This window comes from Microbacterium aurantiacum (assembly GCF_002872075.1).
GTDB lineage: Bacteria > Actinomycetota > Actinomycetes > Actinomycetales > Microbacteriaceae > Microbacterium > Microbacterium aurantiacum_A.
In genome coordinates this window covers 193009-248492 of the sequence record NZ_PGGU01000016.1, presented here as the reverse complement: position 1 = coordinate 248492, position 55484 = coordinate 193009, and the positions used below count along the sequence as shown (strand labels likewise).

The 55484-nt window shown below is 69.0% G+C and carries 60 protein-coding genes (1 of these 60 running past the window's edge); 38 read left to right on the top strand and 22 right to left on the bottom strand.

The genetic code is table 11. The features are described from left to right. The 9 genes from CUR96_RS11965 to pucL all read left to right on the top strand — a co-directional run. A protein-coding gene (locus CUR96_RS11965; protein WP_102193538.1) for a bifunctional allantoicase/(S)-ureidoglycine aminohydrolase crosses the window boundary here: on the top strand, positions 1 to 661 show its 3' portion. Its footprint begins 167 nt before the window's first position; 661 of the gene's 828 nt are visible here — the last part of the coding sequence; the start codon falls outside the window, past its left edge; its stop codon occupies positions 659 to 661. 188 nt (positions 662 to 849) lie between these two features. Then, positions 850 to 1653, top strand: coding sequence for a hydroxypyruvate isomerase family protein (locus CUR96_RS11960; RefSeq protein WP_102193537.1), 804 nt, complete (start codon positions 850 to 852; stop codon positions 1651 to 1653). A 62-nt stretch (positions 1654 to 1715) separates the two neighbouring features. Then, positions 1716 to 2594: a 2-hydroxy-3-oxopropionate reductase gene (locus CUR96_RS11955; protein WP_102193536.1), complete on the top strand. Its 879-nt coding sequence runs from the start codon at positions 1716 to 1718 to the stop codon at positions 2592 to 2594. A 23-nt stretch (positions 2595 to 2617) separates the two neighbouring features. Beyond that, a complete protein-coding gene (gene gcl, locus CUR96_RS11950) occupies positions 2618 to 4414 on the top strand; it encodes a glyoxylate carboligase (RefSeq protein ID WP_102193535.1) in 1797 nt (598 codons plus the stop codon). After that, a complete protein-coding gene (allB, locus tag CUR96_RS18850) occupies positions 4377 to 6896 on the top strand; it encodes an allantoinase AllB (protein WP_348639579.1) in 2520 nt (839 codons plus the stop codon). Before gcl ends, allB begins: the two co-directional genes overlap by 38 nt. Beyond that, positions 6893 to 7381 carry a thioredoxin-dependent thiol peroxidase gene (gene bcp / locus CUR96_RS11940; protein WP_102193533.1) on the top strand — a complete coding sequence of 163 codons (489 nt, stop codon included), beginning with the start codon at positions 6893 to 6895 and terminating at the stop codon, positions 7379 to 7381. The genes allB and bcp overlap by 4 nt, the downstream gene beginning before the upstream one ends. Before the next feature lie 3 nt (positions 7382 to 7384). Beyond that, positions 7385 to 7882: a 2-oxo-4-hydroxy-4-carboxy-5-ureidoimidazoline decarboxylase gene (uraD, locus tag CUR96_RS11935; protein ID WP_102193532.1), complete on the top strand. Its 498-nt coding sequence runs from the start codon at positions 7385 to 7387 to the stop codon at positions 7880 to 7882. Continuing rightward, a complete protein-coding gene (uraH, locus tag CUR96_RS11930; RefSeq protein ID WP_102193531.1) occupies positions 7879 to 8235 on the top strand; it encodes a hydroxyisourate hydrolase in 357 nt (118 codons plus the stop codon). The genes uraD and uraH overlap by 4 nt, the downstream gene beginning before the upstream one ends. A 6-nt stretch (positions 8236 to 8241) precedes the next feature. Continuing rightward, positions 8242 to 9195, top strand: coding sequence for a factor-independent urate hydroxylase (gene pucL, locus CUR96_RS11925; RefSeq protein ID WP_245861228.1), 954 nt, complete (start codon positions 8242 to 8244; stop codon positions 9193 to 9195). A gap of 42 nt (positions 9196 to 9237) precedes the next feature. Here the strand turns inward: pucL and CUR96_RS11920 are convergent, their stop codons facing one another. Together CUR96_RS11920 and CUR96_RS11915 are read right to left on the bottom strand one after the other, a co-directional pair. Continuing rightward, positions 9238 to 9699, bottom strand: coding sequence for a hypothetical protein (locus tag CUR96_RS11920; RefSeq protein WP_102193530.1), 462 nt, complete (start codon positions 9697 to 9699; stop codon positions 9238 to 9240). A 27-nt stretch (positions 9700 to 9726) separates the two neighbouring features. After that, complete coding sequence (locus tag CUR96_RS11915) at positions 9727 to 10644, bottom strand: DUF808 domain-containing protein (RefSeq protein WP_102193529.1); 918 nt, start codon at positions 10642 to 10644, stop codon at positions 9727 to 9729. A gap of 195 nt (positions 10645 to 10839) precedes the next feature. Between CUR96_RS11915 and msrA the strand changes: the two genes are divergently transcribed. Beyond that, on the top strand, positions 10840 to 11385 hold the full coding sequence (gene msrA, locus CUR96_RS11910) for a peptide-methionine (S)-S-oxide reductase MsrA (RefSeq protein WP_102193528.1): 546 nt from the start codon (positions 10840 to 10842) through the stop codon (positions 11383 to 11385). Positions 11386 to 11502: 117 nt separating this feature from the next. Here the strand turns inward: msrA and CUR96_RS11905 are convergent, their stop codons facing one another. The 4 genes from CUR96_RS11905 to CUR96_RS11890 are packed head-to-tail and all read right to left on the bottom strand — an operon-like array spanning position 11503 to position 15407. Further along, the gene (locus CUR96_RS11905; protein WP_102193979.1) at positions 11503 to 12312 is read right to left on the bottom strand and encodes an alpha/beta fold hydrolase; all 810 of its coding nucleotides are present in this window, start codon (positions 12310 to 12312) and stop codon (positions 11503 to 11505) included. Positions 12313 to 12351: 39 nt separating this feature from the next. After that, on the bottom strand, positions 12352 to 13401 hold the full coding sequence (gene gnd, locus CUR96_RS11900; protein ID WP_102193527.1) for a phosphogluconate dehydrogenase (NAD(+)-dependent, decarboxylating): 1050 nt from the start codon (positions 13399 to 13401) through the stop codon (positions 12352 to 12354). A gap of 15 nt (positions 13402 to 13416) precedes the next feature. Beyond that, positions 13417 to 14001 carry a gluconokinase gene (locus CUR96_RS11895; protein ID WP_102193526.1) on the bottom strand — a complete coding sequence of 195 codons (585 nt, stop codon included), beginning with the start codon at positions 13999 to 14001 and terminating at the stop codon, positions 13417 to 13419. Between the two features lie 2 nt (positions 14002 to 14003). Then, a complete protein-coding gene (locus tag CUR96_RS11890; RefSeq protein WP_432612425.1) occupies positions 14004 to 15407 on the bottom strand; it encodes a GntP family permease in 1404 nt (467 codons plus the stop codon). A gap of 168 nt (positions 15408 to 15575) precedes the next feature. Between CUR96_RS11890 and CUR96_RS11885 the strand changes: the two genes are divergently transcribed. After that, entirely contained in the window at positions 15576 to 16286 is a 711-nt protein-coding gene (locus tag CUR96_RS11885) for a FadR/GntR family transcriptional regulator (protein WP_102193524.1), read from the top strand. Between the two features lie 54 nt (positions 16287 to 16340). Here the strand turns inward: CUR96_RS11885 and CUR96_RS11880 are convergent, their stop codons facing one another. The 3 genes from CUR96_RS11880 to CUR96_RS11870 form a co-directional block, all read right to left on the bottom strand. Continuing rightward, on the bottom strand, positions 16341 to 17792 hold the full coding sequence (locus CUR96_RS11880) for a catalase (RefSeq protein WP_102193523.1): 1452 nt from the start codon (positions 17790 to 17792) through the stop codon (positions 16341 to 16343). 65 nt (positions 17793 to 17857) lie between these two features. Beyond that, on the bottom strand, positions 17858 to 18280 hold the full coding sequence (locus tag CUR96_RS11875; RefSeq protein WP_102193522.1) for a Fur family transcriptional regulator: 423 nt from the start codon (positions 18278 to 18280) through the stop codon (positions 17858 to 17860). A 63-nt stretch (positions 18281 to 18343) separates the two neighbouring features. Beyond that, on the bottom strand, positions 18344 to 19258 hold the full coding sequence (locus CUR96_RS11870) for a J domain-containing protein (protein WP_102193521.1): 915 nt from the start codon (positions 19256 to 19258) through the stop codon (positions 18344 to 18346). Between the two features lie 192 nt (positions 19259 to 19450). Between CUR96_RS11870 and CUR96_RS11865 the strand changes: the two genes are divergently transcribed. From CUR96_RS11865 to CUR96_RS11855, 3 genes are all read left to right on the top strand, one after another. After that, positions 19451 to 20923, top strand: coding sequence for an MATE family efflux transporter (locus tag CUR96_RS11865; protein WP_102193520.1), 1473 nt, complete (start codon positions 19451 to 19453; stop codon positions 20921 to 20923). 102 nt (positions 20924 to 21025) lie between these two features. Further along, the gene (locus tag CUR96_RS11860; RefSeq protein ID WP_102193519.1) at positions 21026 to 21466 is read left to right on the top strand and encodes a hypothetical protein; all 441 of its coding nucleotides are present in this window, start codon (positions 21026 to 21028) and stop codon (positions 21464 to 21466) included. A 183-nt stretch (positions 21467 to 21649) separates the two neighbouring features. After that, positions 21650 to 22072, top strand: coding sequence for a hypothetical protein (locus CUR96_RS11855; protein WP_146008157.1), 423 nt, complete (start codon positions 21650 to 21652; stop codon positions 22070 to 22072). A gap of 28 nt (positions 22073 to 22100) precedes the next feature. Here CUR96_RS11855 and CUR96_RS11850 read toward each other — a convergent pair whose 3' ends face one another. Next, on the bottom strand, positions 22101 to 22580 hold the full coding sequence (locus CUR96_RS11850; RefSeq protein WP_102193517.1) for an Lrp/AsnC family transcriptional regulator: 480 nt from the start codon (positions 22578 to 22580) through the stop codon (positions 22101 to 22103). Between the two features lie 115 nt (positions 22581 to 22695). Between CUR96_RS11850 and CUR96_RS11845 the strand changes: the two genes are divergently transcribed. Then, positions 22696 to 23925, top strand: a complete 1230-nt coding sequence (locus CUR96_RS11845) for a trans-sulfuration enzyme family protein (protein ID WP_102193516.1) — start codon at positions 22696 to 22698, stop codon at positions 23923 to 23925. A gap of 10 nt (positions 23926 to 23935) precedes the next feature. Here CUR96_RS11845 and CUR96_RS11840 read toward each other — a convergent pair whose 3' ends face one another. From CUR96_RS11840 to CUR96_RS11830, 3 genes are read right to left on the bottom strand one after another with little or no spacing between them, the layout of a single operon-like run. Then, positions 23936 to 24790, bottom strand: coding sequence for a metal ABC transporter permease (locus tag CUR96_RS11840; RefSeq protein ID WP_102193515.1), 855 nt, complete (start codon positions 24788 to 24790; stop codon positions 23936 to 23938). Further along, entirely contained in the window at positions 24787 to 25527 is a 741-nt protein-coding gene (locus CUR96_RS11835; protein ID WP_102193514.1) for a metal ABC transporter ATP-binding protein, read from the bottom strand. The genes CUR96_RS11840 and CUR96_RS11835 overlap by 4 nt, the downstream gene beginning before the upstream one ends. Next, the gene (locus tag CUR96_RS11830; RefSeq protein ID WP_245861305.1) at positions 25524 to 26402 is read right to left on the bottom strand and encodes a metal ABC transporter substrate-binding protein; all 879 of its coding nucleotides are present in this window, start codon (positions 26400 to 26402) and stop codon (positions 25524 to 25526) included. Before CUR96_RS11830 ends, CUR96_RS11835 begins: the two co-directional genes overlap by 4 nt. A gap of 152 nt (positions 26403 to 26554) precedes the next feature. Here CUR96_RS11830 and CUR96_RS11825 point away from each other — a divergent pair, with 152 nt between their 5' ends. Beyond that, complete coding sequence (locus CUR96_RS11825; RefSeq protein ID WP_102193512.1) at positions 26555 to 27199, top strand: ClpP family protease; 645 nt, start codon at positions 26555 to 26557, stop codon at positions 27197 to 27199. Then, the gene (locus tag CUR96_RS11820; RefSeq protein WP_102193511.1) at positions 27196 to 27792 is read left to right on the top strand and encodes a ClpP family protease; all 597 of its coding nucleotides are present in this window, start codon (positions 27196 to 27198) and stop codon (positions 27790 to 27792) included. The genes CUR96_RS11825 and CUR96_RS11820 overlap by 4 nt, the downstream gene beginning before the upstream one ends. Positions 27793 to 27907: 115 nt before the next feature. Here CUR96_RS11820 and CUR96_RS11815 read toward each other — a convergent pair whose 3' ends face one another. Beyond that, the gene (locus tag CUR96_RS11815) at positions 27908 to 28246 is read right to left on the bottom strand and encodes a helix-turn-helix domain-containing protein (protein ID WP_102193510.1); all 339 of its coding nucleotides are present in this window, start codon (positions 28244 to 28246) and stop codon (positions 27908 to 27910) included. A 114-nt stretch (positions 28247 to 28360) separates the two neighbouring features. Between CUR96_RS11815 and CUR96_RS11810 the strand changes: the two genes are divergently transcribed. Beyond that, positions 28361 to 29197, top strand: a complete 837-nt coding sequence (locus CUR96_RS11810; RefSeq protein ID WP_102193509.1) for a sulfurtransferase — start codon at positions 28361 to 28363, stop codon at positions 29195 to 29197. Between the two features lie 9 nt (positions 29198 to 29206). Here CUR96_RS11810 and CUR96_RS11805 read toward each other — a convergent pair whose 3' ends face one another. Further along, positions 29207 to 30118 (bottom strand): hypothetical protein, encoded by a 912-nt coding sequence (locus CUR96_RS11805; protein WP_102193508.1) that lies wholly within the window; start codon positions 30116 to 30118, stop codon positions 29207 to 29209. 333 nt (positions 30119 to 30451) lie between these two features. On the opposite strand from CUR96_RS11805, the gene CUR96_RS11800 reads away from it, so the two are divergent. Both CUR96_RS11800 and CUR96_RS11795 read left to right on the top strand, forming a co-directional pair. Then, complete coding sequence (locus CUR96_RS11800) at positions 30452 to 31114, top strand: acyl-CoA synthetase (protein ID WP_102193507.1); 663 nt, start codon at positions 30452 to 30454, stop codon at positions 31112 to 31114. Further along, on the top strand, positions 31111 to 31467 hold the full coding sequence (locus CUR96_RS11795; RefSeq protein ID WP_102193506.1) for a hypothetical protein: 357 nt from the start codon (positions 31111 to 31113) through the stop codon (positions 31465 to 31467). The genes CUR96_RS11800 and CUR96_RS11795 overlap by 4 nt, the downstream gene beginning before the upstream one ends. Positions 31468 to 31628: 161 nt before the next feature. Here the strand turns inward: CUR96_RS11795 and purB are convergent, their stop codons facing one another. Next, positions 31629 to 33011 (bottom strand): adenylosuccinate lyase, encoded by a 1383-nt coding sequence (gene purB, locus CUR96_RS11790; protein ID WP_102193505.1) that lies wholly within the window; start codon positions 33009 to 33011, stop codon positions 31629 to 31631. A gap of 23 nt (positions 33012 to 33034) precedes the next feature. Then, a complete protein-coding gene (locus CUR96_RS11785; protein ID WP_180969015.1) occupies positions 33035 to 33556 on the bottom strand; it encodes a low molecular weight protein-tyrosine-phosphatase in 522 nt (173 codons plus the stop codon). Positions 33557 to 33689: 133 nt separating this feature from the next. Here CUR96_RS11785 and CUR96_RS11780 point away from each other — a divergent pair, with 133 nt between their 5' ends. Together CUR96_RS11780 and CUR96_RS11775 are read left to right on the top strand one after the other, a co-directional pair. Then, positions 33690 to 33953, top strand: coding sequence for a hypothetical protein (locus CUR96_RS11780; protein ID WP_102193504.1), 264 nt, complete (start codon positions 33690 to 33692; stop codon positions 33951 to 33953). Continuing rightward, complete coding sequence (locus CUR96_RS11775; protein ID WP_102193503.1) at positions 33950 to 35239, top strand: hypothetical protein; 1290 nt, start codon at positions 33950 to 33952, stop codon at positions 35237 to 35239. The genes CUR96_RS11780 and CUR96_RS11775 overlap by 4 nt, the downstream gene beginning before the upstream one ends. A 30-nt stretch (positions 35240 to 35269) precedes the next feature. Here CUR96_RS11775 and CUR96_RS11770 read toward each other — a convergent pair whose 3' ends face one another. From CUR96_RS11770 to CUR96_RS11755, 4 genes are read right to left on the bottom strand one after another with little or no spacing between them, the layout of a single operon-like run. After that, positions 35270 to 35827, bottom strand: a complete 558-nt coding sequence (locus CUR96_RS11770) for a GNAT family N-acetyltransferase (RefSeq protein WP_102193502.1) — start codon at positions 35825 to 35827, stop codon at positions 35270 to 35272. A gap of 1 nt (position 35828) precedes the next feature. Next, the gene (locus tag CUR96_RS11765) at positions 35829 to 36233 is read right to left on the bottom strand and encodes a phage holin family protein (RefSeq protein WP_102193501.1); all 405 of its coding nucleotides are present in this window, start codon (positions 36231 to 36233) and stop codon (positions 35829 to 35831) included. A 42-nt stretch (positions 36234 to 36275) separates the two neighbouring features. Beyond that, positions 36276 to 36641, bottom strand: coding sequence for a type II toxin-antitoxin system death-on-curing family toxin (locus CUR96_RS11760; RefSeq protein ID WP_102193500.1), 366 nt, complete (start codon positions 36639 to 36641; stop codon positions 36276 to 36278). Between the two features lie 10 nt (positions 36642 to 36651). After that, a complete protein-coding gene (locus tag CUR96_RS11755) occupies positions 36652 to 36858 on the bottom strand; it encodes a ribbon-helix-helix protein, CopG family (RefSeq protein ID WP_102193499.1) in 207 nt (68 codons plus the stop codon). 66 nt (positions 36859 to 36924) lie between these two features. Here CUR96_RS11755 and CUR96_RS11750 point away from each other — a divergent pair, with 66 nt between their 5' ends. The 4 genes from CUR96_RS11750 (at position 36925) to CUR96_RS11735 (ending at position 41536) form a co-directional block, all read left to right on the top strand. After that, positions 36925 to 37992, top strand: a complete 1068-nt coding sequence (locus CUR96_RS11750; RefSeq protein ID WP_102193498.1) for a histidinol-phosphate transaminase — start codon at positions 36925 to 36927, stop codon at positions 37990 to 37992. A gap of 86 nt (positions 37993 to 38078) precedes the next feature. Then, positions 38079 to 39206: a thiamine pyrophosphate-dependent dehydrogenase E1 component subunit alpha gene (locus tag CUR96_RS11745; RefSeq protein ID WP_102193497.1), complete on the top strand. Its 1128-nt coding sequence runs from the start codon at positions 38079 to 38081 to the stop codon at positions 39204 to 39206. Continuing rightward, a complete protein-coding gene (locus tag CUR96_RS11740; protein ID WP_102193496.1) occupies positions 39203 to 40183 on the top strand; it encodes an alpha-ketoacid dehydrogenase subunit beta in 981 nt (326 codons plus the stop codon). Before CUR96_RS11745 ends, CUR96_RS11740 begins: the two co-directional genes overlap by 4 nt. Before the next feature lie 24 nt (positions 40184 to 40207). Further along, positions 40208 to 41536 (top strand): dihydrolipoamide acetyltransferase family protein, encoded by a 1329-nt coding sequence (locus CUR96_RS11735; protein ID WP_102193495.1) that lies wholly within the window; start codon positions 40208 to 40210, stop codon positions 41534 to 41536. Positions 41537 to 41647: 111 nt separating this feature from the next. On the opposite strand, the gene CUR96_RS11730 is transcribed toward CUR96_RS11735, so the two are convergent. Continuing rightward, complete coding sequence (locus CUR96_RS11730) at positions 41648 to 42868, bottom strand: ROK family protein (RefSeq protein WP_102193494.1); 1221 nt, start codon at positions 42866 to 42868, stop codon at positions 41648 to 41650. A gap of 98 nt (positions 42869 to 42966) precedes the next feature. Between CUR96_RS11730 and CUR96_RS11725 the strand changes: the two genes are divergently transcribed. The 12 genes from CUR96_RS11725 to CUR96_RS11670 all read left to right on the top strand — a co-directional run. After that, on the top strand, positions 42967 to 44271 hold the full coding sequence (locus tag CUR96_RS11725) for an ABC transporter substrate-binding protein (RefSeq protein WP_180969014.1): 1305 nt from the start codon (positions 42967 to 42969) through the stop codon (positions 44269 to 44271). Continuing rightward, entirely contained in the window at positions 44268 to 45179 is a 912-nt protein-coding gene (locus CUR96_RS11720) for a carbohydrate ABC transporter permease (RefSeq protein ID WP_102193493.1), read from the top strand. The genes CUR96_RS11725 and CUR96_RS11720 overlap by 4 nt, the downstream gene beginning before the upstream one ends. After that, a complete protein-coding gene (locus CUR96_RS11715; protein WP_102193492.1) occupies positions 45179 to 46063 on the top strand; it encodes a carbohydrate ABC transporter permease in 885 nt (294 codons plus the stop codon). Before CUR96_RS11720 ends, CUR96_RS11715 begins: the two co-directional genes overlap by 1 nt. A 56-nt stretch (positions 46064 to 46119) precedes the next feature. Beyond that, complete coding sequence (locus CUR96_RS11710; protein WP_102193491.1) at positions 46120 to 47802, top strand: glycoside hydrolase family 13 protein; 1683 nt, start codon at positions 46120 to 46122, stop codon at positions 47800 to 47802. 143 nt (positions 47803 to 47945) lie between these two features. Next, on the top strand, positions 47946 to 48950 hold the full coding sequence (locus CUR96_RS11705; protein WP_102193490.1) for a metal ABC transporter solute-binding protein, Zn/Mn family: 1005 nt from the start codon (positions 47946 to 47948) through the stop codon (positions 48948 to 48950). Beyond that, a complete protein-coding gene (locus CUR96_RS11700) occupies positions 48947 to 49783 on the top strand; it encodes a metal ABC transporter ATP-binding protein (protein WP_102193489.1) in 837 nt (278 codons plus the stop codon). Before CUR96_RS11705 ends, CUR96_RS11700 begins: the two co-directional genes overlap by 4 nt. Continuing rightward, positions 49780 to 50640 carry a metal ABC transporter permease gene (locus tag CUR96_RS11695; RefSeq protein WP_102193488.1) on the top strand — a complete coding sequence of 287 codons (861 nt, stop codon included), beginning with the start codon at positions 49780 to 49782 and terminating at the stop codon, positions 50638 to 50640. Before CUR96_RS11700 ends, CUR96_RS11695 begins: the two co-directional genes overlap by 4 nt. A 44-nt stretch (positions 50641 to 50684) precedes the next feature. After that, the gene (locus CUR96_RS11690; RefSeq protein ID WP_102193487.1) at positions 50685 to 51101 is read left to right on the top strand and encodes a Fur family transcriptional regulator; all 417 of its coding nucleotides are present in this window, start codon (positions 50685 to 50687) and stop codon (positions 51099 to 51101) included. A gap of 2 nt (positions 51102 to 51103) precedes the next feature. Next, positions 51104 to 52126, top strand: a complete 1023-nt coding sequence (locus CUR96_RS11685) for a permease (protein ID WP_432612429.1) — start codon at positions 51104 to 51106, stop codon at positions 52124 to 52126. Further along, positions 52119 to 52892: a TIGR03943 family putative permease subunit gene (locus CUR96_RS11680; RefSeq protein WP_102193486.1), complete on the top strand. Its 774-nt coding sequence runs from the start codon at positions 52119 to 52121 to the stop codon at positions 52890 to 52892. Before CUR96_RS11685 ends, CUR96_RS11680 begins: the two co-directional genes overlap by 8 nt. A gap of 148 nt (positions 52893 to 53040) precedes the next feature. Further along, positions 53041 to 54759, top strand: a complete 1719-nt coding sequence (locus CUR96_RS11675; protein ID WP_180969013.1) for an Ig-like domain-containing protein — start codon at positions 53041 to 53043, stop codon at positions 54757 to 54759. Between the two features lie 33 nt (positions 54760 to 54792). Next, positions 54793 to 55484, top strand: a 692-nt coding sequence (locus tag CUR96_RS11670) for a DNA-3-methyladenine glycosylase (protein WP_102193485.1), incomplete at its 3' end; no start/stop codon positions are given.

Below are 55484 nucleotides of genomic sequence, written 5' to 3'. Positions count from 1 at the left end.
CCCGATCGCGGGCTTCGCCACGACGTTCTCGCAACTGATCGTCGAGATCCAGCCGGGAGGGGGCGCGGCTCATCCGGAACCGGAGGCCGGGGTCGAAGGGGTGGTCTTCGTCACCACCGGCGAGCTGACGCTGACCATCGCGGGGGAGCAGCACGTGCTCGGCGAAGGGGGTTACGCGTACCTGGCGGCGGGCGAGAGCTGGTCGTTGTCGAACGACGGGTCCGCGCTGACCTCGTTCCACTGGGTGCGCAAGGCCTACGAGAAGGTGCACGGCATCGACGCACCGCCGTCGTTCGTCACCCGCGACCAGGACGTCGAACCGCGCGCGATGCCGGACACCGGCGGTGCCTGGGCGACGACGCGGTTCGTCGACCCGGATGATCTCGCGCACGACATGCACGTGAACATCGTCACATTCCAGCCCGGCGGCACGATCCCGTTCGCGGAGACGCACGTGATGGAGCACGGGCTCTTCGTGCTCGAGGGCAAGGCGGTGTACCGGCTCAACGACGACTGGGTCGAGGTCGAGGCGGGCGACTTCATGTGGCTCCGCGCGTTCTGCCCGCAGGCCTGCTACGCGGGCGGACCCGGCCCGTTCCGCTACCTGCTGTACAAGGACGTCAACCGCCAGGTCATGCTCACCACCCCCGGTGGGGCGTAGCCGCGCAGCATCCGCAGCACCCTCGAACGCCTCGCACTCCTCGGACTGCGGGGCGTTCGTGCGTCGGTCGACGGCGCTCGCGAAGGTCTCCGCGCACGGTTGACGCGACTCTTTCGGTCGCCTATAGTTTCATCTAGTAGAAACTGTCTTCCGTATTACGGAAATCACAAACGGGAAAGCGAGTGACGATGACGTACACGGTGAACTGCTCGATCCTCCTCACGGAGCTGCCCCTGCTCGAGCGCCCTGCCGCCGCGAAGGCGGCCGGCTTCGACGCCGTCGAGTTCTGGTGGCCCTTTTCGACGTCTGTGCCGCTCGACGCCGACGTCGACGCCTTCATCGCCGCCGTCCGCGACGCGGGGGTCCGCCTGAGCGGCCTGAACTTCAACGCCGGCGACATGCCGGGCGGCGACCGCGGCCTGCTGTCCTGGCCGGCGCGCGGCTCCGAGTTCCGCGACAACCTCGCAGTCGTCGCCGGCATCGGCGACATCCTCGGCACCAAGGGGTTCAACGCCCTCTACGGCAACCGCATCGTCGGGGTCGACCCGGCGGCGCAGGATGCGGTCGCGGTGGAGAACCTCGCCGCGGCGGCCGCCGCCGTAGCTCCCATCGGCGGCACCGTCCTGGTCGAGCCGGTCAGCGGCGCCGACCGGTACCCGCTGCGCACCGCGGCCCAGGCGCTCGATGTCATCGACCATGTGCGCACCGCGACCGGCGCGCGCAACCTCGCCCTCCTCGCCGACTTCTACCACCTCGCCGTCAACGGCGATGACGTGGCCGCGGTGATCGAGGAGCACGCCGCCTCGTTCGGCCACATCCAGATCGCGGACAACCCCGGCCGGGGCGCTCCCGGCACCGGAACGCTTCCGATCGACGCCTGGATCGCCCGCAGCCACGAGCTCGGATACGACGGCTACATCGGTCTCGAGTACAAGGCGCCCATCGAGACCGCCTTCACCTGGGCGACCGAGAGCGTCAGCGGAACCCGCTGACCATCCACCCCCATCGACTCGGCGGCAGCAACCGCCTCCCCACTCCGTACAGAAGGAACATCATGAGCAGCATCGCAGTCATCGGCCTCGGAATCATGGGCCTGCCCATGGCCAGGAACCTCCTCACCGCCGGCCACTCCGTCACCGGATACAACCTCACCCAGGACCGCATCGACGCGCTCGTCGCCGCGGGCGGGCGGGGAGCCGCCAGCATCGCGGATGCCGTGGCCGACGCCGACATCATCATCACGATGGTCCCGGACTCGCCGGATGTCGCGGCCGCCGTCCGCGGCGAGGACGGCGTCTTCGCGAACGCCCGCCGGGGCGCGCTGTGGATCGACGCCTCCAGCATCCGCCCCGATGTCGCCAAGGAACTCACCGAAGAGGCGATCGCCGGCGGCCTGCACGCCGTCGACGCGCCGGTCTCCGGCGGAGAGCAGGGCGCGATCGACGCCGCACTGTCGATCATGGTCGGCGGCAGCGACGCCGACTTCGCCGCGGCACTCCCCATCCTCGAGGCCGTCGGCAAGACCGTCGTCCATGTCGGCCCGGCCGGCGCCGGACAGACCGTCAAGGCCGCGAACCAGCTCATCGTCGCGGTGAACATCCAGGCGCTCGCCGAGGCGATCATCTTCCTCGAGGCGTACGGCGTCGACACCGATGCCGCGCTCAAGGTGCTCGGCGGCGGCCTCGCCGGCTCCAAGGTCCTCGACCAGAAGGGGCAGAAGATGCTCGACCGTGACTTCGCCCCCGGTTTCCGCCTCGCCCTGCACAACAAGGACATGGGCATCATCACCGCCGCCGCACGACAGGCCGGCATCACCATCCCGCTCGGAGCCCACGTGGCCCAGCTCGTCGGCTCGACCGTGCAGCAGGGCGACGGCGGCCTCGATCACTCCGGGCTCTTCAAGCTGACCGCCGCTTTCGCCGGCCGCAGCTGACCCTCAGACGACAGGAGACTCTCATGACTCGCATGCGTGCGGTGGATGCCGCCGTGGCCATCCTGGTGAAGGAGGGCGCCACCGAGGCGTTCGGCCTTCCCGGGGCGGCGATCAACCCGTTCTACTCCGCGATGCGCGCCAACGGCGGCATCCGGCACACTCTCGCCCGTCACGTCGAGGGCGCCGCCCACATGGCGGACGGCTACACCCGTTCCGCCGACGGCAACATCGGCCTGTGCATCGGAACGTCCGGCCCCGCCGGCACCGACATGATCACCGGGCTGTACGCCGCCTGGGCGGATTCGCTGCCGATCCTCTGTATCACCGGCCAGGCGCCGGTGGCGAAGCTGCACAAGGAGGACTTCCAGGCGGTCGACATCGAGACCATCGCGAAGCCGCTCACCAAGATGGCGATGACCGTCCTCGAGGCCGCTCAGGTTCCCGGCGCCTTCCAGAAGGCGTTCCAGCTGATGCGCGAGGGTCGGCCGGGGCCGGTGCTCATCGACCTGCCGATCGACGTGCAGCAGACCGAGATCGAGTTCGACATCGACACCTACGAGCCGCTCCCGGTGGCCAGGCCCGCTGCATCCCGCCGTCAGGCCGAGAAGGCGATCGACATGCTCACCGCGAGCGCACGCCCGCTGATCGTCGCCGGTGGCGGCATCATCAACGCCGGCGCGTCGACGCAGCTCGTCGAACTGGCCGAGATTCTCGGCGTGCCGGTCATCCCGACCCTGATGGGCTGGGGCACGATCCCCGACGACCACGAGCTGAACGCCGGGATGGTCGGCCTGCAGACCTCGCACCGCTACGGCAACCAGACGATGCTCGCGGCCGACTTCGTCATCGGCATCGGCAACCGCTGGGCGAACCGGCACACCGGAAGCGTCGAGAAGTACACCGAAGGACGCACCTTCGTGCACGTCGACATCGAGCCGACGCAGATCGGCCGGGTGTTCGCGCCCGACTTCGGGATCGTGTCGGATGCCGGGGCGGCGCTGGACGCCTTCCTCGAGGTGGCTCGTGAGCGGCGTGCCGCCGGCACACTGCCGGACTACTCGGCGTGGGCGGCGAAGAGCCGCGAGCGCAAGGCCACTCTGCAGCGCAAGACGCACTTCGACAACGTGCCGATGAAGCCGCAGCGCGTCTACGAGGAGATGAACCGTGCCTTCGGCAAGGACGTCACCTACGTCACCACCATCGGCCTCTCGCAGATCGCCGGCGCCCAGCTGCTGCATGTGTTCGGACCCCGCCGGTGGATCAACGCCGCGCAGGCGGGGCCCCTCGGCTGGACCGGGCCCGCCGCCCTCGGCGTGGTCCGCGGCAAGCCGGGGGAGACCGTGGTCGCGCTGTCCGGCGACTACGACTTCCAGTTCATGATCGAAGAGCTCGCCGTCGGCGCGCAGCACAAGCTGCCGTACATCCATGTCGTGGTGAACAACAGCTACCTCGGCCTCATCCGCCAGTCGCAGCGCCCGTTCGACATGGATTACCACGTGTCGCTCGCGTTCGACAACGTCAATTCGCCCCACGTCGAGGGCAGCACCGCGAACGGCTATGGCGTCGATCACATCAAGGTCGCCGAGGGGCTGGGCTGCAAGGCGATCCGTGTCGAGCGCCCGGAGGATCTGGCCGCGGCGTTCGCCGAGGCGCAGTCGCTCATCGACCGGTTCCAGGTGCCCGTCGTCGTCGAGGCGATCCTCGAGCGCGTGACGAACGTGCCGATGGGCGCCGAGATCGACAGCATCAACGAGTTCGAAGATCTCGCGGTCATGCCGGAGGATGCTCCGACGGCGATCCTCTCCCTCGCCAGGGTCTGACATGCGGCTGGTCATCGCTCCGGACAAGTTCAAGGGGTCGCTCACGGCCCCCGAGGTGGCCGAACGGGTCGCCTCTGGGGCTCGTCGAGCCGATCCCTCGATCGAGGTCGTCGCCATCCCCGTCGCCGATGGCGGCGAGGGGACCCTGGATGCCGTGCTGGCGGCCGGGTTCGAGCGGCGCACAGCGGTGGTGGCCGGTCCCACGGGTGAGCAGGTCGACGCGGCGTTCGCTGTGCGCGACGGCGAGGCTGTCATCGAGATGGCGCGGGCCTCCGGGCTCGACCTGCTGCCCGACGGGCGCAAGGATGCGCTCGGCGCGACGAGTCTCGGCACCGGTCAGCTCGTGCGAGCGGCGCTGGATGCCGGATGCCGGCGTATCGTGCTGGGGATCGGCGGCAGCGCCTCGACCGACGGCGGCGCCGGCCTGCTGCAGGCGCTCGGCGCGCGCTTCCTCGACGATGCGGGTCGCGAGCTCCCGGTCGGGGGCGGCGCCCTTGCGGGCCTGGCAGAGGTCGATCTGAAGGGCCTGGATCCGCGTCTGGCCGAGACGGAGATCACCCTGGCGAGCGACGTCGACAACGTGCTCGTCGGGCCGTCGGGTGCCGCAGCGGTCTTCGCTCCGCAGAAGGGTGCCTCGCCGGCCGATGTCACCGTGTTGGATGCCGCACTCGCGCGTCTGGTCGAGGTGCTCGCCGCGACCGGCGATGCGCTGGCCGTTCCCGCCGCCGAAGCGTCATCGCGGGCCGGCGCCGGAGCCGCCGGCGGTGTCGGCTTCGCCGCGATCGCACTCGGCGCGAAGAGGCGCGCGGGCATCGACGTCGTCCTCGAGATGACAGGTCTGGCCGATCGTCTGCGCGGGGCTGACGCCGTCATCACCGGAGAAGGCAGCCTCGACGAGCAGAGCCTGATGGGCAAGACCCCGGTCGGCGTCGCGCGTGCCGCAGCCGCTGCCGGTGTTCCCGTGTACGCGGTGTGCGGGCGCACCACGCTCTCCGCAGAGGTCGTCGCCGATGCCGGTTTCGCCGGGGTGCGCGCGCTCTCGGAGCTGGAGCCGGATCCCGAGCGGAGCATGAAGAACGCCGGAGTGCTGCTCGAAGAGCTCGCAGAGAGTATGGTGCGGGCCATGCCGGTGCCACGCTACGACGTCGTCCTTCGCGGCCGCGCGCTCATCGACGGCGCATTCGCGGATGCCGAGATCGGCGTGCGCGCTGGCTGCATCGCTCGGATCGCTCCTGCCGGGGCCGAACTGGATGCCGACCACATCGTCGAACTCTCCGCTGACGAGGTGCTGCTGCCGGGCCTGGTCGACACGCACGTGCACGTGAACGAACCCGGCCGTACCGAGTGGGAGGGCTTCGAGTCCGCCACCCGCGCCGCCGCAGCCGGCGGCGTCACCACCATCGTCGACATGCCGCTGAACAGCATCCCGCCGACCGTCTCGGTCGCAGCCCTCGACGAGAAGCGTGCCGTCGCCGATGGCCGCGTCTTCGTCGACGTCGGATTCTGGGGCGGTGCCGTTCCGGGCAATCTCGCCGACCTGGCGCCGTTGCACGACGAAGGCGTCTTCGGGTTCAAGTGCTTCCTGCTGCCGTCGGGCGTCGACGAGTTCCCCGACCTCTCGGTGGAGGAGATGCGTCAGGCGATGGCGGTGCTGGCCGGCCTCGGCTCGATGCTCATCGTGCACGCCGAAGACGCGCACATCATCGAGGAGTCCATCCAGGCGGGCAGTCGAGACTACGCGCCGTTCCTCGCCTCGCGCCCCCGGTCCGCCGAGGACGCGGCGATCGCCGAGGTCATCCGCGGCGCGGTGGACACCGGCGTCCGGGCGCACATCCTGCACCTGTCCAACGCCGATTCGCTGGGCCGGATCGCCGCGGCCCGCGTCGACGGCGTCGATCTGAGCGTCGAGACTTGCCCGCACTACCTGACGCTCGCCGCCGAGGACATCCCGGCGGGGAACACCGCGTTCAAGTGCTGCCCGCCGATCCGCGAGAAGGGCAACCGCGACGAGTTGTGGCGCGGGATCGCGGACGGCACGATCGACTTCATCGTCTCGGACCACTCGCCCTCGACGCCCGAGATGAAGTTCGCCGGCGACGGGGACTTCGCGGTCGCTTGGGGCGGCATCGCGTCACTGCAGCTGGGGCTTCCTCTGGTGTGGACCGAGGCGCGCCGGCGTGGACTCGCCCTCGAGCACGTCGTGGCACTCATGGCCGAGAAGCCGGCGGCTCGCGTCGGACTGGCCGACAAGGGCCGCATCCGCGAGGGCAGCGCCGCCGACTTCGTCGTCTTCGCCCCCGAGGAGACCTTCACCGTGGATGCCGCCGCGCTGGCGCACCGGCATCCGATCACCCCCTACGACGGTCGCGAGCTGAGCGGTGTCGTGCGGACGACCTACCTGGCCGGGATTCCGGTCGAGAAGGACGTTCCGCGCGGACGGCTGCTGCGTCGCGCCGGTATCGAGAATGGAGCACGCTCATGATCAACTCCTCAGAAGAACTGGAGGTCGGTCAGACCGCCCCCGACTTCTCCCTCACCGACGCGACCGGCACGGTGCGCACCCTCGCAGAGCTGCGTGGCACGCCTGTGATCGTGTACTTCTACCCGGCCGCCTTCACACCCGGGTGCACGACCGAGGCATGCGATTTCCGTGACAACCTCGGTTCGTTCCAGAGCGCGGGGTATGCGGTCATCGGGATCTCGCCCGACCCGGTCGCGAAGCTCGCCGAGTTCGCGGCGGCGGAGCAGCTGAGCTTCCCGCTGCTCTCCGACGAGGATTCCGCCGTCGCCAGGGCCTGGGGCGCGTGGGGGCAGAAGAAGCGCAACGGGCGGACCTTCGACGGGCTGATCCGGACGACCGCCGTCATCGACGCCGAGGGTGTCGTGTCGTCGATCGAGTACAACGTCGACCCGGAGGGTCATGTCGCCCGTCTTCGCGAATCGCTCGCGGTGCAGAGGGGAGCGTGACGGATGCTGCTCGACGAGTTCAATCGCGCGGATCGGGGCGATGCGATCGCCGTGCTCCGACCGTGCGTCGACGTGACGCGGTGGTGCGAGGGCATCGCCGACCGTCGTCCGTACGCCACCGTCGACGATCTCATGATCGTGGCCGGCGAGGCGGCGGATCCCTTCATCGCGGAGGAGATCGAGGCCGCGCTGGCGCACCATCCGCGGATCGGCGAGCGCGCCGACGGTGATAGCCGGGAGGCGGCGATGTCGCGCTCCGAGCAGACCGGGGTGGACCCCGCCGACTCCGAGGTCCAGCAGGCGCTTCGTGAGGGGAACCGCCGGTACGAGGAGCAGTTCGGCCGGGTCTTCCTGATCCGTGCCGCCGGCCGCAGTGCGCAGGAGATCCTGTCGGCTCTGCGGGATCGGCTGCAGAATGATGCCGTCGCCGAGGAACGCGTCGTCGCAGGTCAACTGCGCGAGATCGCATTGCTCCGATTGAAGGGAACCGTGACCGCATGACCGCATCGCCGTCGAACGTGTCGCACATCACCACGCATGTGCTCGATGCCGCCCAGGGGCTCCCTGCCCCGGGTGTGGCGGTCCAGTTGTCCGCTCTCCGTGACGGGGAGTGGCAGCTCCTGGCCGAAGCCGTGACCGATGCCGACGGCCGAGCGAAGCAGCTCGGCCCGGAGACCGTCCCCGCCGGCACCTACCGCCTCCGGTTCGACACCGGCGCGTACTTCGCGAGCCGAAGCACCCCGACCTTCTTTCCCGAGGCTCAGCTCACCTTCGTCATCGATGACGAGACGCGGCACTATCACGTGCCCCTGCTGCTGAGCCCTTTCGCCTATTCGACCTACCGAGGAAGCTGAACCATCATGACCGACACCCTGACTCGTTCGACGGAGACCGAGATGACGACCACGACCGACCGCATCGTCCTGGGCCACAACCAGTACGGAAAGGCGGAGGTGCGCGTCGTCAAGGTGACCCGCGACAGCGATCGGCACGAGATCGAAGACCTGAACGTCACTTCGCAGCTGCGAGGCGATTTCCAGGCCGCCCATCTGGCCGGCGACAACGCGCACGTCGTGGCCACCGACACGCAGAAGAACACCATTTTCGCCTTCGCCCGTGACGGCATCGGCTCGCCGGAGAGTTTCCTGCTGCGCCTGTCCGATCACTTCACCGGCGAGTTCGCCTGGGTCGACGGCGGGCGCTGGCTCGCCGAGAGCTACGCCTGGGATCGCATCCGGGTCGACGGTGCCGAGCACGATCATTCCTTCGTGCGCAACGGGCAGGTCACGCGCACCGCGGTCGTCGTCGCGGACGGCGCGCGGCGGCACATCATCGGAGGGCTCAAGGGCCTGACCGTGCTGAAGACCACGCAGTCGGGTTTCGTCGGCTACCCGAAGGATCGCTACACCTCGCTCCAGGAGACGACCGACCGCATCCTCGCGACCGACGTCACCGCTCGCTGGCGATACGCGGAGGGCGAGGAGGCGCGCGAGCTCGACTTCACGGCGATCTACGACGACGTCAAGCGCCTGCTCCTCGAGGAGTTCACGCGCCGCTATTCGGCGGCCTTGCAGGCCACGCTGTTCGACATGGGCCGTCTCGTGCTCGAAGCGCACCCCGAGATCGCCGAGATCCGCCTGTCGATGCCGAACAAGCACCACTTCGTCGTCGATCTCTCCCCGTTCGGACTCGACAACCCGAACGAGGTCTTCTTCGCCTCCGACCGCTCCTACGGCCTGATCGAGGCGACCGTGACTCGCGAGGGACAGGCCGAGGTTCCGCAGGCATGGGAGGCGGCGACCGCGTTCTGCTGAACAGCGCTGCACGCCCTGAGGCTCATGACGACAGCATGAGCCTCAGGCGCGCGGCGGTGCTCTGCGTGACCGGGCGATGATGATCACGGCGATGATGGCGAGTACCGCGCTCACAAGAGGACCGACGCCCACGATGAGATAGGGCGACTTATCCTCGATGAGGGGGTCGATTAAGGGGCGCAAGGAAATAGGCGCGAGGAACAACGGGATGAGCACCTGCAGGGCGGCGGAGATGGTCGACCAGACCAGAGCAATGCGGGATCCGCGGTGAGCGAGGACGCCGATGTAGATCGTGGCAGCGACAAGGACGGCGGCGAGTCCGCCGAGTACCAGGGGGACGTGAGCGAATGCTCCGCTCATGCCTTCTGCGCCGAGCATCGGGAAACCAGTGGTCAGCGAGGACCACGCAAGAATGGCCGGCCCGAGAGCGGAAACCCAGACGAAGAACGCAGCACCCAGGTTGGTCGACGTCGCCGAAGGAGCGGGGCGCACAGCATCGGTCACGCGAGACTCCTTCGATCGTGAGGCCTGTCAGACGTGAACGTCTGCCGGGGACTCCTCACCCTCGTGGAAATTCGGCTTCTTGCCCAGCATCCGCGCGATCAGCAGTACCACTCCGACGATCGCGAGACCGAGCACGAGGCCGGCGATCGCGGAGAAGAGCGTGTCGCCGATCCAGACCACTACGGCTCCGAGCGGTTCGAGGGCGTGCTCGATGCCGTGCAGGATGTCTGCACCGAAGTGCACACCCACCTCGGCGAGGTTGACGAGCACGAGGTGGCCGCCGACCCAGAGCATCGCGACGGTGCCGAGGATGCTGATGAAGCGGAACACGGCGGGCATCGAGTTCACGATGCGGTTGCCGGTGCGGACGACGTGTGCGGTGCCGCTCTGGGCCATCCGCAGGCCGATGTCGTCGATCTTCACCAGCAGCGCCACCGCACCGTAGACGACGCCGGTCATCAGCAGGGCGATCACGGAGAGCACGGCGAGGGTCATCCAGATGCCCATGCCCGCGTCGAGCCCGGCGAGCGAGATGAGCATGATCTCGGTCGAGAGGATGAGGTCGGTGCGCACGGCGCCGAGCACGAGCCGCTTCTCGTCGCGGGATTCCTCCTCGCCGTGCCCGTGCTGCACGCCGAACCACTCGAGCACCTTCTCGGCGCCCTCGAAGCACAGATAGGCGCCGCCGATGATGAGCAGGTACGGCAGCACGAAGGGCGCGAAAGCCGTCAGCAGAAGCGCCGCCGGGATGATGACGAGGAACTTGTTCGCGAGCGAGCCGAGGGCGATCTTGCCGACGACGGGCAACTCGCGCGCGGGCGTGATGCCCTGCACGTACTGCGGCGTCACGGCGGCGTCGTCGATGACGACACCCGCGGCCTTCGCGGATGCCTTGAGCGCTGCGCTCAGGATGTCGTCGACGACGGCGAGCAGACCAACCGACATGTGTCCCCCTGTATCTGGATCCGGTTAGCAACTCTATCCACGTCGGATGGCGCGGCGAACGCCCGAGAGTGCGCTTCGGCGCGGGAGGGACGAGACTGGTGATGCGTCGGGACCAAAACGAGGCATCCGTGCGTTGTACCCCATGGTGCCGCGAGCCGGCGGCATCAGAGGCACCAGCATCGAGGAGCAGACACCATGAGCGACACCGGAAACATCACCCGCACCCCTGGTACCGAGACGGCGGTCCTCGCCGGCGGATGCTTCTGGGGCATGGAAGATCTGATCCGCCGTCAGCCGGGCGTGCTCGGCACGCGCGTCGGCTACACCGGCGGCTCGAACGATCACGCCACCTACCGCAATCACCCCGGGCACGCGGAGGCCGTCGAGATCGTCTTCGATCCCACGAAGACGACCTACCGCGACATCCTCGCGTTCTTCTTCCAGATCCACGATCCCTCGACGCTGAACCGCCAGGGCAACGACATCGGCTCGAGCTACCGCTCGGCGATCTTCCCGCTCTCGCCCGAGCAGGAGCAGGTCGCGCGCGACACCATCGCCGACGTCGACGCATCCGGTCTGTGGCCGGCGAAGGCCGTGACCGCGATCGAGCCCGAGGGCCCGTTCTGGGAGGCCGAGCCCGAGCACCAGGACTATCTGATCCGCTACCCGAACGGCTACACCTGCCACTTCCCGCGCGCCGGCTGGGTCCTGCCGCGGCGCGAGGAGGCCGCGACCGCCTGAGTGCCGCCCCACGAGGCGACATCATCCGCACGAGGCGACACGTCGTACGTGGTGTCCCATGCGGAACGTGTCGCCTCGTGCGCGCCGACGCGCGACGCGCGCCTCGGCGTACGGGCGTCAGCCCTCCGCGAGGAACGCCAGCGCCGCCTCGCGGAACGCCCGCGAACCCGGAGCGTTGAAGTGGTTTCGGTCCGGGATCTCGAAGAAGCGTCCCTGCGGGGCGGCGGATGCGAGATTCCGGGAGCCTTCGATGATGGCGTCCTTCGACCCGGTCGCGAACAGGATCGGCTGCGGCGGAGCATCCGCCGGATCCGGGTCGATGGTCCGCGACCTCCGCATCCCCTCCGCCAGCGCGACGAGTGCCTGCAGGTCATTGCCGGCGACGCGCTCGGTGAGGGCGATGTAGTTCTGCGTCGTGGGGTCCTGCACCGGCGTGCCGTCGGCGACGAACGCCCGCACCTGGTCGAGATTCAGGCGGGCCAGGGGGATGCCGTCCGGCACGCCGCCGAGCACCGCCCGGCCGATCCGCTGCGGAAGGTCGCGGACGACCTCCCAGCCGACGCGCGCGCCGAGGGAGTATCCGACGTAGAGCGCATCGTCGACGAGGTACGCATCCATCACCGCCTCGACGTCGGTCGCGAGCGTGCGGATGGCATAGTCCGCCGGCAGATGCGGCTTCTGACTCAGGCCGTGGCCGCGCTGATCGAGGGCGAGCACCCGGTATCCGGCGCGCGTGAGGTCGCGCACCCAGCCGGTGAGCACCCAGTTGTCCCGGGCGTTCGACGCGAAGCCGTGCACGGTCACGATCACCGGGGCATCGAGTTCGCCCCAGGTGTACGTCGCGAGCCGGACGCCGTCGCTCGCATACACATGCTGCGGCTCCGGCATCGTGGTCAGGTCGGAGAGAGGAAGGGCCACGTCATCCATCATGGCCCTTCCCACCCGACTCGGGCTCGCGATGTCGTCTCAGTCGGCCTTCTTGCCACCGGCTTCGAGCACGTCACCGGCCGGGAGCTCCTGATGCCCGCCGAACTGCTGGCGCATCGCAGAGAGCACCTGGTTGGCGAAGTGATCCTCGTCGCGTGACGCGAAGCGCTCGAACAGCGATGCGGCGAGCACCGGAACCGGCACACCGATGTCGACGGCGGCCTTGACGGTCCACCGGCCCTCGCCCGAGTCGGAGACGCGGCCGGCGAGTCCGTCGAGGGTGGGGTTCGCGTGCAGCGCGGTGGCGGTGAGATCCAGCAGCCACGACGAGATGACCGAGCCGCGACGCCAGAGCTCCGAGACCTTCGCCGTGTCGATGTCGAACTGGTAGAACTCCGGCTCCTCCAGCGGCGCCACCTCGGCGGAGTGCTCGGCCTCGCGGATGCCGGCATCCGCGTTCTCCAGGATGTTGAGCCCCTCCGCGAACGCGGCCATGATGCCGTATTCGATGCCGTTGTGCACCATCTTCACGAAGTGCCCGGCGCCGGCGGGGCCGCAGTGCAGGTAACCGAGTTCCTCGGGGGCGAGTTCGCCTTCACGGCCGGGAGTGCGGGGGATCTCTCCTGAGCCGGGAGCGATGGTCCGCAGGAGCGGATCGATCGTGGCGACGGCGGCGTCCGAGCCGCCGACCATGAGGCAGTAACCGCGTTCGAGGCCGAACACTCCTCCGCTGGTTCCGACGTCGACGTAGTCGATGCCGCGCTCCCGAAGGGCCGCCGCCCGCCGCACGTCGTCGCGGTAGTTGGAGTTGCCTCCGTCGATCAGGATGTCACCGGGCTCGAGCAGCCCGGCGAGCTCATCGACGACGCCGCCGGTGAAGCCGGCCGGGATCATCAGCCAGATGGCGCGGGGTGCGCTCATCGACGAGACGAGGTCGGCGAGGCTCGCAGCGCCGGTCGCCCCGTCGGCGACGAGGGTCGCGACGGAATCCGAGTTCACGTCGTAGGCGACGCACTCGTGCCCCTCCCGCATGATGCGACGCGCGATGTTGGCGCCCATTCGGCCGAGGCCGACCATTCCCAGTTGCATGACTGCTCCTTCGTCTCAGTCGGCCAGCAGGCCGTCTTCGTTGTACTCCGGTGCCGGCAGCGCCTCGAGGCGCAGTCGGCGCATGATCTCCTTGACCTCATCCTTCGGCCGGCGGCCGAGCTCGACGATGACGCCGTTCTCATCGTCCTCCAAAGGCTCCAGGGTCGCGAACTGCGATCCGAGCAGCGTGCTCGGCATGAAGTGGTCGAGACGGCTGTTCAGCCTCGCGGCGATCGCCTCGCGGGTTCCGTCCAGGTGCACGAACGCGACGCCGGGCCCACTCAGGCGGTCGCGGTAGGCGCGGCGCAGGGCGGAGCAGGTGATGATTCCGGGAGTCCCGGATGCCGTGTGCAGGTGGATCCAGGCGGCGATCCGGTCCAGCCAGGGCCAGCGATCCTCATCCGTGAGCGGCTCGCCGGAAGCCATCTTGGCGACGTTCTCGGCGGGGTGGAGGTCATCGCCCTCCTCGAGGTCCCAGCCGAGGCGGCCGGCGAGCATCCCGGCGACGGTGGACTTTCCGGAGCCGGAGACGCCCATCACCACCAGCACGATCGGCGGATCGGGTCGGACCTTCTCGGACGCTGATTCGTTCGTCGCCATGGTCACACCACCAGGTCCAGCAGGAGCACGCCGGCGAGGCCGACGACCGAGATGAGGCACTCCAGCACCGTCCAGGTCTTGAAAGTCTGGGGGAGGCTCGTGCCGAGATACTGCTTGACGAGCCAGAAGCCGGCGTCGTTGACGTGGGAGAGGAACACCGAACCAGAGCCGATCGCGAGCACGAGGAGTGCGACCTCAGGGCCGGGAAGCGTCGCGGCGACCGGTGTCATCAGCCCTGCCGCCGTGATGGTGGCGATGGTCGCGGATCCGGTCGCGATCCGGACGAGCACCGCGACGAGCCAGCCGAGCAGCAGCACGGAGATGCCGCTCTCGAGGACGGCCCGGGTGATGACCTCGCCGATGCCGGTATCGATCAGCACCTGCTTGAAAGCACCGCCGGCGCCGACGATGAGCAGGATAGCCGCGATCGGCGGGAGGCTGCTCTCGAGCGAGTGCGCGACGGATGTGCGGTTCATCCTGCCGCCGGCGCCGAGGACGAAGATGCCGAAGACGAGAGTGATGAGCAGTGCGATCGTCGGCGTTCCGACGAAGTCGATGAAGCCCTTCCAGGCATCGGCCGACTCGGGCGCGAAGACTGCGGCGATGGCCTTCGCCATCATCAGGATCACCGGCAGGAGGATGCTGGCGAGCGCCGCGGCGAACGAGGGGCGGGGACGCCGGGTAACGTCCTCTCCTTCGTCCTCGGCGGTGATGAACATGTCCGGCACCGGCACCGGTGCCCACCGGGCGGCGAAGCCGCTGAACAACGGTCCGGCGACGATGATGGTCGGGATGGCGATGATCACGCCGAAGGCGAGGGTGAGCCCGAGGTTCGCGCCCAGGGCGTCGATCGCGATGAGAGGACCCGGATGCGGCGGCACCAGGCCGTGCATCGCGGAGAGGCCGGCCAGGGTGGGGATCGCGATCTTCATGAGCGCGACGCCCGAGCGGCGGGCCACGAGGATGATCACCGGGATGAGGAGCACGAGCCCGATCTCGAAGAACATCGGCAGGCCGATCACGGCGCCGACGACGCCCATCGTCCAGGGCAGTGCGCGGGGGCTCGATCGGGCGACCAGCGTGTCGACGACGCGGTCCGCACCGCCGGAGTCGGCGAGCAGCTTGCCGAACATCGCCCCGAGGGCGATGAGTACGCCGACCCCGCCCATCGTCGAGCCGAACCCGGTCGCGAAACTGGTGAGGGCCTGGTCGGTCGCCATTCCCGCACCGATGCCGACGCCGAGCGCGCCGATCGTCAGGGCGAGGAACGGATTCACCTTCAGCCAGGTGATCAGCACGATGATGACGGTGAAGCCGATGAGCGCAGCGGTGATCAGCTGAGCATCCGAGCCGACCGGCACGATCGGCGCAGGATCGGCCATCGGCAGAAGTGACAAGGGAACCATGGTGTTCCTCTCCATTGAGGGATGTGCAGCGAGAGCGACTGCGCTTCCGTCTGATATTTGAGACTACGGTAGCCAAATAGTATGACTATTGCAAGGAACAATCAAAAATAACAAGGTTTTCAAAGTGCTGGGTGGGGAATGATCGGTCTTGTCCCGTACTCTGACGGCATGGCCCAGACTCCGCTGCACGACGTGATCGTAGAGCGCTGGGGCGCCGACATCGGGGCCGCCCGCCGCCCGCCGGGCAGCCGGATCGTGATGGAGCAGGCCGTGCTCGAGTTCGGGGCATCCCGCAGCGCGATCCGTGAGGCCGTGCGCGTGCTCGAATCGCTGGGCATGGTGGAGTCCCGCCAGCGCGTGGGCATCACGGTGCTGCCTCCACGGTCGTGGAGTCCCTACGACCCGCGTGTGCTGCGCTGGCGTCTGGACGGACCCGATCGCGTCGAGCTGCTGCGGAGCCTCAGCGAACTGCGCGGGGCCGTCGAGCCCGTGGCTGCGCGGCTCGCGGCCGAGCGCGCCACTCCGGAGCAGTGCGGCGCGCTGGCCGCCGCGGTGATCGGAATGGCCTCGACCGCGCGTGCGGCCAACGCCGACGAGTACCTCGGCCACGACATCGACTTCCATTCCGTGCTGCTGCAGGCATCGGACAACGTGATGCTCGCGAGCCTCGGGTCCATCGTCATCGCGGTGCTCGAAGGGCGCACGCACCATGCACTGATGCCATCCGTCGCCGAAGCCGCGGCTCTCCAGCTGCATGCAGACGTCGCCGCCGCCGTGCAGTCCGGAGACGCAGCGGGGGCGGAGCGGGCGATGCGCGCGATCGTCGCCGAGTCGACGGATGCCATGGTCGAGATGGCGGACTCCTCGGGCGGCGCCTGAACGCGGAGAACGCCGGGGGATGCGGATCCCCCGGCGTTCTCGATGTCGTGAAGGTCAGACCGCGGCGCGGAGGGACTCTCCGAGCGCGGCATCCACGTTCGTCCAGTACTGGAAGAAGCGCTCGCGGATCTCGGGGATCGTGATCGACCGACCCTGGCCGGTGAGCGTCTCGAGGAAGCGGGCACGCTGTTCATCGTCGAAGACCACGCGGTACAGGGTTCCGGCCTGACCGAAGTCGTCGTCGTCGAGGTGCAGGGTCGCCGCCGAGCGCATCAGCTCGCCGTCGGACTCCCAGCTCGCCTCGACGCCCGCTGCGGGGTCGGCGACCGGACCGCCGGCGGCGCCGAACGAGTTCGGCGTGTACACGCGGTGCTCGGCGGGGTTCGCCTTGTACTGCATCTGGCCCTCGTGCATGTAGTTGCGCACCTCGGCCGCGTGCGGCTGGTTCACCGGCAGTTGGTTGTAGTTGGCCCCGATGCGGTAGCGCTGGGCATCCGCGTAGGCGAAGACACGAGCCATCAGCATCTTGTCCGGCGAGATGCCGGTGCCCGGAACCTGGTTGCCGGGCGAGAAGGCGGCCTGCTCGATGTCGGCGAAGAAGTTCTGCGGGTTGCGGTTCAGCGTGAAGGTGCCGACCTTGATGCGCGGGTAGTCCTTCTTCGACCACGTCTTGGTGAGGTCGAACGGGTTGAAGCGGTAGTCCTTGGCCTCTTCGTACGGCATGACCTGCACGTAGACGTCCCACGAGGGGTGCTCGCCCCTGTCGATCGCGTCGAACAGATCGCGGCGGTAGAAGTCGGCATCCGATCCGGCCAGCTGCTGGGCCTCGTCGGCGCCCATGCTCTCCACACCCTGGTGGGAGAGGAAGTGGTACTGCACCCAGAAGCGCTCGCCTGCGGCGTTCACCCACTGGTAGGTGTGCGAACCGTAGCCGTTCATGTGCCGCCAGCTGCGGGGGAGGCCGCGGTCTCCCATGAGGTAGGTCACCTGGTGGGCGGTCTCCGGAGAGAGCGTCCAGAAGTCCCATTGCATGTCGGAGTTGCGCAGTCCGGAGTCGCCGAGGCGCTTCTGGGAGTGGATGAAGTCCGGGAACTTCATCGCGTCGCGCAGGAAGAACGTCGGGGTGTTGTTGCCGACGATGTCGAGGTTGCCCTCGGGCGTGTAGAAGCGCAGCGCGAAGCCGCGCACGTCGCGCCAGGTGTCGGGGGAGCCCTGCTCGCCGGCGACCGAGGAGAAGCGCAGCAGCGTCTCGCTCACCGCTCCCGGCTGGAACGCCGCGGCGCGCGTGTACGCGGAGACGTCCTCCGTCACCGTGAACTCGCCGAAGGCGCCGCCGCCCTTGGCGTGCGGGTTGCGCTCCGGCACACGCTCGCGGTTGAACGAGGCGAGCTTCTCGACGAGGTAGCGGTCGTGCAGGACGGTGGGGCCGTCGGCCCCGACGGTCAGCGAATGCGCATCGCTGGCGACCGGGGTGCCGGTCTGGGTGGTCGTGGACGGTTCGGTCATGTACTTCTCCTTCTGCGCACGGGGCGACGCTCGCTCCATCTGTGGACGGGACCGAGCGGGGGATGCTACCGTGCGGCGTTCTGGCAACTGGGACAGACGCCCCAGAAGGTGACTTCGGCTGTCTGGACGGTGAATCCCCCCGTCTCGGAGGGGATGAGGCACGGTGCAGCGCCGACCACGCAGTCCACATCGCCGACCGCACCGCAGTGGGTGCAGACGACGTGGTGGTGGTTGTCGCCGGTGCGCCGTTCGTAGAGCGCTGCGGAGCCCGCCGGTTCGATCCGTCGGATCAGCCCCGCCGTCGTCAGGTCCGCAAGGATGTTGTGCACCGACTGGATCGACGTCGTCGGAAGCACGTCGGACACGGTGCGGTAGACCCGCTCCGCATCCGTGTGTGCCATGGAGTCCAGTGCCTCGAGCACGGCGACCCGGCCCGCGGTCGCCCGAAGGCCGGCGTCGTGCAACACCGCGCCGAGGTCTGTCTCCATGCCCTCACGCTAACACCGGTTGTTTTGAATAGCTAAAAATACCTGGCCGGGCGCGAGTCCGGCTCAGACGAAGCGCACCGTCTGCTGCAGGCGCGTGCGCACGTCGAAGAGCTCGTTGCCGCCGATCGCCCGTGCGCCGGGTACGCCCTGGCGGAGCACCATGGCCAGAGCGCTGCGGCGCACGACGACGACGGGCACTCCGCGGATGCTGCCCATCGGCGTGACCGCCTGGGCGAGGTCGTCGTCGGGGAGCACGATGATCGCGCCCCCGAAGCGCACCTTCGCGGCGCGGGAGACCACGCGCAACCGGGCCAGAAGGGTGGTGACGGGCGCCCGGTGACCGAGGCTGGGGCCGGTGATCTCGCCGCGACGGAAGCCGACGATCCCGCCGAAGTCCTCCGACATCACGCCGTACAGACCGGACGGGCTGAGCACGACATGGTCGAGCTTGTCCTCGAGATCCGTCCCCGCTGCGACGTCGTGCCAGACGGTGAAGCCCATGCCGAGGTCGGCGACCGTGCGGGCTGTCGCCTCTTCGGCGAGCGCGTCGGCGAGCAGCCGGCGCAGCTCGCGCGGAGCCTGCCGAACCAGTGCGGGATCGTACGGGTCGGGCACCTCGACTCCGTGGCCCGCCCACTCGCGGATGAGCGTGAGATAGCGCTCGCGGCGCCATCCGCCCGGGTGCCCGTACGAGCGGGCGCGCGGACGAGTATCGGTGCGGGCGGCCGGAGGCCGCCATCCGCTCCACTCGCTCTTGTCGGCGAAGCCATGACCGCGGTCGTACGCGGCCCGCCCCTCCGGCGTGCCGACGAGCTCCCAGGCGTACTGCACCTGGATGAACACCGCCGCATCACCGCCGGTGTCGGGGTGGGTCTGACGCATCCGCAAGCGGTAAGCGCGCCGCAACTCGTCGTGGTCGACCGTGGGCGCGACGCCGAGCACCTCGTACGCCGAGGCGGAGAGCGGACTGTCGAACATCGCTCTCCTTCCGACCGCGGGACCCAGGATATCCCGCGGATCGAGGCGAAAGCCGTGAGCGATCAGCCGGGAAAGGGATCATTCGGCAAGAAAGGGGATGCGCTGCGCCGAATCGTTTCGATAAAGTGTCGGGAGGCACCCGCGCGATGCCCCGTCCTCGATCCGCATCCGAGTCCTGCGAGCCGCTCCCTCATGGCCACCTCCCTCACCACGGGCCGCCCGTGGCGTGTCATCCTGTCCTTCTCCGTTCCGCTCCTCATCGGCAACGTCGTCCAGCAGCTGTACCAGTTCGCCGACGCCATCGTCGTCGGACGGCACCTCGGCGTGGACTCCCTCGCCGCCGTCGGCGCGACCGGCAGCCTGCTGTTCCTGCTGCTCGGCTTCGCCTGGGGCCTGACCAGCGGTTTCGCCATCCCGATCGCCCAGGCCTTCGGCGCGGGCGACGAGACGGCGGTGCGCCGATCCGTCGCGACGGGCGTGCTGCTCACGGGCATCACGAGCGTGGTGCTGACGATCATCGCCCCGCTGATCTCCGAGTCGACGCTGGTGCTGCTGCAGACGCCGGAGGAACTCCTCGCGGAGGCGACCGTCTTCACCCAGATCAGCTTCATCGGAGCCGGGGCGACGATGTTCTTCAACTTCCTCTCCGCGATCATCCGGGCGATCGGCGACTCGCGCACGCCACTGGTGTTCCTCACCGTGTCGTGCGCCCTGAACGTCGGTCTCGTCGTGCTGATGGTCGGTCCGCTCGGATGGGGAGTGGCCGGGGCGGCGCTGGCGACCGTCGTCGCGCAGGCCGTGTCGGTGCTGCTGTGCCTCGAGTTCGTGCGGCGGCGGCTGCCCATGCTGCATCTGCGGCGCGACGACTGGCGCGTCACCCGCGCGGATGTCGCCGAGCATCTCCGGCTCGGACTGCCGATGGGCTTCCAGGCGTCGATCATCGCGATCGGCACGCTCGCCGTGCAGGTCGCGCTGAACACTCTCGGCACCGACGCGATCGCCGCGTACACGACAGCCGCTCGCGTCGACAGCCTCGCGGTGGCCTTCCTCTCGTCGATCGGTCTCGCGATGTCGATGTACGCCGCACAGAACCTCGGCGGGCGTCGTCCTGACCGCATCCGCCGCGGCGTGATCGAGGCGACGTGGATCGCCGTCGGCACCGGCGTTCTGCTCGGCGTGCTGCTCATCGCGTTCGGCGTGCCGATGGTGCGCCTGTTCATCGGGGACGGCTCCGACGACGTCGTCGAACTCGCGCACTTCATGCTGATCGTCAACGGATGCGGCTACTGGGCGCTGGGCCTGCTCTTCGTGCTCCGTGGCGCCTTGCAGGGACTCGGCCACACACTCGTGCCCACGGTCACCGGCGTGATCGAGCTCGTGATGCGCGTCGGAGCCGCCGTCGTCCTCGGCGCGATGATCGGGTTCTCCGGCGTCGCACTGAGCAATCCGCTGGCCTGGCTCGGCGCGATCGTGCTGCTCGTGCCGGCATACATCCGTGCGCATCACGACCTCGGACGGATGGCGGTCGATCCGGTCGAGGCGACCGAGACCTCGGCGATCGCGATCGTCGGCCCGGTGGACGGATCGATGGTGGTGGATGCCGTCCTCACGCAGCCCACGCGGACCATCCGCCGATCCCGGCTGCGCCTTCTGAATCGCCGCTGAACAATCCGTCACGGTTGAGGAACATCCCCCTTCAGGAGGATGCCGGAGCCGGTTGCGGTCCGTAGTCTGAGAGTGCGGAGATTCCGCTGACGGGGGGTCGTCATGACGTCATCGATGTGGGTCAATGACCTGGCGCAGGTACTGGTGCCGATCGGAGTGGCCGGAGCCGTGCTGGCCGGGCTGTGCGCGGTGATCGCGGCTTTCGCGATCGTCCGGGGTGCGGGCGGGCTGTGCGCAGGAGCGGTGGGGGTGTGGATCCCGGGTGTCATCCTCAGTTCCACGTCGTCGTTCGCCGGCCTGTGGCTTCCATTGCAGCTGTCCGTCTTCGCGCTGGCCGTGGGTCTGGTCGGCGGCGGGATCATCCGCGCGGTCGTGAGTGCGACGGCGCCGCGGCGGGCTCTGACGCGCGCAGCGCGCGCCGAGGTGCGGGATGCCGCGCGCGTCGCCGCAGATGCGCGGATCGCCGCCGTCCCCGCGAAGTCTGCGGCCGGTGCGATCACGGTGTCCCCGCTCGCCCAGCAGAGTCCGGCTCGCGCGGCCTGACGGCCCGCTCGGATGCGGCGCGTGTGCGCCGCCATCTGCGAGAGCGGGTCCATCGCGCTCGTCAAGCCCCTTGGCGCGAAGATCCTCCTCGAGGATGATGCCGATGGAACCGGAGAGGGATGCCGGGAGCGGTCGTCCGTTCCTAGCCTCGAAGGAGCGGAAGAGCCGCGGATCGGGGATCCCATGACGACATTGACTGTGGCGAATGCGCTGGCGGCGATTCTGGTGCCGCTCGGAATCGCCGGGGCCGCGCTGGCGGCTGTCTGCGCGGTCGTCGCCGGTATCGCCATCGTGCGCGGATCCGCGGAACTGTGTGCCGGCGGAGTCGCCCTCTGGATCCCCAGCGCGCTGCTCAGCTGTACGGCACTCTTCGCGCACCAATGGCTGCCGCTGCTCGCCGCCGGCGCCGCTCTCGCCGTGATGCTCGTGCTCGGCGGCGCGGTCCGCGCGATCATGAACGTCGTTCGGCATGGGGCGTCGGCTTCCACCTCCGATCGTGCGGTCTCGAACGCGCCGGCAACGGTGACGCGTCCTGCCGTCGGCACGGCCACGCCCACGGCATCCACCGGAACGATCGCCCTGGGCCGCCCGGCAGCCGCATCCTGACCGGGTTGCTACGGGAGTCGCCAGCCGTTCACCGCGGCAGCAGCCCGCTGCCGTCACGCAGCTCGAACACGAGCTGCGTCTCGGTGCCGCGCACGACCGGGTGGACCGTGATGTGCTCGAGCACGATGTCGCGCAGCGCCGTGGCATCCTGCACCGCCACATGCACCAGGAAGTCATCGACGCCGGCGACATGGAACACCTGCAGCACCCGGGGGATGCTCGCCAGTGCGTCGAACAGGGCGATGACCTTGGGGCCGGTGTGATTCGCGAGGCGCACCTTGATGATCGCCTGGAGCGGGAAGCCGAGCGCCGCCTCGTCGACACGGATGCGGGTGTCGCGGATGATGCCGCGCGTGCGGAGCGCCCGCACCCGATGCGCGCAGGTCGACTCGGCGAGTCCGAGCCGATGCGCCAGTGCCTTGTTCGTGATGTCCGCGTCACGGGTGAGGGCGGCGAGCAGCTCCAGGTCGATCTCGTCGAGGGCGGTTCCGGCCTCTTGCGATTTCATCAACTCGTGGTGCCCCGATCCCGTGGATGTTGCACAGAATAGCAATCTCCCAGGCGGAATCGGCGAAGTCTGCCGATTTGGCCCATTCTCATTGCGATTCCGGCAACGTGGAGGGATGACTGCACCGCTGCATCCCGACACCGTCGCCGTCCACAGCGGCCGTTCCGACCTCGAGGGTCTGGGCGTGCACGCGCTGCCGATCGATCTGTCGACGACGAATCCGCTCCCCGATATCGAGCGGGGCGGCGACTCGTATGAGGCGATGGCGACCGGTGGCCGCCCGCCGGCAGACGGCAGCATGGTCTACGCCCGCCTCTGGAACCCCACGGTCGCGCGCTTCGAGGAGGCGCTCGCCGAACTCGAGCACGCCGAGGCATCCGTCGCGTTCTCCTCCGGCATGGCTGCTATGACCGCGGTGATCCTCTCGCAGTGCGCGGCCACCGGCAACCGGCACGTCGTCGCGGTCCGCCCGCTCTACGGTGGCACCGATCACCTGCTCGGCTCCGGCCTGCTGGGTGTGGAGACCACGTACTGCCGGCCGGACGAGGTCGCCGCATCCGTCCGAGCCGACACCGGCCTGGTCGTCGTGGAGACGCCGGCGAACCCGACCCTCGAGCTCACCGACATCGCGTCGGTCGTCGCGCAGGCGGGCGCGGTGCCGGTGGTCGTCGACAACACCTTCGCGACGCCGGTGCTGCAGAACCCGATCGACTTCGGCGCGGCGATGTCGCTGCACAGCGCGACCAAGTACCTGGGCGGGCACGGCGACGTCATCGCCGGCGTCGTCGCGTGCAGCGAGGAGACGGCCGAGGCGCTGCGCCGGGTGCGGGCGGTGACCGGCGGGCTGCTGCATCCACTCGGTGCCTACCTGCTGCACCGCGGACTCACGACCCTGCCGGTGCGGATGCGTCAGCAGCAGGAGAACGCGCGGCGGATCGTGCAGTGGCTGATCGACCGCCCCGAGGTCGCCGAGGTGTTCTACCCGGGCCTCGACGGCGACCCGCACGGGATCGTCGCCCGGCAGATGCGCGGCACCGGCGCGATGATCGCGATGCGGCTCAGTGGCGGTTACGCGGCGGCGAGCGCCATCGCATCGGCGGTGGGGCTGTTCACCCACGCGGTCTCGCTCGGCGGCGTGGACTCGCTGATCCAGCATCCCGCCGCCCTCACGCACCGCCCGGTTCCCCCGGAGGCTCGGCCCGCCGCCGATGTGCTGCGCCTCTCCATCGGCCTGGAGAACGTCGACGACCTCATCGCCGATCTGCGTCAGGCGTTCGAAGCCGTCGTGGCGGGACGGGATGCCGAGTCATCCGTCCCGGTGGAGGAGCTGCACGCGACCCGCTGAACTTCGGGGGTCAGCGCCGTCGCGCGCGCAGGAGGCGCTTGCCGATCACGCCCTGCCGCGGGCTGAACAGGTAGACCAGACCGAAGACGACACCCTGAACGACGACGACCAGCCCGCCGGAGGCGGCGTCGATCCAGTAGCTGAGGTAGATGCCGATCACGCTCGACACCGCCGACATGATCGGTGCGATCACCAGCATCCGTCCGAACCTGTCGGTGAGCAGGTAAGCCGTGGCACCGGGGATGATGAGCATCGCCACCACCAGCACCACGCCGACGACCTGCAGTGCGACGACCGACGTGAGCGCCAGCACGCCGAGGAGGAGCGCGCCGAGGATCTTCGGGGAGAGGCCGATCGCGAAGGCGTGCGTGGGGTCGAACGCATAGAGGGTGAGGTCGCGCCGCTTCACGATGAGAACGGTGAACGCGATCGCCGCCAGGATGCTGATCTGCACGAGGTCTGCGACGGAGACCCCGAGGATGTTCCCGAAGATGATGTGGTTCAGGTCGGTCTGGCTCGGCGTGACCGAGATCAGCACCAGGCCCAGGGCGAACAGAGTCGTGAAGACGATGCCGATCGCGGCATCCTCCTTGATCCGGCTCGTGCCGCGGATGAGACCGATGAGCGCGACCGCGAGGAATCCGAAGACGAGGGCGCCGAGCGCGAACGGGGCGCCGAAGATGTAGGCGAGCACGACACCCGGCAGCACGGAGTGCGAGACGGCATCGCCCATCAGCGACCAGCCCACGAGCACCAGCCAGCAGGAGAGGAGGGCGCAGACGATCGCGGCGATCACCGTCGTCACGAGGGCACGCACCATGAAGTCGTACTGGAGCGGTTCCATGAGGAGGTCGAGGATGCTCATGCGGCACCACCCTCGGCAGGATCCTCGAGCCCGAACGCTCGGGCGAGATTTGCCGGCAGCAGGGCCTCTTCCACGGAGCCGTGCATGATCACGCGGTGCAGCAGCAGCACCGCCTCGTCGGCGAGCGACGGCAGCGCGTGCAGATCGTGCGTCGAGACGAAGACCGTCTGGCCCGCGGCTGCCAGCTCCCGCAGCAGGCGCACGATCGTCGCCTCCGAGCGCTTGTCCACGCCCGCGAACGGCTCGTCGAGCAGCAGGATATCGGCTTCCTGCGCGATCCCGCGGGCGACGAATGCGCGCTTGCGCTGCCCGCCCGAGAGCTGGCCGATCTGACGATCCGCCAGTGCCGTCAGCTCGACGCGCTCCAGCGCCTCGTCGACCGCGACGCGATCGGCCGGCCTCGTCCGGCGGGTGAATCCCTGGCGGCCGTACCGCCCCATCATCACGACATCCCGGACCGAGACGGGGAACGCCCAGTCGACGTCTTCGCTCTGCGGCACGTATCCGATCAGTCCGCGCCGGCGTGCGGTGGCCGCGTCGACGCCGTCGAGCAGCACGCTGCCGGTGCTGGGGCGGATCATGCCGACGATCGTCTTGAAGAGCGTGGACTTGCCCGATCCGTTCATGCCGATGAGCCCGGTGACGCGGCCGGCTTCGACGGTGAGCGAGACGTCGTCGAGGGCGAGCACGTCGCCGTAGCGGACCGTCGTGCCGCGCACCTCGATCGCGGAGCTCACGGGGTGCCCCCGGTCAGGGCGTCGATGATGGTCTTCGCGTCGTGCCGGATCAGGTCGAGGTAGGTGGGAACGGGGCCGTCGGGCTCGGAGAGCGAGTCGACGTAGAGCGTGCCGCCGAACTCGGCCCCGGTCGCCTCGACGACCTGCCGCATCGGCTTGTCCGACACCGTGGACTCGCAGAACACCGCCGGAACGTCGTTCTCCTTCACGAACTCGATCGTGCCGGCGATCTGCTGCGGCGTCGCCTGCTGCTCGGCGTTCACCGCCCAGATGTACGCCTCGGTGAGCCCGGCGTCGCGGGCGAGGTACGAGAACGCCCCCTCGCAGGTCACCAGGGCGCGCTGGCTCGCCGGCAGCTGGGAGAGTTCGCTCACCAACTGGTCCTGCACCTCCTGCAGCTGCGCCTTGTACGCCTCGGCGTTGGCGGCGAAGTCGTCGGCGTGAGCAGGGTCGAGTTCGCTGAACGCCTCGGCCATGTTGTCGGCGTACAGCTGCACGTTCACCGGGCTCATCCAGGCGTGCGGGTTGGGCTTTCCCGCATAGCTGTCCTCGGTGATGTCGATCGGGTCGACGCCGTCGGACACGACCACGTGCGGCACATCGACGGAGTCGACGAACTGGGCGAACCACACCTCGAGGTTCAGTCCGTTGTCGAGGATGAGGTCGGCGTCGGTGGCCTTGCGGATATCGCCGGGCGTCGGCTCGTAGCCGTGGATCTCGGCCCCTGGCTTGGTGATCGACTGCACGACGAGGTGTTCGCCGGCGATGTTCTCGGCGATGTCGGCGAGCACCGTGAAGGTCGTCAGGACGACGGGCCGCCCGTCGGACGCGTCGGGCTCGCTGTTGCCGCAGCCCGCGAGGGCGAGAGCGCCCAGTGCGGAAAGGGCGACGATCACTCGACGGGCGGAATTTTTAGGCACACCGAAAACATACCAGCGGATGCTCCGCATCGGGCGGACTGCTCAGAGCAGAACAGCTGAGAGCAGATCCCGCCCCGCTCGCCCGCCGAGCCGCGCACGATGAGGTCATGAGCGAAGAGCATCCTGTCCCGCAGTTCGGCCCCGAGGCCCGCCGTGCCCTGTTCCACGAGCGCGTGCTCGTGCTGGACGGAGCACTCGACGACGACAACGGCACGCTGCTGATGACGCAGCTGCTCGCGCTCGCCGCCGAGGACGCCACGGCCGACATCGCCCTCTGGATCCACTCGCCCGGCGGCTCGGTGCCGTCGATGCTGGCGATCCGCGACATCATGCGGCTCATCCCGAACGACGTCGCGACCCTCGCGCTCGGCCTCGCGTGCAGCGCCGGACAGTTCCTGCTCTCGGCGGGCACTCCGGGCAAGCGCCGGGCGCTACCGCACGCGCGCATCCTCATGCATCAGGGTTCGGCGGGCATCGGCGGATCCGCCGTGGAGATCGAGGCGCAGGCCGACGATCTGCGTCACATGCGCGACACCGTGCTGGGTCTCATCTCCGACGACACCGGGCAGCCGATCGAGCGCATCTTCGAGGACTCCCTGCACGACCGCTGGTACACGTCGGTCCAGGCGCGGGAGTACGGATTCATCGACGAGATCGTCACCTCGATCGAAGGCGTCATGCCGCGCCGACGCGCGCGGGTCGGACTGGGAACGGATGCTGCGGCATCCGCCCCGAAGGGAGCGAAGTCATGAGCAGCTACACGATTCCGAACGTCATCGCCCAGCATCCGCGCGGCGAACGCATCATGGACGTCTACTCGCACCTGCTCGCCGAGCGCGTCATCTACCTCGGCACCGGCATCGACGCCGGCGTCGCGAACGCGCTGATCGCGCAACTGCTGCATCTCGACGCCGACAGCCCGGAGTCCGGCATCCAGTTCTACATCAACAGCGAGGGCGGTGACCCGGGCGCGGCCCTTGCGATCTACGACACCATGCAGCACATCCGCCCGGCGGTGGCGACGACGTGCGTCGGGCAGGCGATCGGGCCTGCGGCGCTGCTCGTCGCATCCGGCGCGCCGGGTCAGCGGGCGGCCCTCGCACACGCCAGGATCGTGTTGCACCAGCCCGCCGGTCAGTCGCGCGGTGCGATCCCCGACCTCATCCTCGCCGCCGACGAGGTGGTGCGGGTGCGCGCCGACATGGAGGAGATCCTCGCCAGGCACAGCGGCCGCTCGCTCGCCGAGCTGCGCACCGACACCGATCGCGACCGGGTGTTCGCGGCATCCGCGGCGCTCGAGTACGGACTCATCGACAGTGTGCTGGGGGAGCGGACCGCGCCCTGAGCCTGTGCGACCTGCAGGGTCGGATCACGGATGCATGACGAAACGCCGTGATTCGGTCCTGCAGATGTGCATCGGTCCTGCAGGTGGCACGCGGAAAGGCTGATGCCGGGGCGAGTCAGGCCGCGAGGGCGAAGGCGCCTCGGCCGGCCGAGACGGCGGCGGATGCCAGAGCAGAACGCAGCTCATCGGCCACGGCGCTGGTCAGCTCGATGAGCGACGTCTCCAGCGCCCCGCTGATCGCGGCGATCATCTCGCTCGACGGCTCTTTCAATCCGCGCTCGACCTCGGAGAGGTACTGCGGCGAGACTCCCGCCTTCTCGGCGGTCTCGGTGAGCGTCTCTTCGCGTTCATGGCGACGTCGGCGCAGCTGGTCGCCGAGCAGCTGGCGCCACAGCGGCTCGGGGTCGGTCGCCTTCGGGCGGGGGGTGCGCGGGAGGTGCAGGAGCTCGGCCATGCCCCACGGTAACGCCGCGTCCTTCGCGGTCTCCAGCGGTTCTGCTCAGAGCAGAACGGGTCGGCTGCTCGCCGCTCGACAGATCGTGACCACCGCCGCCGGTAGCCTCGCATCATGAAGAATTTGCTGAGCGTCGACGAGCTGATCGCACTGCAGGCGGAGGGTGCCTCGGTACGTCTGATCGATGTGCGCTGGCGGCTGGACCGCCCGGACGGGCACGAGGACTATCTCGCCGGACACCTCCCGGGCGCGGTCTATGTGCCGCTCGACACGGAGCTCTCCACCCACGGCCGCGCCGACGAGGGGCGGCATCCGCTGCCGTCGACGGCCACCCTGCAGGCGGCGACGCGCCGCTGGGGCATCCATTCCGGAGACCTCGTCGTGGCGTATGACGACGCGAAGGGCATCTCCGCGGCACGCGCGTGGTGGCTGCTCCGCCAGGCGGGCATCGACATCCGGGTGCTCGACGGCGGGCTCCGCGCCTGGACCGCGGCGGGATACGAACTCAGCACGGACGATGTGATTCCGGAGCCCGGCGACGTCGTGCTCGATGAGATCGGCGCCGGCGCGCTCTCGATCGACGAAGCCGCCGCGTTCCCGGCATCCGGAGTGCTCCTCGACGTGCGCGCCGCTGAGCGCTTTCGCGGCGAGACGGAGCCGCTCGACCCGCAGGCGGGACACATCCCAGGTGCCAAGAGCCTCCCGACGCTGCGCCATCTGGATGCCGAGGGCAAGGTGCTCGATGTCGAGACGCTCCGCACCACCCTCGCCGAGGCCGGCGTGACCGCGGGTACGCCGGTCGCCGCCTACTGCGGGTCGGGCGTCACCGCCGCGCACACGGCACTGGTCCTCGCCGAGGCCGGGATCGACGCGAAGGTGTTCCCGGGTTCGTGGAGCCAGTGGTCGAACACGCCGGGCCGCCCCGTCGCGACCGGATCCGAACCCGGCTGAGGGCCGACCTCACTCCCTCGAACCGTAGCCCCAACGCAGCTCCACTGCCCCCGGCCCGAACGCGCGGTGCACCAGGTGCACCGACCCTCCGCGGTCCACGGACACGGGGGTGACCACGGCTCCACCGGGCGTCTCCACTCGCTCCTCGCACCAGTACGGGAGCGCATCCGGATGGAAACGGATCCAGAGAAGAAGCTCGCGGCACTGCCGGCTGACGGCATAACCGGATTCGCGGGTCGGCGGATACCCCGGCGGATACGTGATCGACCATTCGACGATCGTCGTCTCGGGCGCGGTGATCGGCGCATCCAGTTCGAACAGACCGCCGTGCACCTGACCGCTCGGGTGCGAGTAGAGCGCTCCCAGATGCCCGCCCGCGACCGCGGTGAGGCGCGGGGCCGGTGCGTCGATGCCCGGAGTCATCTCCAGGAAGGGAATCGCGCGGGTTGTTCCCACGGTCGCCTGCACGATGCTCCGGATGCTCGACACGGCGACGTTCCCATCGGGCCCCACATCGGTGACGGAATGCGTCGTCACCTCGCGGGAGGTGTTCGGGTAGGGAACGCCGAACGCGGCGTACGCGTCCGTGACCGCGCGCTCGACATCGATCGTCCCCAGGGGAAAGCGGGCCGACCCGACCGGACCCGTCCGGTGGCTGCGTCCGAGCAGCCCGGTGAGCGCGCCGTGTTCGAGGTCGAGCAGCGACTCGATGTCGGAGAGTGCGGCGACGGACTGCGCACCCTCGGGCCGCCGTGCGCCGGAACGCCAGTAGCTCAGCGTCGCCATCGACACGGTGTTCCCGCGCTCTCGGAGCCGCTCGTGCAACCATGCCAGCGTCACGCGGCGGGCGTTGATGGCATCACGGAGAGCAGATGCGATCCGCTCGGATCCCGGACCCAGGTGATCCTCTTCGATCTTCATCACAGACCCCCTCCGGTATGTGAAGAATTCCCCTTTACAGTGAGCATACGACCGCATGGGCGCCTCTTGGGGATGAGGTGGCGAAGTGGGGTCAACAGGCTGTACCCGAAGCAGGGAGGGGCTCGATCCTGCGGAGGACCTCGGCCTGACGCAGTGAACCCCCACGCTGCGAAACCTGATTGAGGCCCGGCGGTGATTCTGGGGAGATCCGCCGGGCCTCATCACTCCCGTGAGGCGGCAGGACGGAGCGTCCACCGTCGCCCGCAGCGCGGCGCTCCGGGTTCGGCACCCCGCGTAGACTGGGGGGAACACCCCGGAGGATCCTGGATCGTCATGTCTGCCCCTGCTCGCACCTTCACCGTGCGCAACGTACAGCTGATTCGTGCACTGTTCGCGGCGGCCGCAGCTTTGATGATCACGTTCTCGCCTGACCACTCGGCGGCCGTCGGTCTGTCGGTCTTCAGCGGCTTCGCGTTCGTCAGCGCGTTCGTCCTCGTGCTCGCGGCCTGGCTCGCCGTCCCCGCCGGCTCCCGGTGGTCGTACCTGCTGCTCGCCGCGCTCGGATTCGCGGCCGGCATGCTCAGCGGCATCCCGCCCTGGCGCAGCGACGACCTGTTCTTCGCCGTCGTCAGCGCTTGGGCCCTGATCACCGGCGGCATCGAACTGCTCGCCGGCATCCGCGCCCGACGCATCGACGACCCGACCGCGCGCGACTCGATCACCGTCGGCGCCTTCGGCATCCTGCTCGGCATCCTGCTCCTGCTCATCCCCGCCGGGCTCGTGCAGGAGTACTCGATCGAGAGCGCCGGAACGTTCGAACTCACCGGCATCATCCTCGGCGTCGGGATGCTCGGCGCCTACGCGGCCATCGTCGCGGTCTTCCTCGGCATCGCCGGGCTCAGCCCCCGCGGCCAGGACACAGCGGTGGATGCCGGCATCACCGAACCCGACCAGAGCGCGACGCCGGCAGCGGCGGATCGCGGAGGAGAGCGATGAGCGACGAGAAGCCCACCCGTCGGGACATCCTGCGACCGCTGCATCTGCTCGGCATCGCCCTCGCCTGCGGCATCTTCGCGATGGTCGTGACCCTCGTCTCGACCGGCGCCTTCACCGCACGGGTGAACGCGGCGATCGCCGCCGGCACCTATGACGGACTCACCCCGATCGCGCTCGGCCTCGTCGTCGGCGGCGGCGCATTCATCGCCACCCTGCTGATCCTGGCGATGCTGATCCTCGCCGTCGACCCGGCCGAGGTCACGAAGACGGTCGATCGTCCCGTGCTGTTCGACAAAGAGCCGGCCGACGGCGCGGATGACGTGAACCCCGGGGGCGCTGCGCCGCGCGCATAGTAGCCCCCCGTGCGTGAACGACGCCGCTACCGGCGTCGTCGAGTGCACGGGATCTCGTCGAGTGCACGGGTTCTTCACGCGAATAAGCCGTGCGTTCGGCAACAGGCCGTGCACTCGCCGCAGAACCGTCGGCGCACGAAGGCTCGACTCCGCGGGATCGCCTACTTCGCGAGGCGCTCGGCGATGCCGATGTAGGTCGCGGGGGTGAGGGCGATGAGGCGCTGCTTCGCGGCATCCCCGATCTCCAGGCCCTCGACGAACGCGGCGAGCTCCGGTCCGCCGACGCGGTGACCGCGAGTGAGCTCCTTCAGCAGCGCATACGGGTCGCTGATCGTGGAACGGCCGGCGACCACCTCGGCGCGGATGACGGTCTGGATGGCCTCGGCCAGCACTTCCCAGTTCACGTCGAGATCGGCGAGCAGCACGTCGCGCGACAGCGAGATCTCGTTCAGTCCGCGGCGCAGGTTGTCGAGCGCGAGCAGCGAGTGCCCGAACGCGACGCCGATGTTGCGCTGCGTCGTCGAGTCGGTGAGGTCGCGCTGCAGGCGACTGGTGACGAGCGTCTGCGACAGCGAGCCGAGCAGTGCCGCCGACAGCTCGAGGTTCGCCTCGGCGTTCTCGAACCGGATCGGGTTGATCTTGTGCGGCATCGTCGACGAGCCGGTGGCTCCGGCGACCGGGATCTGCGCGAAGTAGCCGAGCGAGATGTAGGTCCAGATGTCGGTGGCGAGATTGTGCAGGATGCCGCCGGCGTGACGCACCCGGTCGTAGAGCTCGACCTGCCAGTCGTGCGACTCGATCTGCGTGGTGAGGATGTTGAAGCCGAGACCCAGGCCCTCGACGTACTCGCGGGCGATGGTCGGCCAGTCCGCATCCGGATCGGCGGCGAGGTGCGCCGACCAGGTGCCGGTCGCGCCGGAGAACTTCGCCAGGTAGTCGGATGCCGCGATCTGCGCGCGCACCCGCTCGAGACGCCATGCGAAGACGGCGATCTCCTTGCCCATGGTCGACGGGGTCGCCGGCTGGCCGTGGGTACGGGAGAGCATGGCGGCATCTGCGTGCTCGACGGAGAGCTCGCGGAGCTTGGCGATCACGGAGTCCAGGGCCGGCAGCCAGACGTTCTCGACGGCGCGCTTCACGGTGAGCGCGTACGAGACCGAGTTGATGTCCTCGCTGGTGCAGGCGAAGTGGGTGAGCTCGGCGATGCCGTCGAGACCGAGCGCCGACAGCCGGTCGCGCACCAGGTACTCGATGGCCTTCACGTCGTGGCGGGTGACGGCTTCCTTCTCGGCGAGCCAGTCGATCTCGGTCTGTCCGAAGTCGCGGTAGAGCGCGCGCAGGCGCTCCTTGTCGGCATCCGGCAGGGGTGAGGTCTCGAACAGCGAGCGGTCGGTGAGGGCGATCAGCCACTCGACCTCGACCTCGACCCTGGCGCGGTTGAGACCCGCCTCGGAGAGGAAGTCGGCGAGACCGGCGACGGCAGCGCGGTAGCGTCCGTCGAGCGGGCTCAGTGGCTGCGGCGGAAGCGAAGGCTGGAAAGTCAGGGGAGTCCTCCTGATCGGGCCCGTCAGATGCGGGGAGTGCGGGGGAGACGCAGGGCGGGTTCGAGCTGGTGGAACAGACCCCGAGTCGCCGCCTCAATCATACCGAGCACGGAATCGAACATGTCCGCGCCCGCGTAGTACGGATCGGGGACGTCGAGGCCGTCGGCATCCGCGTCGAAGGACATCAACAGGGTGACCTTGCCCTCCTCATCTTCGCCGTTGGCCCACTCACGGAGGATCCGCTCGTGCGTACGGTCGAGCGCGACGATCAGGTCGTTGTCGGCGAAGGACGCCGTGGTGAACTGCCGTGCCCGGTGCTGCGAGCCGTCGTACCCCCGCCGTGACAGCGAGTCGATCGTGCGGTGATCGGCGCGCTCGCCGAGGTGCCAGTCGCCGGTGCTGGCGCTGCGAGACACGATCCTCGACCCGAGACCCTGCCGTTCGGCGAGGTCGCGGAACACGACTTCTGCCATCGGCGAGCGGCAGATGTTCCCCGTGCAGACGAAGATCACGCGGAAGGGATCCGGGGATGTCACAGAGTCCATTGTGCCCGGCGGCGGCGCTTCTGCACAGCCGAGTCCTCGCACTGGTTCTGCACGGAAGCGATTGCGTCCGAGCTCTCCACCCGTCGCGCGAACCGGCATCCCGGCAACGGCGCGGACCACGGATGCTGGGCGCATGTACTCATTCGCGATCGCCGGAGCCGGCTCCTCGGAAGCACTGTGGGCCTGGATCGCCGCCAGGCGCGAGATCGAGTCGGCGACCGCCGCTCTCGACGTCGCCGTCGCCGGCCTCCAGACACTCGCCGAGGACAGCGACTGGCAGTCGGACGGCGTGCGCGCGCTGCATGCGCTGCTCTCCGATCTCCGGTCGCGCGCCTCGGCAGAGCTCGCGAGCCTCTTCGAACGCGAGCGTGAACTGGAGAGGATCGGTGCCGCATGAGTGACGAGCTCGACATCAGCCACGGCGGTGCGATCGCGGTCGACACCCAGGGGCTGCGCGACGTGGGAGTGCGCATCGCCGCCGTCGCAGCGCATTTCGCCGACACCCAGGCGTCGATCCGCCGCGCGCACGGGATCATCGTCGACGCACCGGGGCTCAGCGCTGCGCTCGACACGGTCGCGCTGTGGACGAGCGGTGATCGCGCGGGAGAACTTCGGGCCCGGTGCGAGGAGGCGAGCGTCGGCACGCTGCTGATGGCCGACGCCTACGAACTCGTCGAGCTGCGCGCCCAGGCGGATGCGCTCGCGCTCACGGATGCCGCGGCGGCGGATGCGCTGTACGCGCGGATCGAGCGGCTGGAGGCATCCGATGAGCGGCTGGGTGGGATGGCGGACATGCTCGTCGCGGGCTGGAAGGACGGGCGCTACGAAGGGCTCGCATCGCAGTACGACCTCGGCGGGATGATGGCGCCCCTGTTCGTGAGCGGCGGCCTGCTCGGATCGACGCTGGGGCTGGGCAAGGTGCACCCGGGGAGCACGCTCAGCGGCAGGGCCGATCCGGTGACGGTGCGGCCCGTGGCGACGTCGAGCCCGGTGGGCACGCCGGCGAGTCTCGCCGACGCCTTTCGCCGCCTCCCGGAGGCGCCCGAAGCGCAGATCAGGATCGATCGCCTCACGATGAGCGACGGTTCGACCCAGTTCATCGCGTACATCAAGGGAACCCAGTCGCCGTTCTTCGGCGCGGGCGATCCGTGGGACATGAAGTCGAACGCCGAGCTCTACGCGGGCAAGACCTCGGCCTCCTACCAGGCCACCCTCGACGCGCTCGAGGCGGCGGGCGCCCGGCCGGGGGATCGCGTGGACCTGTTCGCGCACTCCCAGGCGGGAATGATCGCATCGCATCTCGCCATGGAGAGCGAGTTCGACGTGCAGGTGATGGTGACGGCGGGCAGCCCCACCGAGCCGACGCTGCGCGAGGACCAGCTGCTGGTCCAGCTGGTGCACTCCGACGACATCGTCTCGTCGCTCGCCGGAGGAGGGTCCCCCGGCGGCACCGGGTCACCCGGCAGCTTCACCGTGACCAGAGAGGGAGACGCGTCCGACGGGGTGCAGGACGTCTGGGTGGACACCCACTGGATGCACTCCTACATCGAGACTGCGGAGATGGTCGATGCATCCGACGACCCGCGGGCCGTGGCACTCGACGACTACTGGAGGATGCTCGATGAGGCCGAGGTGATCGAGTCGACGGAGTACAGCGCCGAGCGCACGGGCTGGGCGCCATGATGCCCGGCGGGGAAGAGCGTCGGCGGAGTTCTACATGGGGCGGGCGAGGTCAGTGCGAATCCTGGAGAAGATCGCGAGATCGACGCGCCCGGTATCCGTGAAGCCGGCGTTGCGGGCGATGCCTTCCGCGGTGAAGCCTGCCTTCTGCGCGACCCGTATCGACTTCTGATTGTCCGGCGCGATGCGCAACTCTATGCGTTCGAATCTGAGTTCGCGGATCATCCAGGTCGAGCGAGTGTTGACTGCGGTGGGCATCAGTCCTCTCCCACGATGCCCTGCGGCACTCCAGTATCCGAACTCTGCACTCATCGCGCGCCAGTCCACTCGCTTGGCATCGATGCAGCCGGCGAATTCTCCGCGGTCGCGGATGGCGAGCACCAGGCCCCGTCCGCTGTCGCGGAGCTCACGGGTGATGCTCGTGCACCAGGACTCGGCAAGCGCACGCGTGTAGGGATCGGGGAGGGGCAGCCACCGGCGGATCTCGTCGTCGGCCACAGCATCCAGCAGCGCGGGGACATCGTCGATCGTGAACGAAGACAGAGTCAGTTGTCCGCCCGCTTGGACGGTGACGTCGTCGAACTGCGGCACGTCAGTCGCGGCGGGGCTGGCGCTTCTGCGGGCGCAGGATGAAGCCGAAGATGCCGTTGATCACCGAGATGATGATCGCGGCGAGCACGCCCCACCAGAAGTGGCCGACGGTGAGGCCCCAGCCGAAGCCGCTGGTGATCCAGGCGGTCAGCCAGAGCAGGAAGCCGTTGATGACGAAGCCGATCAGGCCGAACGTGAGGATGTAGAGCGGGAAGGCGACGATCTTCACGATCGTGCCGATGATCGTGTTCACCAGCGCGAAGATCGCGCCGACCGCGAGCAGCGTCAGCACGAGCTGCAGCGTCTCGCCCGGAGGGAAGGCGGTGATCGCCACCTGCAGCACGGGGATCAACGTCACCACCCACAGGGCGAAGGCGTTCACGATGACTCGGATGATGAAGCGCATGATCGTTTCAGTGTGGCACGATCGGCGCCCGATGTCAGCCGGTCAAAGGCGGATGTGCACGCGGATGACTTCGGCGATCTCCTCGAGCTCGAGGCGACTCTGGGCGACACCGAGCACGAGGTCGAACGCCTCCTCGTTGGTAAATGTCAGCTCGAAGCCGTTGAGGCGGATGAATGCGAACGTGAGGTACAGCGACAGCCGCTTGTTGCCATCGAACAGTGGATGGTTCTGACCGAGGGAGCTGATGAGCGCAGCGGCCTTCTCCTCGAGCGTCGGATAGGCGTCGACGCCGAACATGCTCGCCGATGGCCGTGCCAGCGCGGAGAAGAGCAGGCCCCGATCGCGAACGCGAAGTCCGAGCTTCTCGATGACGGCGAGCGCTTGCTCCGGCTCGATGTACTCGATCATCGCCGCGCGGTCACGCGTCTTCGAGCCGCTTGATCGTCTCGGCATATCGCTCCGAGATCTCGTCCGCGATCGCCAGCACACGATCGGTCTTCGACTCGCTGTTCGCGAATCGTGTCGCTGCTTCGATGATCACCGCGTGCTTCGAGATGTGGCGGGCGCGGGCGATCTCCTCGAGCTTCGCGTCGAGTTCTTCCGGGAGCCGCACGGTCATGGCCATACCAATATGGTACTACTCTCGGAAACGCCGCGGCCAGGTCGCATCCGTCGCTCGTAGACTCGGTTCGTGACCGAGCCCATCCTGCCCCGCATCCGCCCCGCCATCGCCGCGCTGGCGCCGTACCGGCAGGGAAAGCAGGCCGGCCCTGACGCGTTCAAGCTGTCCAGCAACGAGAACCCGTTCGACCCGCTGCCCTCCGTCGTCGCAGCGCTACAGCACACGACTCCGGTCAACCGCTACCCGGATGCCTCGGCCGGCCGGCTGCGCGAGCGCCTCGCCGTCCGCTACGGCGTCGACTCCGACCAGGTGCACGTCGCCGCCGGCTCCGTCTCGATCCTGCACCAGCTGATCCTCGCGACCTCCTCGGTCGGCGACGAGGTCGTCTACGCCTGGCGCTCCTTCGAGGCGTACCCGAGCCTTCCCCTCGTCGCCGGCGCCACCGGCGTGCAGGTGCCGCTGACCGCCGATTCGCGGCACGACCTCGACGCGATGGCCGACGCGGTCACCGAACGCACCCGCGCCGTCATCCTGTGCACCCCGAACAACCCGACCGGGCCGATCATCACGAGCGCCGAGTTCGCCGCCTTCGTCGACCGGGTGCCGAACGACGTCCTGATCGTCCTCGATGAGGCATACGCCGAGTTCGTCACGGCACCCGGGGCCATAGACGGCCTGAAGGAGCGTTCCTTCGAGAAGCATCCGAACGTGGTCGTGCTGCGCACCTTCTCCAAGGCCTACGGGCTCGCCGGCCTCCGCATCGGCTACGCGATCGGCAACAGCAAGGTGCTCGATGCCGCCCGCACCACCGGCATCCCGCTGTCCGTCACGTCGGCCGCTGAGAACGCGGCGATCGCGAGCCTCGACGCCGAAGCCGAGCTGCTCGATCGTGTCGCGGTGATCGTGGAGCGCCGCACCCGTCTCCGCGACGGCCTGCACGCCCAGGGCTGGGACGTGCCCGACGCGCAGGGCAACTTCATCTGGCTGCCGACGGGGGAGCGCACCGACCAGGTGGCCGCCGCGTTCGTCGCCGCGGACCTCGTCGTACGGCCGTTCAGCGGCGACGGCATCCGCATCTCCGTGGGGGAGGAGGCGTCCGTCGCCCGCGTGCTCGAGGTCGCGGCCGCCGCCCGCTGACCGGCCGTTTCTCCGGTTTCCCGGCAGATACGAGGGCGTCCTAGGTATGCGTGCCCCGGCATGCCGGCGCGGGTAGCGTAAGAGCCGTGACTACCTCCGACACCCCCCTCGTGCGCGTCCTCGACGCGACCGGACGGTTCGCGCCGTCGGACGCCGCCGAGCGATACCTGCCCCTGATCGACGCGATCACGGACGCCGAACTCGAGCAGTTCTACCGCGACATGGTCGTCATCCGCGCCATCGACGTGCAGGCGACCAACCTGCAGCGACAGGGGCAGCTCGCCCTGTGGCCGCCGAGCCGCGGGCAGGAGGCCGCGCAGGTGGGTTCGGCCCGTGCCGCCCGCGCGCAGGACACGATCTTCCCCTCGTACCGCGAGCACGCGGTCACCCGCATCCGCGGCGTCGACCCGCTCGACATCATCAAGTTGATGCGCGGGGTCTCGCACGGCGGCTGGGATCCGAGCGATCCCAAGAACGGCAACACCCGTCTATACACACTGGTGCTCGGATCGCAGGCGCTGCACGCCACCGGCTACGCGATGGGTCTCTCCTTCGACGGCAAGTCCGGCACCGGAGACGTCGAGAGCGACCAGGCCGTCATCGTCTACTACGGCGACGGAGCCTCCAGCCAGGGCGACGTGCACGAGGCCATGGTCTTCGCGGCGAGCTACCAGACCCCCGAGGTCTTCTTCCTGCAGAACAACCACTGGGCGATCTCGGTCCCGGTCTCCACGCAGTCGCCGGTGCCGCTGGTGCAGCGCAGCGCCGGCTACGGCATCCCGAGCATCCGCGTCGACGGCAACGACGTGCTCGCCAGCTACGCGGTGTCCCGCGTCGCCCTCGACGAGGCGCGCAGCGGCCTCGGCCCGCGCGCGATCGAGGCCGTCACCTACCGCCTCGGCGCGCACACCACCAGTGACGACCCCACGAAGTACCGCGGCTCCGACGAGGAGCAGTCCTGGGCAGAGCGCGACCCCATCATCCGGATGCGCGCGTTCCTCGAGGGCCGCGGAGCATCGGCCGCGTTCTTCGACGACGTCGAGACCGAGGGGGCGGATGCCGCGGAGGATCTGCGCTCCCGCACCGTCGAACTCGGACCGCCGCCCGCCTCGAAGATCTTCGATCACGTCTACAGCGAGCCGCATCCACTCATCGACGAGCAGCGCGCATGGCGCGACAGCTACGAGGCCTCGTTCGAGGGAGGCGCGAAATGACTCTCGAGACGATGCCGTTCAGCAAGGCGCTCAACGCGGGCCTGCGCAAGGCCATGGAAGACGACCCCCGCGTCCTCATGATGGGCGAGGACATCGGCAAGCTCGGCGGTGTGTTCCGGGTCACCGAGCACCTGCTGCGCGACTTCGGCGACAAGCGGGTGCTCGACACTCCGCTCGCCGAATCCGGGATCGTCGGCACCGCGATCGGCCTGGCGATGACCGGATTCCGTCCGGTGTGCGAGATCCAGTTCGACGGCTTCGTGTTCCCGGCGTTCGACCAGATCACGACGCAGCTGGCCAAGCTCACGAATCGTCACGAGGGCCGTCTCTCGCTGCCGATCGTCATCCGCATCCCGTACGGCGGCCACATCGGCGCCGTCGAGCACCACCAGGAGAGCCCGGAGGCGTACTTCGCGCACACCCCCGGCCTGCGGGTGGTGTCGCCGTCGACGCCGAATGACGCGTACTGGATGATCCAGGAGGCGATCCGCTCGAACGATCCCGTGATCTTCATGGAGCCGAAGAGCCGGTACTGGCAGAAGGGCGAGGTCGACCTCGAGTCATCCGCCGTCCCGCTGCACGCCTCGCGGGTGGTGCGCACCGGCTCCGACGTCACCCTCGTCGGTCACGGCGCGATCGTCACCACGCTGCTGCAGGCCGCGGCGCTCGCCGAGGCGGAGGGCACGAGCTGCGAGGTCGTCGACGTGCGTTCGCTGTCGCCCATCGACTACGAGCCGATCCTCGACTCGGTGCGCAAGACCGGTCGCATGGTCTACGCGCAGGAGGCGCAGGGCTTCACCAGCGTCGGCAGCGAAGTCGCGGCGACCGTCATGGAGCGCGCGTTCTACGCGCTCGAGGCGCCCGTGCTGCGCGTGTCCGGCTACGACACCCCGTTCCCGCCCGCGAAGCTCGAGGGCTCCTACCTCCCCGATGCCGATCGCATCCTCGAGGCCGTCGATCGTTCACTGGCCTACTGACTCCACCGTCCGGAAGGACTCGCAATGAGCACGCAGAACTTCAACCTCCCCGATGTCGGCGAAGGCCTCACCGAGGCTGAGATCGTCACGTGGAAGGTCGCCCCGGGCGACACCGTCGCGATCAACGACGTCATCTGCGAGATCGAGACGGCCAAGTCGCTGGTCGAGCTGCCGTCCCCGCACGCCGGCATCGTCGGCGAGCTCCTCGTCGGTGAAGGTACGACCGTCGAGGTCGGGTCGCCGATCATCACCTTCGTGACGGATGCCGTGGATGTAGCGCCTGCCGCTCCCGCACCCGCTGCAGAGGAGGCCGGCGGCTCGGTGCTCGTCGGCTACGGCACCGGGGGAGGTGCCACCTCGCGTCGGCGCAAGCCGCCGGAGCGCCCGGTGCTCTCCTCGGTCGGCGTCATCGCGAAGCCGCCGATCCGCAAGCTCGCCCGCGACCTCGGCGTCGACCTGACCGCGGTCACCGCCACCGGCGGCGACGGCGAGGTGACGCGCGACGACGTGATGAACCACGCCTCGCAGGCCAGCGTCTTCCGCAACATCCAGACTCCCGAGTGGGGAGACGTGCGCGAGGAGACTGTTCCGGCTCCGCACGCCGCCGCGGCCGGCATCGCCCGCGGGGTCGCGCCGTCCACGGCATCAGAGGACCGCACCGAATCCATCCCGGTGAAGGGCGTGCGCAAGGCCACTTCGTCTGCCATGGTGCAGAGCGCCTACTCCGCGCCGCACGTCACGGTGTGGAAGGAGATCGACGCCTCCCGCACGATGGAGCTCGTCAAGCGGCTGAAGGCGTCGCCGGACTACGCCGAGATCAGGGTCTCGCCGCTGCTGATCATGGCCCGTGCCGTCATCTGGGCCGCCCGTCGCACGCCGATGGTGAACGCCGCCTGGGTCGACAAGGATGGCGGAGCCGAGATCGCCGTGCGCCACTACGTGAACCTCGGCATCGCTGCGGCGACGCCGAGGGGTCTGCTCGTCCCGAACATCAAGGACGCGCAGGACCTCGGCATGAAGGATCTCGCCCGCGCCCTGAACCGCCTGACGCTGACCGCCCGCGAGGGCAAGACCACGCCGGCCGACCAGCAGGGCGGCACGATCACGATCACGAACATCGGTGTGTTCGGGATGGATGCCGGCACGCCGATCATCAACCCCGGCGAGGCCGGGATCGTGGCGCTGGGAACGATCAGCCAGAAGCCGTGGGTCGTCGACGGCGAGGTGCGCCCCCGGTGGGTCACGACCGTCGCCGGCTCGTTCGATCACCGCGTGGTCGACGGGGACGGCATGAGCCGGTTCATCGCCGACGTCGCGTCCATCCTCGAGGAGCCGGCGCTGCTCGTCGACTGATCTCGGCCGACCCTACGGCAGGAGAAATCCCGTGGGCAGGAGAATCCGCACAGAGTCCTCCTGAGCCGGGGATATCTCCTGAGCCCGGGACGCCGGGGCGGATGCCGCGGCCTATGCCCGCGCGCTCAGTCGCCGCTCCGCCAGCAGTGGCACGGCGTGCTCCCTCGCCGCGCGGCGAGCGGTGGCGACGGCGCCGAGCGACACCACCTCGCCCCCCAGTGTCGAAGCGAGCAGCTCAGGCGCCGGAAGGTGCAGCTGCTCGGGCAGGATCACACGCGCGGCGGCGAGAACGGGTTCGATGCTCTCGGCTACGGCGCCGCAGACGATCACGCGTGCGGGGTCGTACATGCTGCCGAGCACGCCGACGACACGGGCCAGTGTCTCGCCGACGCGGGAGGCGACGAGAAGGGCGCCCGGGTCTCCCGCTGCGGCCGCGGTGAGCACCGCGCGGGGATCGATGCGGCGGGCGTCGGTGAGCCGGCCCATCGCGCTGCCGCGGTCGATCTCGCCGCTCTCCACGGCTGCGCGCACCTGATCCTGCAGGGCGTACCGGAGTCCGAACGCCGAGCCGACGCCGATGATGTGATCGAAGACGACGCCCTCGCCGACTCCGCCGTGAGCGCCGTGCAGCACGTGGCCGTCGACCACGACGCCCCCGCCGAAGCGCTCGCTGGAGAGAAGCGCCACGTAGTCGCGGCATCCGACCGCTGCTCCGGCCGAACCCTCGGCGATCGCGGCGAGCTGCGCGTCGTTCTTGATCTCCACGACGGGTGCCCAGTCGCGCAGAGCCTCGGCGAGGCCGGGGTTGGTGCGCTCCCAGAAGCCGTCCGGATGCGGCGGCGAGACGCCGTCGCGGTCGACGGGCGCAGCGACGCCGATGCACATCGCGAGGATGTCGCTCCGGGATCGATCGGTCTCATTGAGAGCGCGCTGCAACTGCCCGATGATCGTCTGGAGTCGCTCGGCCGCCGACTGGGAGGGGTCCAGATCGGTGCGGTGGTGCACGAGGGTGCGATCGAGCGGGTCGGCGATCGTCACCGCGAGGTGGGTGTCACCGGCGTCCACGCCGATCACGATGCCGATGTCTGACGAGAGCGTGAAACGCCGCGCCGGGCGACCGGAGCGGTAGCTGCCGGCGGCTCGAGCGTTGGGCAGCTCTTGAAGCACCTCGGCGCCGACGAGCGTGTCGATGGCGTCGATCGCCGTCGATCGGGTCAGCGAAGTGCTCGCCATCGCCTCCGTGGCGGTGAACTCTCCCGCGGTCCAGGCGAAGTCGAGAACAGCACCGACACTCGCGCGGCCGGTGCCGAGGTCTGCGGAAACATCTGCCACAGCTCTTGACCTCGCTCTCCCTCAGATGAGAGAGTACCCTTCATCAGTAGATTTGCTCACTAGATTTAGTCCATGAATCTACCTTGGGAAGGACAACGGTGTCTCTGAAACGCACACGCTCGATCCGGCTCGCCGCCGGCGCGACCGCCCTCGGGCTGCTCGCCGCATCGCTCACCGCCTGCGCCGCCGGATCGGATCGGGAGACCATCCGCTTCACGTTCAGCAAGCGGGAGGCGATCGAGTTCATGACCGAGCTCGTCGCCGAATACAACTCCTCGCAGGACGAGGTCCGCGTCGAGATCGACACCTCCGGGGTGGACGTCGTCTCGGCGAGCTTCGTGCGGGGCAACCCGCCGGACATCATGCTGGCCAACTACAACATGGAGATCGCTCGGTTCGTGCAGCGCTGCACACTGTCCGATCTCGCCGGCACCGATGCCGCCGCCAGCACCCGCGAGGACCTGCAGCCGCTGCTGGATCAGTACGGTTCGTGCGAGGGGCGCACCAGCGCCCTGCCGTACTCGGTGATGGCGGCATCCGTCATCTACAACAAGGACATCTTCGCGGCCAACGGCCTCGAGATCCCGCAGACCTGGGACGAGCTCATCGCCGTGTGCGAGCAGCTGAAGGCAGCGGGCATCACGCCGTTCTATGCGACATTCAAGGACGACTGGACGGTCGGCCAGGGCTGGTACGACTACGCGCTGGGCGGTTCGATCGACGTCATCGACTTCTATGAGCAACTGGCGGCGGAAGGCGCCGACGTCGGCCCGGATTCCGCGGTGTCCTTCCAGAACGACTTCGCCGAGCCCATCGAGCGGATGCTCCAGCTCACCGAGAACTACGTCAATGAGGATGCGTCGAGCCGTGGCTACGGCGACGGCAACCTCGCCTTCTCGAAGGGCGAAGCCGCGATGTACCTGCAGGGCCCGTGGGCGTTCAGCGAGATCGCGAAGACCGCGCCCGACCTTCCGCTCGGCACCTTCCCGCTGCCGATGACCGACGATCCGGCCGATCTCGCGGTGCGCGTCAACATGGATCTCGCCGCGATGATCCCGGAGGGCTCGCGGCATCAGGAGGCTGCCCGCGACTTCCTCGAGTTCCTCTACGAGCCGGAGAACATCGAGGCCTACAACGCGTCACAGCTCGGCTTCACTCCCACGAAGGATGCCGCGGCACCCGACGATCCTCGGATCGAGGGGATGGTCGAGTACTACGACAGCGCCCAGGTGTACCAGGGCCCCTCGGTGCTGGTCCCGAAAACCATCCCCGTCTTCAACTACGTGCAAGCGATCGTTCTCGGCGCCGACCCCGTGGCCACCCTGCGGACCATGGATGCGGACTGGGCCCGAGTCGCCTTCCGCGCACCCGTCCCGAGCGCGACAGAGGAGTCCGCGAAATGACCACGACAACGACCATCGTGACCGGCGGCCCGCGCCAGCTGCGCCGCCCCGCGAAGCGCGTCGAGCCCATCTACTACCTGTTCCTGCTGCCGACCCTGGTGCTGTTCACCCTCGCCATCACCGTGCCGGCGGTCGTGGGTATCTTCTTCAGCTTCACCGATTCGATCGGCATCGGCGACTGGAGCTTCAACGGGCTGACCAACTACATCGCGCTGTTCAGCGACCCGGCGATCCTGCAGAGCTACCTGTTCACATTCGGGTTCTCGATCGTCACGGTGCTCGCCGTCAACGTCGTGGCGTTCCTGCTGGCCGTCGGGCTGACCTCGCGCATCCGCTTCAAGACCGGCCTGCGCACGATCTTCGTGATCCCGATGGTGATCTCGGGCATCATCATCGCGTACGTCTTCAACTTCCTGTTCTCCAACTCCCTGCCCGCGGCCGGCGCGGTCACCGGCATCCCCTGGCTTTCCACCAGCCTGCTGGCGAACCCCGACCTCGCCTGGGTCGCGATCGTGATCGTGACCGCCTGGCAGGCCGTTCCCGGAACGCTCCTCATCTACATCGCCGGGCTCCTCTCGGTGCCCGGGGAGGTGTACGAGGCCGCCGACATCGACGGCGCCAACAAGTTCCAGCAGCTCACGCGCATCACCCTGCCCCTGGTGGCGGGGTACGTCATGATCAACGTCATCCTCGGCTTCAAGGGATTCCTCGGCGCGTACGACATCATCGTCGGCCTCACCAACGGCGGGCCGGGAACCGCGACCCGCAGCATCTCGATGACGGTGATCGCCGGATTCAACGGCGGCGACTACGCGTACCAGATGGCCAACGCGACGATCTTCTTCATCGTCGCGATCATCATCTCCCTCCTCCAGCTCTCGCTGACGCGCGGAAGGAACGCACTCTGATGTCCACGCAGACGCTCACCACCCAGGCCGTGACCACCGCCGGCCGCAAGCCCCGCATCAGGATGGAGCGGGTGAACTGGCCCGGAACGATCATCCTGATCCTGTGCGCGGTCACCGTGCTCCTGCCGCTGTACGTCACGCTCTCGATGGCGTTCAAGACGCAGGCGCAGGCCGTCGACGGCAACGCCTTCTCGTTCCCCGCGCCCTTCAGCATCGAAGGCTTCGTCCAGGCATGGAACCTCACGAAGTTCCCGGTCGGTGCAGGGATCTCACTGCTGGTCACCGCGGGCACGGTCTTCGCCACGATCGTGCTGGCGGCATTCGCCTCCTACGCGATCGTGCGCAACTGGGACCGGAGGCTCTTCCGGTACTCGTTCTTCTACCTGCTCGCCGCGATGTTCATCCCGTTCCCCGTGGTCGCGCTGCCGCAGATCCAGCTCACCGGCCAGGTCGGGCTGGACAACCCGGCGGGCGTGATCATCCTCGCGACGATGTTCCAGATGAGCTTCAGCGTGCTGCTGTTCACCGCATTCCTGCGGTCGATCCCGCTGGAGCTGGAGGAGAGCGCTCGCATCGACGGTGCGACGACCTGGCAGACCTTCTGGAGACTGATCTTCCCGCTGCTCGCACCGATGAGCGCCACCGTCGGGATCTTCGCGTTCCTCTACGCGTGGAACGACTTCATGATGCCCTCGCTGATCATCTCCGACCCGGCCCTGCAGACGCTTCCCGTGCGGCAGAACCTCTTCCAGACGCAGTTCAGCAACAACTACCATGTGTCCTTCGCCTCGTACCTGATGGCGATGGCGCCTGCCATCGTGGCCTACCTGTTCACGCAGCGCTGGGTCATGGAAGGCGTCACTCAGGGCGCCGTCAAGGGCTGAATCGCCCGTCCTCTCGAACCTCCGACCAACCACCCCAAGAAGGAGCTGTACCCCTCATGACCGACGCGCTTCTCGTCGAGACCCGCAAGGCCGACGCCACCTGGTGGCGGCAGGCCGCCGTCTACCAGATCTACCCGCGGAGCTTCGCCGACGCGAACGGCGACGGCGTCGGCGACATCCCCGGCATCCTCTCCCGCGTCGACTATCTCGCCGACCTGGGCATCGACGCCGTGTGGCTGAGCCCGTTCTATCCGTCCGCGCTCGCCGACGGGGGATACGACGTCGCCGACTACCGCGACGTCGATCCGCTGCTCGGAACTCTGGAGGACTTCGACGCGATGGTCACAGCCCTCCACGCCCGCGGCATCCGTGTCGTGGTCGACATCGTCCCCAACCACACCTCCGACCTGCACGAGTGGTTCCAGGAGGCACTCGCCGCCGGGCGCGGATCGGCGGCGCGCGAGCGCTACATCTTCCGTGAGGGCACTGGCGAGAACGGCGAGCTGCCGCCGACCGACTGGGAGTCGGTGTTCGGCGGCCCCGCCTGGGAGCGCGTCGAGGACGGCCAGTGGTACTTCCACAACTTCGCCACCGAGCAGCCCGACCTGAACTGGGACAACCCGGAGGTCCGAGAGGACTTCCTGACGACCCTGCGCTTCTGGTCCGACCGCGGAGTCGACGGGTTCCGCATCGACGTCGCGCACATGCTGACGAAGGATCTCACCGAGCCGCTGCCGTCGCGCGCCGAGCTCGAGCTCATCCCGCAGGACGGCAAGCATCCGCTGATCGACCGGGATGACGTGCACGAGATCTACGCCGAGTGGCGGCGGGTCTTCAACGAGTACGACCCGCCGCGCACCGCCGTCGCCGAGGCGTGGGTCTCCACGTCCGAGCGCCGGGCGAAGTACGCCTCGGCAGAGGGGCTCGGCCAGGCGTTCAACTTCGATCTGCTGGTCGCGGACTTCGACGCCTCGCAGTTCCGCTCGATCATCGCCGAGAATCTGGCGCAGTCGCAGATGAGCGGGTCGTCGACGACCTGGGTGCTCTCGAACCACGACGTCACCCGGCACGCCACGCGCTACGGACTCCCGGCGCTGAACGGACGTGCGGTCAAGCAGGGCACCGAATGGGTGGCCGCCGGTGGCCCCGAGGACCGGCTCGACCGCGACGGCGGACGGCGCAGGGCGCACGCGGCGACGCTGCTCCTGCTCGGCCTGCCCGGCAGCACCTACCTCTACCAGGGCGAGGAGCTCGGGCTGCACGAGGTCGCCGAGATCACGCCGGAACAACGACAGGATCCCGCCTTCTTCCGTGGCGGCGAGTTCGACGGCCTCGGCAGGGACGGATGCCGGGTGCCGCTGCCGTGGACGGCATCCGGCTCGTCCTTCGGGTTCGGATCCGGCGATGCCCACCTGCCCCAGCCGGCCTGGTTCGCCGAGTACGCAGTGGATGCCGAGGCGTCCGACCCGACATCGACGCTGTCGCTGTACCGGGAGGCTCTGCGCCTGCGGCATCGGCTGCAGACGGATGAGCGCCTGGAGTGGATCGAGACGGGCCGCGATGACGTGCTGCGATTCGCGCGCCCCAACGGCTGGCAGGTCGTGACGAACTTCGGCACCGAACCGTTCGAGATCGGTGCGGATGTCGACGGCATCGTGCTCTCGACTGCCGCGGTCGAGGGCGGCGTTCTTCCGGGTGAGACCACGGCCTGGATCGCTCCGGCGGGGCTCGTCGGCTGAGCCGCATCCCGCGCAGGGGAAATCCCCGGCTCAGGAGAATGCGCGTCGATTCCTCCTGACCCGGGGATTTCTCCGGACCCGGGGATGATGCCGGGGCCTGTGCCAGTTTGATAATGGTTCTCATTAGTGTTTAGAGTGGGAACATGCACAAGCCCGTCGTCGCCCTCACCCTCGTATCCGTCGCCGCCTTCGCGCTCGCCGGATGCTCCAGCGCACCGGCTGCGGGCGGATCGGACGACGGGAAGATCCAGGTCGTCGCGAGCACGAACGTGTACGGCTCGCTCGCCGAGCAGATCGGCGGCGATCGCGTCGAGGTGACCTCGATCATCTCGTCGGCGACGCAGGACCCGCACTCCTACGAGTCCAGCGCCCGCGATCGCCTCGCCGTGCAGAAGGCCGAACTCGTGATCGAGAACGGTGGCGGCTACGACTCATTCATCGAGGAGCTCCTCGACGGGGCGGACCCCGAAGTCGTCACGGCCGTCGAGTACTCGCACGAGTACCCCGGGGCCGACGCGCACGAGGGTGACGCCCACGCAGAGGACGAGCACGCCGAAGAAGAGCACGCCGAGGACGAGCATGCCGGTGAAGAGCACGCCGGTGAGGGTCACGATCACGTCGAGGGGTTCAACGAGCACGTCTGGTTCGACCCGCACACGATGGTCGATGTCGTCGGAGCGATCGCCGATGAGCTGACCGAGCTCGACCCCGCGGGCAAGGCCGACTTCGCTGCGTCCGCCGCGAAGATCGTCGCCGATCTGGAGGGCTTCGAGGCCGACCTCGATGCGCTCAAGACCGAGGCGGCCGGCGCACCCGTCTTCATCACCGAACCGCTTCCGGGCTACATCGCCGCCGCGGCCGGCCTCACCGACGTCACCCCGGCCGGCTTCGCCGAAGCGGTCGAGGAGGGCGCGGACGTCGCACCCGCCACACTGCTCGAGGCGCTCGCCGTGATCGAGAACGGGCAGGCGAAGGTGCTGCTCACCAACGCGCAGACCGGCGGCTCGGAGACCGAGCGCGTCGAGGATGCGGCCGAAGCGGCCGGCATCCCGGTCGTCGCCTTCAGTGAACTTCTCGAGGACGGATCGTCGTACTCTGAGTGGATGCGCGATGCGATCCAGAACCTCGCCGACGCACTCCACTCGTGAGCGGCGGCGCTGACGCGCGCGCTCGCACCTCCGAACCGGCACCGATCCTCCAGATCACCGGGGCCGCTCTCCACCGTGGAAACCACGAACTCTGGGCGGGACTCGACCTGACCGTCGAGCCCGGCGAGTTCATAGCGGTGCTCGGTCCGTCCGGTTCCGGCAAGACCACGCTGCTGCGCAGCATCCTCGGCCTGCAGCCGCTCTCCGCCGGCCGGATCCTCGTCGGCGGCGAGAAGGTTCAGCGGGGTAATCCTCGGATCGGCTACATCCCGCAGCAGCGGCCGATGGCTCCGGACACCAGCATGCGCGCACGTGATGTCGTCGCACTCGGCGTGCAGGGCACCCGCTTCGGGTTCCCGGTTCCTCATCGCGGCGATCGGGCGCGCGTCGATGCCCTCCTCGACGGAGTCGGCGCAGCGCACTACGCCGAACGTCCGGTGGGGCTCCTCTCCGGCGGTGAGCAGCAGCGCCTGCGCGTCGGCCAGGCGCTCGCCGACGCACCGAGCCTGCTGCTGTGCGACGAGCCGCTGTCGAACCTCGACCTCGCCAATCAGCGCGGCATCACCGACATCATCGACCGGGAGCGTCGCGAGCGCGGCGCCGCCGTGCTGTTCGTGACCCACGACGTCAATCCGATCCTCGGCCGCGTCGACCGCATCCTCTACATCGCCGGCGGGCGCTTCGTGTTCGGGACTCCGGAGGAGGTCCTGCAGAGCCGCGTGCTCACCGACCTCTACGGAACCCCCGTCTTCGTGCTCCGCGCGGGCGACCGGCTGGTCGTGGTGGGTGTGCCGGATGCGGAGCCGCACCACGAGCACGGGGAGATCGCATGAGGCTCATCGTCGACTGGGGCGACGTCTTCTCCTTCCAGGACTACGGCGCCCTCGTGGAGCTGCTCGCCAACTCGATCCTGGCCGGTGCCGTGCTCGGCATCGTCGGCGGGCTCATCGGCGTCTTCGTGATGCAGCGCGACCTCGCCTTCGCGGTGCACGGCGTGAGTGAACTCTCGTTCGCCGGCGCCGCCGCGGCGCTGCTGTTCGGCGGCAGCGTGGTCGCCGGCTCGATCGGCGGAGCCCTCGTGGCCGCGATCCTCATCGGCATCCTCGGAGCCAAGGCCAGGGACCGCAACTCGATCGTCGGCGTGCTGATGCCGTTCGGCCTGGGCCTCGGCATCCTGTTCCTCTCGCTCTACGAGGGCCGCAGTGCGAACCGATTCAGCCTGCTCACCGGACAGATCGTGTCGGTCTCGAACCCCGACCTCGGCTGGCTCCTCGGCATCAGCATCGTCGTGCTGCTGGGCCTGCTGCTGATGTGGAACCCGCTGCGTTTCGACTCTCTCGATCCCGAGTCCGCCGCCGCGCGCGGAGTGCCCACCCGCTTCGTGAGCCTCGCTTTCATGGTGCTGCTCGGCCTCATCGTCGCGGTCAGCGTGCACATCATCGGCGCGCTGCTCGTGCTCGCGCTGCTGGTGACCCCGGCTGCCGCCGCGATGCGGGTGACCTCGGGTCCGGTGGCGGTGCCGCTGCTCGCCGCCCTGTTCGGCTTCGTCTCCGCCGTCGGCGGCATCCTGCTCGCGCTCGCCGGCACCCTTCCGGTCAGCCCGTACATCACGACGCTGTCGTTCCTCATCTACGCCGTGTGCTGGCTGGTGCACCGGGCGCGGGCGCGCGTGCGCCGCGTGGCGCCATGAACGCCTCCCAGCCGCGCGCAAGCCACGCCGTTTAGACTCTCGGTATGGCTCAGCGGAACACCTGGCAGCGTGAACGAGTGCGGGAAGCACTCTCCGGCGCGCGCGGATTCGTGTCCGCGCAGAGCCTTCACGCGACGCTTCGCGGCGAGAACACCGGCATCGGCCTCGCCACCGTCTACCGTGCGCTGGCCGGTCTCGCCGCCTCCGGAGACGCTGACTCGCTGCAGAGCCCCGAGGGTGAGGCGCTGTACCGCGCCTGCTCCACCCAGGAGCATCACCATCACCTCATCTGCCGATCCTGCGGTCTGACCGTCGAGATCGAGGCGAAGGACGTCGAGCAGTGGGCGCATCGCACCGCCGCGCTGCACGGCTTCACGGATGCGGCGCACGTCGTCGACATCTTCGGCCTGTGCACGCCGTGCGCGAAGAAGCGCGACGCCGCGGGAGCGCCGATCGCGTGAGCGTGCTCACCCCGTCACGGCACCCCCGCCAGACGACGCGCTCGCCGCGTTCGGCCTGGGTGGGCGCCGGAGTCGGTGCCGGCATCCTGCTCGTGCTGTTCCTCATCGACCGCTTCCTGCCGAGGCTGTTCACCGTCTCGCTGCCGACGCGGGCGCAGGACGGCCTGACGCTCGCGCTGAGCGTGCTCATCGAGGCCCTGCCGTTCGTGATCCTCGGGGTCATCCTGTCGATCGTCGTGCAGGTATGGCTCCCGGCCGACGTCATCCACCGCTGGCTGCCGAAGCGGGCGTGGGCGCGCCGGGCCGTGCTGTCGCTGCTCGGGATGCTGATCCCGGTCTGCGAGTGCGGCAACGTGCCGTTCGCCCGCGGCCTGATGATGCGCGGCCTCGCTCCCGCCGAGGCGCTGACGTTCCTGATCGCGGCGCCCATCGTCAACCCGATCGTGATCCTCACCACGCACGCGGCGTTCGGCTGGGACGGCGGCATCCTCGTCGCCCGCCTCGTCGGCGGCTACCTCATCGCCAACCTCATCGGATGGATCTACAGCCGGCACCCCTCGCCGAACGCGCTCCTCACCGAACGCTTCATCGACACCTGCGACCGGGTGACGCACGAGCACGGCACGCCGGTGCGGCGCAGCCTCACGCAGTTCCTCGTCGAGCTGCGCGCGGTCATGCCGGCCCTGGTCATCGGGTCGGCGCTGGCCGGAGCCGTGCAGGTGCTCATCCCGCGCGACGTCCTGCTCGCGATCGGTTCGAACCCGGTGCTGTCGATCGTGGCGATGATGGTCCTGGCGATGACCGTCGCCATCTGCTCCAACGTCGACGCGTTCTTCGCGTTGTCGTTCGCCTCGACGTTCTCCTCGGGAGCGCTCATCGCCTTCCTGCTGGTGGGCCCTCTCGTCGACATCAAGATGCTCGCGCTGATGCGCACCACCTTCACCGCCCGCACCCTCGGCGGCATCGTCGGGGTGGTCGTGCTCGCGGCGTTCGCGATCGGGATCGGGGTGAACGTCTTTGTCTGAGCACGCTCCTTCTCGCGCACAGGCCCTCGCCGCCCGCTGGCTCGGGGTCGGCCTCGCCGCCGTCATCGCGGTGGTCACCCTCGGGCTCGGCATCGCCGGTCAGCTGACGCTGTACATCAGCCCGGAGACCGTGTGGTTCGCCTGCACGGCGGCGGTCGTGACGCTGGCCGGGGCGATCTGGTCGTGCACGCTCCCCATCGGCAGCGAGGGCGATCACGGTCACGACCACGGTGCGGATGCTCCCGCGGGCGCTCCGCGTCGCACCCTCGCCCGTGCGGGTGCCGTCTCGGCCGGCGTCGTGGCGACCGGAGTCGTCGCCGCAGCCCTTCTCCTTCCTCCCGCCTCGCTCTCGGTCCAGCTCGCGATGTCCCGTGCCGGAGAGGCCACCACGCTGTTCGCCGGTGCGGACGACGTCACGCTCGGGGTCGCCGACACCACGACGTTCGGCGTCGGGGAGTGGGCGAGCGTGTTCGCGACGGCGACCCGGCCGGAGGCGTATGACGGAGCATCCGTCACCCTCACCGGTTTCGTGACGCCGGCCGGTTCCAACTCCGACGAGGTGCAGCTCACCCGCATGGTGATCACGCACTGCGTCATCGACGCCCAGCCGGCCGCGGTGTCGGTCAGCGCCGACCCCGGGGCATACGCGACCGGGCAGTGGGTGGAGGTCACCGGGACGGTGAAGGCGGATGACGGCGGCGAGCTGCGCATCGTGCCGACCTCGGTGGTCGAGATCGACGAGCCGGGTGACCCGTATGAGTACTGACGAGGAGCGGCCCGTCCCGCGGACCCGCGCCGAGATGCGCGCTGCGCGCGAGGCGGCGGCTGCGGCGGACGCGGCCGCATCCGATGTCACTTCGGGGCCCGACACGCCAGATGTCGGACCGATTGCGCCGGAAGTTCCGACATCTGGCATGTCGACCCCCAGTGCTGCTGCCCTCGACGGGCCCGCCGCGGCATCCGGCCCCGACGTCCCGGTCGATGCCCCTGCCGAAGTTCCGGTTGCGGCATCCGACCCGGCCCCCGGCGCTTTGTCGGCTGAAAGTACACTCGTCGGTCGAAACGCCGAGGTTTCGACCGACATTCGTGATCTGAGCCGACAAAGTGACGATGTCTGGCCCGAACGGACTCCGGTCGAGCCCGCGGCAGCGGCACCGGCCCCCGGACCGGATGCGGTCTATGAGCCGCCGGTGTCCGCTCCTGCATCCGCTCCCGCATCCGCATCCGCATCCGCATCCGCATCCGCATCCCGTCCCAATCGCCGGTTCCTGGTCGCCCTCGCCGCCGTCATCGGCGTTCTGGTGCTCGTCGGCGCGGGCCTGGGCTTCGCGAGCCTCGTGCAGGGGCCGCGGTTGACCGGCACGCAGGTCAACGCGACCGAGGCCATCGACTCCTCCGGCAGCCGGGTCATCCTCACGGCGAACCAGGCGCTCGCCGCCATCGACCCCGCACAGGTGACGGTCGAGCCGGCCGTGCCGTTCACCGTCGACGCCGCCGGCCGCGGTGTCGGCATCCGGTTCACGGTTCCGCTGGACGACTCGACGAAGTACACGGTGACGGTGAGTGACGCGATCGGGATCGGCGGCGGGCCGAGCGCCGATCTGACGACGACGTTCACGACCCCGGCATCCAGCCTCTACCTGCTCCAGCGCGACGCGAACGGCAAGGACCAGGATGTGATCTTCCGCACCGACCTCTCGGGCGAGAAGGCGGTGCCGGTGTTCTCCGATGAGCGCATCAACGACTTCCGGGCGACGTCGACGCAGCTCGTCGTCTCGGTCGCCGACGGTGAGGACGACACCTCCCGACTGCTGGTGATGGACCGCAAGGGCGAGAACCAGCGCGAACTGCCGCTTCCGGGTGAGGGTTTCGTCGGCGCGATCCAGGTGTCCGAACGCGGCGGGCTCGTCGGCTACAGCTACTCCGACCGCGAGCTCAGCGACACCTCCGGTCGCGCCAGCGTGCTGGTGACGCAGTCCCTGAACGGCGACGACGAGCCGCAGATCGTCGAGGTCGGCGACAAGGAGGCGAGCATCTTCTCCTGGCAGTTCGTGCCGGACAGTGCCGCCGTGCTGTTCATCGACTTCGACGGCGCGCTCGCCCTCGTCGACCACTCCGGCGATGCGGGTGTGCAGTCGCTCGGGCTGGCCGCGACGATCCAGGGGATCTCGCGCGGCACCTACACGGCGATCGTGGAGCGCACCGACGGAACGGTCGTCGAGCTGAACCTCGCCGACGGTTCGGAGCAGCCGCTCGCGGCATCCGACCCCGACTACGGCAAGGCCACGACCATCACCCCGTTCCCCGGCGGAACACTGCGCCATGTCGTCGCCCGCGACGAGGTCGGGATGCCCACGGGGCAGGCCATCATCCGGGTGGATGAGGCGGGCGCGGCGGAACCGCTCGTCGAAGTCGGATCCAACGACTCGATCCTGCAGGCGTGCGCCTCGCCGAGCGGGCAGTACGCCGCCGTCGTGATCGCGCCGGAGCTCGTCGACAACCCCTACGACAACATGCTGCTTCCGCTTCCGCGGAACCTCGAGACCCACCTCATCGACCTCGCCTCGGGCAAGGAGCTCGTCGCCCTCACCGGATTCGACCCTTCCTGGTGCCAGACGGCGCCGCGGTTCTGATGGGTACCTCCTTCTGATGGGCATCGCGTTCTGATGGGCGACGGTGCGCTTCGGCTCGCCACCCGCGCCGAATTGAGCGGCCTCCCGCTCGAGGTCGCGCCGCGGTTGCTCGGCGGCGAGCTGCGCACCGTCGTGACGATTGTCGGAGTCGCCGAAGAGGTGCGGCTGCGGATCACGGAGACCGAGGCCTATCACGGGCACGGAACCGGTCCGGAGCCGGACCCCGGCTCGCATGCCCGGATGGGGCGCACGGCACGCAACGCCACGATGTGGGGCGAGCCCGGTCATCTGTACGTGTACCTCAGTCACGGCATCCACTCCTGCGTCAACGTCGTCTGCGGCCCGGAAGGGCAGGCGGGCGGTGTGCTGCTGCGCGCGGGTGAGGTGGTCTTCGGAGCGGATGCCGCAGCGCGACGCCGTGGCGTCGCCACGCCACTGAGCCGAACGGCGCTGCGCGACCTCGCGCGCGGACCGGGGCGGCTCGGGCAGGCGGTCGGACTGCGGCATCCGCTGCACGACGGCATCGATGCGATCGGCGGGACCGAGCTGCACGGAGCCCGCGCCCAGCTGTGGCTGCGGGAGCGACCGGTGGAGCCGACGTCGGGTCCGCGCGTCGGTGTGGCCGGCGTCGCCGGGACCGCCGCGTTCCCGTGGCGATTCTGGATCGGCGACGACCCGACGGTGTCGCCGTTCCGCTGGGGCCGCGGCGCCGCCGAGGCGGCGGC

Coding starts and splice junctions, on each gene's coding strand:
- CUR96_RS11765 (WP_102193501.1), bottom strand. CDS start 36,233: ATGCGCTTCATCATCCGAGTCATCGTGAACGCCTTCGCCCTGTGGGTG.
- CUR96_RS11895 (WP_102193526.1), bottom strand. CDS start 14,001: ATGGCGACGAACGAATCAGCGTCCGAGAAGGTCCGACCCGATCCGCCG.
- msrA (WP_102193528.1), top strand. CDS start 10,840: ATGAGCGACACCGGAAACATCACCCGCACCCCTGGTACCGAGACGGCG.
- gnd (WP_102193527.1), bottom strand. CDS start 13,401: ATGCAACTGGGAATGGTCGGCCTCGGCCGAATGGGCGCCAACATCGCG.
- allB (WP_348639579.1), top strand. CDS start 4,377: ATGCTCCGACGGCGATCCTCTCCCTCGCCAGGGTCTGACATGCGGCTG.
- CUR96_RS11885 (WP_102193524.1), top strand. CDS start 15,576: ATGGCCCAGACTCCGCTGCACGACGTGATCGTAGAGCGCTGGGGCGCC.
- CUR96_RS11690 (WP_102193487.1), top strand. CDS start 50,685: ATGGCTCAGCGGAACACCTGGCAGCGTGAACGAGTGCGGGAAGCACTC.
- CUR96_RS11890 (WP_432612425.1), bottom strand. CDS start 15,407: ATGGTTCCCTTGTCACTTCTGCCGATGGCCGATCCTGCGCCGATCGTG.
- CUR96_RS11865 (WP_102193520.1), top strand. CDS start 19,451: ATGGCCACCTCCCTCACCACGGGCCGCCCGTGGCGTGTCATCCTGTCC.
- bcp (WP_102193533.1), top strand. CDS start 6,893: ATGATCAACTCCTCAGAAGAACTGGAGGTCGGTCAGACCGCCCCCGAC.
- CUR96_RS11805 (WP_102193508.1), bottom strand. CDS start 30,118: ATGAAGATCGAAGAGGATCACCTGGGTCCGGGATCCGAGCGGATCGCA.
- gcl (WP_102193535.1), top strand. CDS start 2,618: ATGACTCGCATGCGTGCGGTGGATGCCGCCGTGGCCATCCTGGTGAAG.
- CUR96_RS11780 (WP_102193504.1), top strand. CDS start 33,690: ATGTACTCATTCGCGATCGCCGGAGCCGGCTCCTCGGAAGCACTGTGG.
- pucL (WP_245861228.1), top strand. CDS start 8,242: ATGACCGACACCCTGACTCGTTCGACGGAGACCGAGATGACGACCACG.
- CUR96_RS11815 (WP_102193510.1), bottom strand. CDS start 28,246: ATGGCCGAGCTCCTGCACCTCCCGCGCACCCCCCGCCCGAAGGCGACC.
- CUR96_RS11675 (WP_180969013.1), top strand. CDS start 53,041: ATGTCGACCCCCAGTGCTGCTGCCCTCGACGGGCCCGCCGCGGCATCC.
- CUR96_RS11735 (WP_102193495.1), top strand. CDS start 40,208: ATGAGCACGCAGAACTTCAACCTCCCCGATGTCGGCGAAGGCCTCACC.
- CUR96_RS11785 (WP_180969015.1), bottom strand. CDS start 33,556: ATGGACTCTGTGACATCCCCGGATCCCTTCCGCGTGATCTTCGTCTGC.
- CUR96_RS11880 (WP_102193523.1), bottom strand. CDS start 17,792: ATGACCGAACCGTCCACGACCACCCAGACCGGCACCCCGGTCGCCAGC.
- CUR96_RS11905 (WP_102193979.1), bottom strand. CDS start 12,312: ATGGATGACGTGGCCCTTCCTCTCTCCGACCTGACCACGATGCCGGAG.
- CUR96_RS11775 (WP_102193503.1), top strand. CDS start 33,950: ATGAGTGACGAGCTCGACATCAGCCACGGCGGTGCGATCGCGGTCGAC.
- CUR96_RS11875 (WP_102193522.1), bottom strand. CDS start 18,280: ATGGAGACAGACCTCGGCGCGGTGTTGCACGACGCCGGCCTTCGGGCG.
- uraD (WP_102193532.1), top strand. CDS start 7,385: ATGCTGCTCGACGAGTTCAATCGCGCGGATCGGGGCGATGCGATCGCC.
- CUR96_RS11760 (WP_102193500.1), bottom strand. CDS start 36,641: ATGATCGAGTACATCGAGCCGGAGCAAGCGCTCGCCGTCATCGAGAAG.
- uraH (WP_102193531.1), top strand. CDS start 7,879: ATGACCGCATCGCCGTCGAACGTGTCGCACATCACCACGCATGTGCTC.
- CUR96_RS11845 (WP_102193516.1), top strand. CDS start 22,696: ATGACTGCACCGCTGCATCCCGACACCGTCGCCGTCCACAGCGGCCGT.
- CUR96_RS11870 (WP_102193521.1), bottom strand. CDS start 19,258: ATGTTCGACAGTCCGCTCTCCGCCTCGGCGTACGAGGTGCTCGGCGTC.
- CUR96_RS11915 (WP_102193529.1), bottom strand. CDS start 10,644: ATGTCGGTTGGTCTGCTCGCCGTCGTCGACGACATCCTGAGCGCAGCG.
- CUR96_RS11825 (WP_102193512.1), top strand. CDS start 26,555: ATGAGCGAAGAGCATCCTGTCCCGCAGTTCGGCCCCGAGGCCCGCCGT.
- CUR96_RS11855 (WP_146008157.1), top strand. CDS start 21,650: ATGACGACATTGACTGTGGCGAATGCGCTGGCGGCGATTCTGGTGCCG.
- CUR96_RS11740 (WP_102193496.1), top strand. CDS start 39,203: ATGACTCTCGAGACGATGCCGTTCAGCAAGGCGCTCAACGCGGGCCTG.
- CUR96_RS11705 (WP_102193490.1), top strand. CDS start 47,946: ATGCACAAGCCCGTCGTCGCCCTCACCCTCGTATCCGTCGCCGCCTTC.
- CUR96_RS11710 (WP_102193491.1), top strand. CDS start 46,120: ATGACCGACGCGCTTCTCGTCGAGACCCGCAAGGCCGACGCCACCTGG.
- CUR96_RS11715 (WP_102193492.1), top strand. CDS start 45,179: ATGTCCACGCAGACGCTCACCACCCAGGCCGTGACCACCGCCGGCCGC.
- CUR96_RS11840 (WP_102193515.1), bottom strand. CDS start 24,790: ATGAGCATCCTCGACCTCCTCATGGAACCGCTCCAGTACGACTTCATG.
- CUR96_RS11850 (WP_102193517.1), bottom strand. CDS start 22,580: ATGAAATCGCAAGAGGCCGGAACCGCCCTCGACGAGATCGACCTGGAG.
- CUR96_RS11860 (WP_102193519.1), top strand. CDS start 21,026: ATGACGTCATCGATGTGGGTCAATGACCTGGCGCAGGTACTGGTGCCG.
- CUR96_RS11955 (WP_102193536.1), top strand. CDS start 1,716: ATGAGCAGCATCGCAGTCATCGGCCTCGGAATCATGGGCCTGCCCATG.
- CUR96_RS11720 (WP_102193493.1), top strand. CDS start 44,268: ATGACCACGACAACGACCATCGTGACCGGCGGCCCGCGCCAGCTGCGC.
- CUR96_RS11795 (WP_102193506.1), top strand. CDS start 31,111: ATGAGCGACGAGAAGCCCACCCGTCGGGACATCCTGCGACCGCTGCAT.
- CUR96_RS11695 (WP_102193488.1), top strand. CDS start 49,780: ATGAGGCTCATCGTCGACTGGGGCGACGTCTTCTCCTTCCAGGACTAC.
- CUR96_RS11800 (WP_102193507.1), top strand. CDS start 30,452: ATGTCTGCCCCTGCTCGCACCTTCACCGTGCGCAACGTACAGCTGATT.
- CUR96_RS11820 (WP_102193511.1), top strand. CDS start 27,196: ATGAGCAGCTACACGATTCCGAACGTCATCGCCCAGCATCCGCGCGGC.
- CUR96_RS11810 (WP_102193509.1), top strand. CDS start 28,361: ATGAAGAATTTGCTGAGCGTCGACGAGCTGATCGCACTGCAGGCGGAG.
- CUR96_RS11755 (WP_102193499.1), bottom strand. CDS start 36,858: ATGGCCATGACCGTGCGGCTCCCGGAAGAACTCGACGCGAAGCTCGAG.
- CUR96_RS11960 (WP_102193537.1), top strand. CDS start 850: ATGACGTACACGGTGAACTGCTCGATCCTCCTCACGGAGCTGCCCCTG.